Below are 57,671 nucleotides of genomic sequence, written 5' to 3'. Positions count from 1 at the left end.
AGACCTACAAGTTCAGTGAAATTAACCAGGCCGCGGAAGACGCCAAGAATGGCTCTGTCATCAAGCCTGTTCTGCTGTTCGACTAAATCGGCGCTACTCCACTGATCCGCGCCAGAAAAGCCGCTGAAGGAAAGCCATGACCATCACCCAGAACGACCACAGGACTATGGCAATGAAGCCAGATGAATATGAGGCGGACGTCCTCGTCGAGGCGAAGGACATCGTCGCAGACGGCGTCACCCGTCTAACCTTGCGGCACGCCCGCTTGCAACAGCTTCCCAATTGGACTCCCGGGGCCCACATCGACCTCATCATGCCATCAGGGCTGGTGCGCCAGTACTCGCTCATGGGCGACCCGGCAGACATTGACCGCTGGCAGGTGGGAATTCTTCGGGAGCCCAGCAGCCGAGGGGGATCGTCATACATCCATGACGAACTGTCCGTAGGAGACCTGATACGTGTTCGAGGTCCCAGGAACCACTTTGAACTGGAACCAGCGAAGAGCTACCACTTCATCGCCGGAGGAATCGGCATCACCCCCATCCTTGCGATGTTGCGCTCAGCTGAAGCCGCCGGCATTCCCTGGCGTCTGACCTACGGTGGAAGGCAAAAGAGCTCGATGGGTTTCCTGGCCGAGCTGGAGGAGTATGGCGACAAGGTTGAACTTGTCCCCCAGGACACGCACGGCCACCCTGATCTCCCAGGAATCGTGGCGGGGCTTGAGCCGGGCGGACTGATCTACAGCTGCGGCCCCGAAGGACTACTGAATGCGGTGGAGGGCGCCTGCCTTGCCGCAGGTGCCCCTGCCCCGAAGTTTGAGCGGTTCGCACCGAAAAGCATCGTCACCAAGCCCGATGAGGAATTCGAAATCGAACTCCAGGACAGTGGGATGACACTGCAGGTTCCAGCTGACAAATCCATTCTCTCTGTGTTGCGGGCGGCGGGGGTCCATACTGTGGCTTCCTGTGAGGAAGGAACCTGCGGCACCTGCGAAGTCGGCGTGGCAGAAGGTACCCCGGAGCACCGCGATTCAGTTCTCTCTGCTGAAGAGCAGGCCAAGAACGACTGCATGATGATTTGTGTTTCCCGAGCCTGCTCCAAGAAGCTGGTTCTCGAAATCTAGGCGGTCGGTTAGGGTTCCAGTCAGCGACGTGGACGGGGTCCGCCGCCGTACGGCGGGCCTCGTCCATACACTCAGAATCTGCCGTTCAAGAGATTGCTGCGGCACACGCGCAGCAGGCTCGCCAGATCATCCCGCTGTCCAGGCGCGAGCCCGTTGAGCAATTGTTCCTCCACACCGGCCACGTCTTGCTGTGCCAACTGCAGCATCTTTCGGCCTTCATCGGTGATGAAGAGCACGAAGCTTCGACGGTCTTCCGTGTCACGCTGACGGGTCACGAGGCCACGTTTTATAAGGGGCGTCACGGTTTCAGCCATACTTTGCGCGCGGACGAAAGACCGCCGGGCAAGCTCCGAAGATGACAAGCCCTGCCGCACTGCAAGTACTGAGAGGGCTGTGAACTGCGCCGCGGTGAGATCAGCTACTCCGGCGCTTTGCTCCATTGAGGGACGAAGCCCCATATCCAGCTGCTTGAGCATGTATATGAACCACCCCGCGGTCCGCGCCTCCGGCGCTGCCGACGTCTCCGCATGCATGATTCCGCTCCTTTTCCGCCACCAAGGTCTGCAGCATTCTCGCTGAAAAGTTCTCCAACCTCGACTCTGACAACTCTACGGTTGACAAAAGCCTTCAGGTTACCTGAAGATCATAACGCAGCAACACAAGCTTGGCGCGGAAGATTCCGGGCTCATATCGAGGAGGACCAATGGTGGTCAAATCAAGCGATACCGCACTCAGGACGACCGTCGACGGCCTGGCCGAGTTGAAGGGCGTCACTTTCGGGCCCTCTTCCTGGCAGACAATCAGCCAGGAAGACATTGACCTCTACGCGCGCGTTTCGGGGGACTACAACCCCATCCACGTTGATCCAGAAGTGGCAGCGGCGGGGCCGTTCGGTCGAATCGTAGCCCACGGCTACCTCACCCTAGGCCGCATCGTTCCGCTCATGGCGGAAGTCTTTGCAGTGACAGACATGGGTTCCGGCGTCAATTACGGCCTTGACCGTCTGCGCTTCCCTGCACCGGTTCCCGTGGACTCACGCATCCGACTCCTTGGCGAGATTGCAGACGTTCAGCCCATTCCGGGCGGACAACAAGTGCATGTGACCGTGACCTTTGAGGTTGAGGGCTCTAGCAAGCCGGCCTGCGTGGTTCAACAGGTCCTGCGCTACTACAAGTAAACGAAGAAAGGGATCCGGACATGGATGTCGAACTGAATGGAAAGGCTTCTCCTGTGCTTACCGGCAAAGTTGCCATTGTCACTGGAGCGGGTCGAGGTCTCGGGCGCAGTTATGCGCTAGGCCTGGCAGCAGCGGGGTGCGCGGTCGTTGTAAATGACGCTGACGAAGACGCAGCCACGACTGTCACTGCCGAAATTCGAGGCAGCGGCGGCAAGGCGGTGGCTGCACCAGGGCGGATCGGCCCTGAATCGGCGGCTCAAAAATTGGTAGCCCTTGCGGTGGAAGAGTTCGGCCGTTTGGACATCATGGTCGCCAATGCAGGCATCCTGCGGGACAAGGTCACTTGGAAGATGGAGGAATCAGACTTCGACCTCGTTATTGAGACTCACCTGAAAGGTGCTTGGACCTGTGGCAAGGCTGCTGCCATCAGGATGCGGGAGCAGGGTGAGGGCGGTCGAATCATTCTCATTGGTTCGCCCGCGGGTCAGTACGGCTCTTTCGGCCAGTCCAATTACGCAGCGGCAAAAGCGGGGATTGTCGCCATGGCGCGCACATGGTCCCTGGAACTGGCACGTGACCGGATCACGGCTAACGTCGTCGTTCCCACTGCCATGACCGCCATGACCGCCACTATTCCTGTCTATGCGGAATGGGCGGCAGCATTTGAGGAGGGCTTCCCGCTTCCTCCTATGGCTCGACGTGACCACGCACTGGGAGGGCCGGAAGACGTTGTACCACTTATTGTCTGGCTCGCGTCGGACGGCGCCGCAACGGTAACCGGGCAGACGCTTGGTATCGGCGGTGATCGCGTCAGCCTCTACTCGCACCCGGCGGAGCACCGTCACGCGCTCTCAGAGGGCGGATGGTCGGCCGAGGACCTTGGTCAGCTGTGGGATGAAGAGTGGTCAGCGGATGCGCAGCCGTCCGGTCCCACTCCCAAGCCGGATCCGTCCGAAGCCCCCGCCCGCTAGGAGCGATGATGTTTGAAAACTACGCGACCCTTTGGAGTCGTATCGCACGTTCGGCTCCGGACCGGACGGCCATCGTGGCGGGCCTGCAGCGGGTTTCCTATGCCCAGTTTGACGGACTTTCCTCCCGCCTCGCGGTAGCCCTCCTGAATCGGGGGGTGAAAGCCGGTGACCGCGTCGCCTTCTACCTGCACAACACCGCAGAATATCTGGTGGCCTTCAATGCTGCGCTAAAAATTGAGGCCATTCCCGTTACCCTCAATTACCGATACCGCGCTCAGGAAGTTGAGGCTCTTCTGGAGGCGTGCTCTCCCTCAGCACTGATATTTGGGTCGGGCTCTGCCGACGTAATAGCAGACATCGAGCGGTGGGGCTCAGACAGGCCGCTGCTGGTCCAGGTCGCAGACCTCGATGCGCCGGGCAAGGCGCACCGGCCAGGCAGTGAATCGAGAGGCCTGTCGGGACTGGATGTTCTCGACTTCCATTCATTGATCACCGAGCAGCCATCCGAGCCATTGGAGCTGAGCGAACCGTCCAAAGATGCCGAACTGTATATTTTCACCGGCGGGACAACCGGCACGCCAAAGGCTGTGGTTTGGGGAATAGGCGAGCTTCTGCACATCCAGCAGTCAGCTATGTACGATCCACTCGGTGTCGCCTACCCGCGGGATCTTGCTGAAGCCCTCCGTGTTGCAACGAGCCCCCAAACCGCTCACGTAACCACTCTTCCGCTGGCGCCGTTCATCCATGCGACCGCATTGTTCAGTGCCATGAACACGCTTGCCTTAGGGGGGACTGTCATCATTAACGCCCGTCCCAGCCTAGACCCACGTGCGGTTGCCGACATGATCGTGGATGAAAAGGTCACTCGACTGATTGTCGCCGGCGACGCTGTGGCGATTCCTGTCCTGGATGCGCTCGAGCCCCGCCTCAAGGACACGTCCAGTAGTTTGGCATCGGTCATCAGCTCAGGAATGCGCTTCAGCGACGACACCAAGCGCCGCTTTCATCGCCTTGGCCAGATAGCCATCGTCGATATCCTGGCTTCAACGGAAGGCGGCCCCTATGCGACGGCGGTCAGTACCTCGGAGGACGACCTGCCTGCCAGGTTCCGCTTGAGTGATGACGCGGTCGTATTGGACTTGGACCGGCAGCCGGTGCAGGACCATCCGGGCGCAACAGGCATACTTGCCTACCGCGGCGCATTGCCCAAGGGGTATCTTAACGACCCTGCCAAGACAGAGGAAACATACCCGGTTATCGACGGTGTGCGGCACGCTTCACCGGGTGACTACGTGCGTGTCGGCGAGAACCGGTATATCGAACTGCTAGGCCGGGGAAGCAGCGTCATCAATACCGGCGGGGAGAAGGTATACCCCGGTGAAGTTGAAGAAGTGCTGCTTCGCTATCCGGGCGTTAACGATGCCGTCGTCTTCGGCGTGCCCGATGCGCGGTGGGGTGAGCGGGTGACAGCTATGGTCGCGGTGGACGCCGGAGCAGACGTGTCTGAAGACCAGCTTGCCGAACATGTTGCCAAGTACCTGGCCGGCTACAAAAAACCCCGCACTCTAGCCATCCGACCGTCCCTGCACCGTGGAGGGTCCGGAAAGCTTGACATGAGGCGCCTCAAAGGCGAAATGACTGCAGAACAGGGAACGCCATGAGATATGAGCCCGCGCTCGACCTAGATTCCATCCGGGCAATTGATGTCCACGTGCACATCGAGCACGACGACCATGGCCACGCTGCGCTTCCGCACGAGGTAATAGACGCAGCCAACGCGTACTTCAAACGGTCAGCTGATACCCCCGGGATTGACGCTATCGCAGAGGCGTACCGTGCCCGTTCCATGGCTGCGGTGGTCTTCACCGTTGATGCAACGACTGCCATGGGCGTTTCGCCCAACAGCAGCATTGAAATCGCGGAATCCGCGGCACGCCACAACGACGTACTGATCCCCTTCGGCAGTGTCGACCCGCTGCAGGGTGACGCGGCAAAAGACATGGTGAAGCGGCTCGTTGAAGACCACGGGGTGTTGGGATTCAAGTTCCATCCCTCGGTCCAAGGATTCGATCCGTCGGATGGACAGTACGAGCCTCTGTTCGAGCTCATAGCCGACTATGGTCTGCCGACGATTTTCCACACCGGTCAAACCGGCATCGGGGCCGGCATGCCAGGGGGCTTCGGGATCCGGCTGGCCCTGTCAAACCCGCTCCTGCTTGATGAACTCGCATGCCGGGTCAGGCACCTAAAGATCATCATGGCCCACCCATCCGTGCCGTGGCAGGATGAAGCCATTTCGATCGCGACGCACAAGGCCAACACGTGGATCGATCTTTCAGGGTGGTCCCCGAAGTATTTCCCGGCCAACCTTGTTCAGGCGGCCAGAACTTACCTCCAGGACAAGGTTTTGTTCGGAACCGACTTTCCTGCCATCACACCAGAAAGGTGGCTCCAGGACTGGGAACGCCTGGACTTTCCGGCGACCGTCCGCGAGAAGATCGAGAAGACCAACGCCATCAAAATGCTCGGGTTGGAGGAGAAGGCAGTAAATGGCTGAGGGCGAACTGGCCCCCCAGATGGGTGAGCCGGCCGCCGCCGGCTCACCCACCTTCCTCGGTGAGGGAGACTTTTACGGGTACGCATCACTGCTAAGCGAAGCAGAAATAGCCGTCCTGGATCGTCTGCGGACCTTCTTGAAACAGGAAGCTGAGCCTGTTATTGCCGACTACTGGGAACGTGGTGAAACCCCGGTACACCTTCGTGAAGGTCTGGCCAAACTCGACATCGTTGACCCCTCCGAGCTGCGCGAAGCCGAGGAACCAGTCCGTCCTTTGTTTACGGGATTCCGGAATCTGGAGTTATCCCGGGTTGATGGTTCGCTTGCAATTCTCTTTGGCGGCCAGGCGGCCATGTTCCGCACGATAGTTCAGCGTGGTGCGACCGATGCTCAATTCGCCGAGTGGGACCCTGGCATCACCTCGTTCAGCATGACCGGCTGCTTTGCCCTCACGGAGCCGGATCATGGCTCAGATATTTCCCGCGGAATCCAAACGACCGCGCGCCGTGAAGGGGATGTGTGGATCCTTAATGGAGCCAAGAGGTGGATCGGCAATGCTGCACTATCGGACTATGCTGCCGTCATTGCCAGGGACGAGCAGGACGGAAGCCTCAAGGCATTCCTTGCGAGGACGGATGATCCGGGGATGACCATCACCAAAATCGGGCGCAAGACCTCCCTGCGAATGGTCAACAACGCAGACATTGTCCTCGAGAACGTCCGGGTGGACGAGGCTCACCGGCTCCCCAGAATCAATTCTTTCCGCGACCTCAATGACGTCTTCCGGGTTCTGCGCCCGGACGCGGTGTGGAACGCCACCGGGCTGCAGCTCGGCGTGTATGAAGCCACCCTTGCCTATGTTCAGCGCCGGGAGCAGTTTGGACGGCCGCTGGCCGGCTTCCAGCTGGTCCAGGAGAAGTTGGTCCGGATCCTGGGAAACCTCACCGCATCGCTGGGAATGGCCGTGCGCCTTGCCCAGATTGCAGAAGACGCAGCGTGCAGTGACGAGCAGGCAGCGCTGGCAAAAACCTGGGTATGCACACGGATGCGCGAGTCAGCATCGCTGGGCCGGGAACTCCTCGGAGGAAACGGAATTCTGCTCGACCACCAGGTGGCGCGCTTTCACGCGGACGCCGAATCGTTGTACACGTTTGAAGGGACCCACGAGATCAACTCCCTTATCGTCGGACGTGCGATAACGGGGCTGGGAGCCTTCACCTAGGCAAGTGGGGGACCCTTCGTATTCGTCCCATCTTGTCCATGCGAAGGGTCCTGGACGATCGGGACCGCTTGCACGTCTTCGTGGCAGCGCTGACGCTTGACCAGACAAGCCATGTCGCCTCAGCAAGGACTAGCTAGATGCCCCGGCCAGGATTAAGGATGCCCAGTGGGTCCAGCGCCTGCTTGATGCTGCGATGAACGTCGTAGGATACGGTGTCGAGTGCGTGGACGAGCAGATGGCGCTTGAGCGAGCCCGTCCCGTGCTCTCCGGTGACCGTCCCGTCTAAACGGACAGCATGAATTGCTATCAGTTCTACAATGTTCTCGGCCTCAGCAACATCGCCCGGCTTCGTTGAATCGGCCGACACTGCCGCGTGGATGTTCCCATCGCCGGCGTGGGCGACAACGGAAATCTGACGTGAATGGCGCTCTTGAATGTTGCGGATGAAATCAAGCAGCTCGTGCAGGCGGGACGGTGGCACGGCTGCATCGCTGGCAAGCCACGCCACACCCATTCCGTGTGCCGACAGCGCCGCAAAGGCGTTGCGTCTTGCGCCCAGCAGCGAATCATCAGCTGAGGACTTGAACCCAAACCCCCCGCACTGCTCGAACATGTTGCGAAGCTCGCGTGCCTGCCTGAGAGCTGACTCCGAGATGATTTGGCCAATCAGGGTAGCCGAAGCCTTGGTCTCCAGTCCGCTTGGTGTGTATGCCTCAATGAGCTTAGCCGTCGTCCGGTCCACGAGCTCGAGGATCTCCGGGGTGACAGCGCTTGCCATCACTGCGGCTACTGCCTTCCCCGCATCTGCATTCGAGGAAAAAGAGACCTGGAACGTGACATTGTCACCTGAAGGGGCGGGACGAAGGCGGACAGTTGCCTCCGTAACCACACCAAGCGTTCCCTCGGAGCCGACAAAGAGCCGGGTAAGATCGTAACCCGCCACGTTCTTCCGTGACTGGGCACCGGTACGCAGCAGCCTCCCACCAGCAAGTGCGACCTGAAGTGCGAGTACGTTATCAGCCGTCACGCCGTGACGCAGACAGCGCAGTCCGCCAGCATTTGTTGCGATGGTTCCGCCAATCGTGGCGGTGGCCGAGCTGGCCGGGTCAGGAGCGTACATGAGGCCGTGTGCTGCCGCGGCCCGATTCAGGTCATCCACGACAACCCCCGGCTGCACGACGGCAAGCCTGTCGGCGGGACGGACGCTGATGATGTTGGCCATGCGTTCCATGGAAATCGTGAGTCCGTCAGTGATGGAGACCGCTCCTCCGGAGACTCCGGTCCCCGCTCCGCGGGCCACCACAGGCACGCGATGTTCATTCGCCCAGGCAAGTGCAGTGGCCACATCCTCCGGTGATTCCGCCAGGACCACCGCGAGAGGTTTCTCCGGTACGGCGCTTGACGCATCCGTGAGGTACGGAAGGGCATCGGTTCCCGAAATAAGTTCCGAGCCCCGGAGTGCATTTTTTAGCGTGGACACCTTCTGATCCACTATGGCGCACCGACTGGCGCTGTCACCTCACGGCTGGGTGAATGGTCTGAGGCAACCCGGACAACCGCTGCGACCGCTTCCTCTTCCCCCACCGAAATGCGGATCCCGTCGCCAGGAAATGGCCGCACCACGACGCCTGCCCGTTCGAATGCGGGAGCAACAGTTTCCGTGTCGCTGCCGGCAGGCAACCAGACGAAGTTTCCCTGCGCCGCCGGTACCGACCAGCCGGCAGCACGCAACGCCAGGGCCATGCGGTCCCTGCGTTCGATCAGCGTGGCTACCCTGGCAAGCAGTTCATCGTCAGCTGCCAGACTCGCCAGCGCCGCGCCTTCTGCCTGTGCGGTGACGGATAGAGGCACGGCCGTGGATCTGGCAGCATCGAGGACACGGGGATGTCCTACTGCGTATCCGATCCGCAATCCGGCTAGTCCGTATGCCTTGGAGAACGTGCGGAGCGCGACGACGTTGGCGTGCGTGGGGGAGCGGACATAGTCCAGACCATTGACCGCCTCCGGGTCGTTAACAAATTCCGCGTATGCCTCGTCCAACAGAATCAGGGTGTCGTGAGGCACGCGCGCGTGGAATTGGTCAAATTCTTTCTTGGTTACCGTTGTCCCGGTCGGGTTATTGGGGCTGCAGATCAATATGAGCCTGGTCCGCTCGGTTACCGCCGCGGCCATCGCCGCAAGGTCATGCCGTCCGTCTGGAGTCAAGGGAATCTGAACAGGAACTGCCCCTGCCACCTGGGCCAGGCCGGGGTACGCTTCAAACGAACGCCATGCGAACATCACTTCTTCCCCGGGTTCGGCCGCGGCGTGGATCAACTGAGTGATGATGGAAACACTTCCGGCAGCTACATGAACAGAGTCCTTCGACACCCCGAATCGTCCCGCCAGTACGGATCGGAGTTCTGTCGCGGTGGCGTCTGGATAACGGTTGAAGGCTGTCGCCGCGCTTGCCGCTGCTACAACACTGGGTAAAGGGGGGAAAGGGTTCTCGTTGCTGGAGAGCTTGAAAGCTCCGGCGTCCGCCTGTTTTCCCTGCCTGTACGGGGGAAGGTCAGCGATCGACTGGCGAATCCGTACAGGCAGGAAGGACTCATCCACTTCAGGCCCCGGCGTATTCGGACAGTGCGGACACAGTTCGGTGAATAGCCGACATGAGCGCGCCTTCACGCGTCATTTCACCGAGCAGCCCTTCGACCATTGGCTGCGTGAAGGCATCCAGATCATTCCACTGAAGGGGGCGGTCCGCGGAGGGCGGCCCGCCAGCGGCCTTCCGCGCAGCCAGGTAGAGGGCAGAGCTGCCTTCTCCCAACACTTCCCGGGCGTCATAGGTATCTGCGACCAGCTTTGCCCGCAGTTCAACCGCCTGGATGCCAATCATCAGTGCTACGGCCAAATAATGTTCGAATACGTCCAGGGCGTCTCGAGTCAGGTTTGCTGCGTTCATGGCCTGACTGTTGATGTTCTGGTTGTACTGCTCGGCGTGGGTGGGGTAGCGGTCGACAACGGACTGCCCGTAGAAACCCAGTAACGGCATCATCTGGTTGCCGTTGACTCCCAGCGATTTGAAGCCGACATTGAGGCCGCCTTCGGTGTTGGCGACAAGTGACGCGCTGAGTCCGTTGCTAAATTCGGGAGTCATGAGCAGCGCTATTTGCGAGTCCAGATGCTTGGCCAGCATGCCGATGTGAAAACGTACGCTGTCCATCGCAACTCCGGTGTACTGCGCAAGAAAGTTGCCGGTGTGGAGGATTTCACCCGTATCGGGATTGATGAGTGGATTGTCGTTGGCACAGTTTGCTTCGGTGGTGAGCTGCCGGGTTGCCGTAGCCAGCGCATCAATGATTGGTCCGAAATATTGGGGGAGGCAGCGGATGCCGTAGCGGTCTTGGATAAGCCCCCCTGCTCGGTGGCTCCGGTCACCGGACTTTTCAGACTGGACCAGACTGGAGCCGTCAAGCAGACGGCGCATTTGCTGTGCGGTCCAGATCTGGCCGGGATGCGGCTTCATCTGATGAATAAAGTCAGCAAAGCTCTGGTCGGTGGCCACCATGGCCTGTGCGTAAAGCGCGTGTATCTCGAGCGCTAGAGCGCTCAGCTCGATGGCCCGGGAAAGGGCGTTGGCCGCTACTCCCGTGCATGCCCCCGTACCGTTATTTAGCGCCAAACCCTCCTTGGGCTTCAGCGCGATCGGCTCCAGACCCAGGCGGGACAGAGCGGTATGGCTGTCTACCGTCTCGTCGCCAAAATCCACAAGAAAACTCGGGTCGAGTCCCACGACGGCGCCGGCGATATAGGACAAGGGGACGAGGTCACCCGAGGCGCCGATTGATCCCCGCTGGTAGACATGTGGCAAAGCCCCGGCATTCAGGAATGTCACGAAACGCTCAATTATCTCCAAGCGGATTCCCGAGGCGCCCTTTATCAGTGAATTGGCCCGCAGGAGCATCGCCGCCCTGACATCTGCAGCTGGCAGGCGGGGCCCGGTAGTACTTTTATGCGTCCACAATGCGACCCGCTGCACATCTGCCAGCTGTTCCGGACCCACATATTGGTCTGCCATCGCACCAAAAAGGGTAGTGACCCCATAAACCTGCTCTCCGAGTTCAAGCTTGCGGTCGATCACATCGCGGGACCGCCGGACCCGGCTCAGGACGGCTTCATCGTCAGTCAGCGCCACCGTCTGTCCCAGTGACACGGCACGGATGTCTTCTATGGAGAGGGTCTCGCCGTCAATAACAATGGTCATTGGGTTCCTTTCAACAAAGTCATGAATTCTCGGCTACAGCCCTGCCGTTGTCCCCAACGGGAGCTGGTGGCCGGAGGTTAGTCCCAGGCCGGCTCGCCGCGGAACCGGTAGTAAACGCCTAGGCCAATAATGCTGAGGAGCATTACAGCGCTGGCGATGACGACGTACAGGGCAATCGGCCATGTCTGTCCTGTTGCGGCCAACAGCGCTGTTGCGATGATTGGCGCGAAGCCGCCTCCGATGATTGCGCCGAACTGGTAGGCCATCGAAATGCCCGTATACCTGACGGGACCAGGAAACGCCCGCGCCAGGATCGGGGGCACGACGGCCCAAACAAAGGATGTTGAAGCGTGGGCAAGCACTGTCGCCAGTCCTGCCAGGGCGATGTTCCCGGTGTTGAACAGCGGGAAGAATGCAAGGGCTGCCGCGGCCATCAGCACGGCCCCCGCCATTCCCATAATGCGGGGGTTGCCGCGATCGACGATGACGGCCAACACAGGGATCATGACCATTTGAATAACGCAGCAAAGGATTCCAATCCACAGCAGCGAGTTTCGGTCGTACCCCAGGCTTGTTGTTCCGTAGGAAAGTGCCCACGTCAGGACGAGATAAGCCAGGATCGCAGGTACCCCCGAGATGAAGATCGTGCAGAGCAGGGGCACGCCATGATGACGGAGCACTGTCACGAACGGCAGCGCCTTAGGGTGGTCCTGAACCGCCTCTTTGAACACAGGGCTCTCGCTCAAACCGTAACGGGCCCAAATTCCGATCAGGACCAGCACGAAACTGAAGAGGAATGCGATACGCCAACCCCACACCGTAAAGTTCGGACCAGTCAGAACTCCCAGGACGATGAGCACAAGGTTGCTGAGAAGCAGCCCTGCGGGGAGACCGATTATCGGCGCGGCACCATAGAGTGCTTTCCGATTCTCCGGCGCATGCTCGATAGCCATCGTCACGGCTCCGCCCCATTCAGCGCCCACTCCCAGGCCCTGTACGAGGCGAAGGATTGTGAGGAGAATAGGCGCGAGGATACCGATCTGAGCGTAACTCGGCAGCAGGCCGATCAGCGTTGTCGCGACACCCATGAGAATCAACGACAGGATCAACATACCTTTTCGTCCCAAGCGGTCGCCAAAGTGTCCTGCAAGGATGCCACCCAGGGGACGCGAGAGGAATCCGAAGGCGAAGGTCGCGAACGCTCCAATTTGGGCCGCAGTCGGATCGTTGCCCGGGAAGAACTGGGGGGCAAATATGAGTGCGGCCGACGCAGCATAGAGATAGAAGTCGTACCACTCCACGGTGGTTCCAACGAAGGTTGCAAGGATGACCCTGCGGGCGTCGCGTGTGCTGATCGTCGAAGACGGCGGCACAGTCTGCGAGGCAGACGATTGGGCTGTTGGCTTCGTTGCCATAACAACTCTCTCCTAGGGAATAGTGCAGAGTCCTGCTTGGCGCCTGGCGCTCGGGAGTTCTCAGGGGAATGGGGTGCAGCTAGCAGCTCCACCAAAGTCGATGCTCGTGGCTGCGGCATCTGTCAGTCCGTTAGATCGATGCTCGTGGCGCGGATCTGTATTTCAGTTAGACTGATAACACTTCGAGAATATCCCCGCATTTTTACCCGGTCAATAGTCTGAGCTCATAACGGTCAGGATCCTTGGTAGCCAGCCATCATTGCCGCGTCACACTCCCCAGCGCAGAGGAGAAGTTCTTGGTTACACGCCAGTTTCCGAATCCGGCTGAATTACTTGAGTTCATACAATTCCGGAAGCCTGAGCTGAACGCCCGCAAGCGCCGCCTTGAAGGAGCGCTGACGATCGCAGACTTGCGGAAGATTGCGCAGCGGCGCACACCCAAGGCTGTCTTCGACTACACCGACGGTGCCGCTGAAGGCGAGCTGTCACTGGTCCGTGCCCGTGAGGCATTTGAGGACATTGAATTTCACCCGTCCGTCCTTTGCGCTGCCGATGCAGTGGACACCTCCTGCCACGTCCTAGGGGCGCCGGCGGCGATGCCCTTCGGCATTGCCCCTACGGGGTTTACACGCCTTATGCAGACCGAGGGGGAGCTTGCCGGGGCATCGGCCGCCGGAGCAGCCGGAATCCCATTTACGTTGTCAACCCTCGGAACGGCATCGATAGAGGAGGTCAAAAGGGCAAACAGCAACGGGCGTAACTGGATGCAGCTCTATATGATGCGGGACCGCGAAATATCCTATGAACTGATCCGACGCGCCAGTGCAGAAGACTTCGACGTGCTGTTGGTGACCGTGGACTCACCGGTGGCCGGCGCCCGTCTCCGGGATATTCGTAATGGGTTCTCCATCCCTCCGCAACTCACGGTCGGCACGGTTCTGAACGCGATTCCGCGCCCGTGGTGGTGGTTCGATTTCCTCACCACCCCCAGGCTCGACTTCTCTGCCATTCCCGCTGGAAGCGGCACGATACGCGAGATCCTTGGGTCTGCGATGGACCCTACAGTCAGCTACGAGGACCTCAAAGTCGTTCGTGACCTGTGGCCGGGACGGTTGGTTGTCAAGGGAGTGCAGAGTGTGGAGGACTCTAAACGCCTGGTCGACCAAGGGGTCGACGGCATCGTCCTGTCCAACCATGGCGGACGTCAACTGGACCGAGCGCCTGTTCCGTTCCATCTTCTGCCCCAAGTGGTACGTGAGGTGGGCAGAGACGCCACGATCATGATCGACACGGGCATCATGAACGGTGCCGACATTGTTGCATCGGTCGCGCTGGGAGCGAACTTCACTCTCGTCGGCCGCGCGTATCTCTACGGCCTCATGGCAGGGGGCCGCCAAGGCGTAGACCGCATGATCGAGATCCTACGCAGCGAGATTGAACGCACAATGAAGCTTCTCGGCGCCGCGTCCTTGGCTGAGCTCGAACCTAGGCACGTCACACAGCTGCGGAGGCTGGCACCCATATCGCATGCCGAAGACGTACGGTAGCTTACGAGACTTCACTTGCCGGCGTTTCAGAGTCTTCTGATCGATCCCGGGCAGCCGCCTCCGCCAGGGAGTGGCTGCTGCGGCGCAAGAGCTCTGCAAACTGGGAGCGCTCAGCGGCTGTAAAGCCCGTCACCAGCTGCTCCTCCAGTTCGGCAAGGGGATTCGCAAGCCGTTCGATCGCTGCGGCCCCGGTTTCTGTGAGGAAAAGAAGCATTCGCCGGCCGTTTTCAGGATCACGTTCACGCCGGATGAGGTCGGCGCTAAGAAGCGGTTCCAGGGTAATAGCCATGGTTTGCGCTCTGACGAAGGAGCGGCGAGCCAGCTCCGAACTTGTGATGCCAGGCCTGCGCTCAAGCACGGTCAGCGCCGTGTATTGCGCAGCACTCATACCCTCCGCAGCGCAGAGTTCAACGAACCGCGGGCGCAGGCCCAATTCCAGTTGTTTGATGACATACACGTAGTTCACCCGGCGTTCCACAGCCACCTCCTGATGCGGCCTTCATGCTAGCGCATGGTTGGTTTGCAGAGGATCCTTGCCCATGTGGCCCGTGCGCGCATCGCTCGGCGGGACAAGATTCGACGAGGCCGAGCCGAGAAGCGACGCTGAAGTGGCACCGGAAGGCAGTCGCCGGCTAGCACCTGCTAGATGTCTCTCAAGCAGCGAAATACTGCTGAGGGGCGCGTGACTCTCCTGGCGGGCGGAAGCGAGCCGGCCGTGGGTATGGGCCGCCTAACGGATAGGCCGCAGAGCCGGACCCTGGGTTACGTCTTCTCAAAGCGTATGGTGACGGCCTTGTAGCCAGGCGTGTTGGATTCGCGAGCAACGAGGTCCTTGTGGACTAGAACGTTGGCCTCTGGATAGTACGCCGCGGCGCACCCCTTTGCGGTGGGGTAGGCAACGAGGCGGAAGCCCTCTGCGCGGCGCTCCGAGCCATTGAACGTTGAAATGACGTTGACCAGTTCCCTGTCAGAAAGTCCGAGCTGTCGGAGGTCATCGGGGTTTATGAGGACTACGCGCCGGGCGTTTGAGATGCCGCGGTACCGGTCGTCGAGACCATAAATCGTAGTGTTGTACTGATCGTGACTGCGCAGTGTTTGGAGGATTAGATGACCTGCGGGCGCCTTGAGGTATTCCAGCGGGCTGACTGTGAACCGGGCTTTGCCGATTTCGGTTGCGAAGGTCCGGGTATCGCGTGGGGGAATGGGCAGAACAAAGCCGTTCTTCGTCCGTACACGACGGTTGAAATCCTCGAAGCCTGGGATGACACGGGAAATATGATCCCTGATCACGTCGTAGTCCTCAGCCATTGCCTTCCAATCCACAGGGTGGTCCGCGCCGAACACCGCTTGGGCCATCCTGGCAACGATTACCGGCTCTGCGAGAAGGTGTTCCGAGACAGGACGGAGCCGGCCTTGTGAGGAATGCACGACAGACATGGAGTCTTCGATGGAGACGAATTGCCGCCCGGCCGGGTGCTTGTCGTCCACGTCGGTCCTGCCCAGCGTGGGGAGGATGAGAGATGTGTGGCCGTGTGCCACGTGGGACCGATTAGGTTTGGTGGAGACGTGAACTGTTAGCCCGGTGCGCTTGAGCCCGGCCTCAGTGGCGGCCGTGTCGGATGCTGCGGACAGGAAGTTTCCACCCATGGAGACGAATACGTCCACGTCCCCGGCCTCAAGTGCGTGCTGCGTCTCAACTGACTCAAAGCCGTGCTCCCGCGGCATCGGAAAGCCGAATTCCTCCTCAAGTGCAGAGATGAATTTTTCAGTCGGCTTCTCCCAAATGCCCATTGTCCGGTCGCCTTGGACGTTCGAATGCCCCCGCACGGGGCACGCCCCGGCACCGGGTTTGCCGAAGTTCCCCTGCATGAGCAGCAGGTTAATTATCTCTTTGAGTGTGTTGACAGAATGTGGTTGCTGGGTCAGCCCGAGTGCCCAGCACACTATGGTGGCCTTCGAGGCAATCAGTAATTCCGCGACCGTCTCGATTTCGGGGCGGCTAAGGCCGGTCGCCTCAAACGTGGCTGGCCAGTCAATGGCCCGGCGGGCCTGCCTGTAGGCATCGAAGCCCTCAGTCTGCGAGTCCAAAAAAGCGTGGTCCGCAACAGTTCCCGGTTCGCGTTCCTCGGCTTCGAGGAGCAGGTGGCCCAGCGCCTGGAGGAGCGCGAGATCGCCACCGACCTTGATTTGGAGGAATTCGTCGGCAATATCCACCCCGCCGCCGAGGACCCCTTCGACGGTCTGCGGATCCTTAAAGTTGATTAGCCCGGCCTCCGGCAAAGGGTTGACTGCGACAACCTTGCCGCCGTTCTTTTTACATTCCACGAGTGCTGAGAGCATGCGCGGATGATTGGTTCCCGGGTTCTGGCCGATGACGAGAATGAGCTTTGCGTGGTGAAGATCCTCGAGTGAGACCGTGCCCTTGCCGACGCCGATCGTGGGGTTGAGGGCAAAGCCTGAAGACTCGTGGCACATGTTGGAACAGTCCGGGAGATTGTTGGTTCCGAGGCTCCGCGCGAAGAGCTGATACATGAATGCAGTTTCGTTCGCCGTCCGCCCAGAGGTGTAGAAGACGCACCGGTCCGGGGTGGTGGTGTTGATGTGCTCACTGATGAGCGCGAATGCGTCCTGCCAGCTGATCGGTGAATAGTGTGTATCCCCAGGATGAAGGACGACTGGTTCCGAAATGCGGCCACGGCTGCCGAGCCAGAACTCGCTTTTTCCCTCTAATTCCGAGACCGGGTTCTCTGCCCAGAATTTTGGTGTGACAGTCCGGAGCGTGCTCTCCTCAGCGATGGCTTTTGCACCGTTTTCGCAGAATTCCGCCGGTTTGCGCCTACCGGTGATGGATTCCGGCCAGGCGCAGCCCGGACAGTCAAAGCCGTTGTGCTGGTTGACGCGGAGCATCGACCGGGCGGTGCGTGCCAGGCCGGACTGAGTGAGTCCCCGTTCGAGGGCTACTGTGACAGCCTTGACACCGGCCGCGTAGCTTTTTGGGGGATGCACCTGGAGCGCATTTTCGTCGATGTCCTGTGGCTGCGGTTTTTGTGCGAACAAGGGTTTCTCCTCTTGGTGCTTTTTCGCTGTAATGGAAGTAGGGGCCCCACCGAAGGTGGGGCCCCTACTAATGCCAGTCCGATACGGCGGTTAGACGGCTATGCGTTAGCGAGGTTGCGCCAGCCGGCCTGGTAGCTTACGCGCACCTCCGAGGCGTACGGGGTTGGGGCCACTTCGACTCCAACCTCTGTCTGCCGGTGCGGTTCCACGGATGCCTTGCCGCTTCCGCCATCCGGCTCGCCCCAAACGACGCGGAGCTTCTGGCCGACCTCAATATCGGGGTCCACAACTGCCAGGGACAGCGCCCTCTTCTCGTTCGCGCTGTATCCGGTAAACATGGACAGGCCGACGACCTTACCGGATTCGTCGATAATCGAATCGAAGTTGGCAGATCCGTAGTTGGCGTTGGGAAAGTCGAAGAACTTGTAGCTCGGCTGTTCCCGGTCGTACATGGAGGCGTGGAGCCGTGCCATGTCCTCGTCATCCCAGGCCAAAGTTGCCTTGCGGCGCTGTTTGGCGGGATCCATCTTTTCCAGGGCCTCACGGCCGATGAAGTCGTGGTCGTACTTGATGAATGAGCCATATCCGAGCGCCCACGGAGTGCTGTAGTAGTCCTCAACATCTTCCGAGACGAAGCTGCCGGCGATGGCACAGTTGGCTTCGTAGCTGTCTGTGCCTAGCCATTCCCGGTAAGCGCGCAGCTCTTCGCCGCTGTAAATGGCGGGCAGCGGCGAGGGGATCCAGCCGGACTCGAGGGTGTTGCACGAGTAGGCGCGGGCACCGGCAGCCTTGAGCCCGAACTCTTCGCCGGCCTCAAGGATGGTCTCCCGGATGCGTTCGTAGGACTCGTAGGGTCCCCAGATTTCCAGTCCCGGCGCTCCGGCCATGCCGTGCCGGAGCGTCCGGACCGTCTCGGTGCCGACATTCATGGTGGACATGGTGAAGAACTTGAGCTGCTCTACCGGGCCACCGTTGACCTTTTCAATGACCTTCCAGGCGTTGGGGCCCTGGATTTGGAACCGCCAGTACTTCCGAGAGACAGCCTTGCCCATGGGCCGGGAAGGGGAGCGACGGTCGATGTCGACTTCCACGTCGTAGCCGCCCGTTTCAGCTTGGAAAAGCAGCCAGTTGGCTGCGGGGGCGCGGCCAACGTAAACGAATTCGTCTTCCGCTTCACGGAACAGGATGCCGTCTCCGATAACGAAGCCGGCGGGAGTGACAGGCACGTACTGCTTTGCCCGGTTCACTTCGAAGTTGGCCATCGAGTTGATGGCCGTGTACGAAATCAGCTTCTCGGCGTCGGGACCCTTGATGGTCAGGTTGTCCATGTGGTGCGACTGGTCAAACAGGACCGCGGTGTCGCGCCAAGCGCGAACTTCGCTTTGCCAGTTGGAAAACTCGGATGCAACTACGGGGTAGACGTAAGCGCCGACCTGCGAGTTGCGCATCAGGTCCACGGCATTCGTGCTGTCTAGGATCTGCTGAAGGTTCTGTGCTGTCATGAACTCTCTCCTTTGGGTGTTCGGTGCCTGGGAAGTTCCCCAGCGCTACGTTGGCTTCGACGCTCGCGGGTCGGTCGAAACGCTCACCCTGCTGAGGCAGAGTGCAGCCGGTTCTCTCTTCGCCGCTGCTGCAGTGCGATGTCCTCGGCTCGTTGACTTTCAGGAGCCCTGAAGTCTTGATGCCTCAAACTATCGGGTTGTTGTCCCTATTGTCAACAACTTTGTGGCTTATTTTGGCAGTAGGGCGCTACCATGAGATCTACGTCCCGTCCGGCCAGCGGATTCCGCGGCCTGCCTGCGGGAAGATTTCACCCATCGTGAGGAAAACCTATGGTTCAGAAAAAGCTCTTGGTCGTCGGGGCGCATAGCGCTGATTTTGTGTGGCGAAGCGCGGGGGCGATCGCGCGTTTCGTCAGAGAAGGCGGGGAAGCGAAAGTCGTGGCCCTGTCCTATGGTGAGCGGGGTGAGTCAGGAGAGCTCTGGAAGGAGCCGAACCAGACTGAGGCGAATGTTAAGAAAATCCGTCACGAGGAGGCGTCGCTGGCGGCCGGTCACCTGGGAGCCAGTTTTGAGGCGTTTGACTTGGGCGACTATCCCCTGTTGCCGGTGCATGAAGACGTTCAGCGCCTGGCTGATCTCATGCGGGGATTCAAGCCCACGGTGGTTTTGACCCACCCGGATAAGGATCCGTTCAACCCTGACCATCCCGTGGCCCACACCATGGTCCAGAACGCGCGGCTGTTGACCTCGGGCGCCGGTGTCGAAAGTGGTTTTGCAACGGCTCCACCGTCCGAATTCCTCGTTTTTGAGCCCCACCAACCCGAGCTCTGTGGATTCGTCCCGAGTGTTTTCGTTGATATCACCGACGTCTTCGAGCAGAAGCGCAAGGCCATGGCGGAGATGAAGGCTCAACAGTATCTTCAGGGCTACTACGCGGAGCGTGCTGAACACCGTGGCAACCACGCACGAAAAGTCACTGGGGACAAGCAGATTCGTCAGGCTGAGGCGTTCATGCGCCTGGTGCCCAACGTGGTGGGGTCACTGTGAACGGGGCTGATGTCGTTCGGCGCCTGAGTGAACTGCCCACACCGAATATCGGGGACGCCATGGAGCGGCTCAACGTCGTGGACGGTGCCATCGCCTCCGTATGGCCAGGTGCGCGCATGGCAGGCCGCGCGTTTACGGTGTACGTGGCCGGCGGCGACAATCTTGGCATTCATGAAGCGATACCGCAGTTGTCGGTCGGCGATGTTCTCGTAGTGAACGGCCAGGGCGCTACGCATCGTGCACTGATCGGCGAGCTCATCGCCGGGCGCGCTGCTGTGCAAGGGTGCGCAGGGTTCGTCCTGGACGCAGCCGTCAGAGACGTGCGCGACCTGCAGGAAATGGGTTTCCCGGTATTTGCGAGGTCGACGACCCCTGCCGGTCCCTACCGAAATGGCCCCTTCCGCGTAGGGGAACCCGTCGCTATCGGATCAGTCGTGGTCCGGCCCGGTGATGTGATAATCGGCGATGATGACGGGGTCGTCGTTGTCCCTTGGGAAGAGGCGGCCGCTGTAGCTGAGGCGGCCGAAGCCAAGCGCGACTCTGAAGCCCACCAGCGTGCTGAAATCGAGGATCGGATTCTCCCCGGGCACTGGCAGCCTTCCTGACCAGACGTCGGCGGCACCTGCTGGTGCCGCCGACGTGCTGGATTGCTCGAAGGGCTAAGAGACCGGAGCCTCAGCAAGCCCGCGGAGGGTGTCGGTCACGCTTGCCAGGTGCTCCCACATCGTTTGGCGCGCCGCGTCAGACTCTCCTTCGCAAATAGCCTCGATGATGGCCAGATGTTCAGCGAGTGACGCCGAGGGGCCCCCTGATCGCATGGTAAGGCGGAACTGGTGACGAACCATCTGCGTCTTGAGGCGATGGATAACCGAGGCCGCCGTCTGCTGCTTGCTGATGTCCAAAACCAACTGGTGAAGTGCGTTATTCAACTCGGAATAACGGTAAAGATCGCCTCCGTCGATCGCCTTGACCATGTCCTCTCCGACGGCCTTCAGGGCAAGCTTGTCCTCCTCGGCGGCGAGGAGGGCTGCCTTGCCCGCGCAGTGGGCTTCCAGCAAAGACCTGACCTCGAGGATCTCGATGGCTTCGGAAATAGAGACGGAGCGAACGCGGGCTCCTCGGTTCTGGATTCTCTCGACCAGGCCTTCTGTAGCCAGCTCGGCCAGCGCGGCCCGTACTGTGCCGCGGCTTGCCCTGTACTCATCGCAGATGTCCTGTTCGATGAGTCGCTGGTTTGCGACTAGTTCGCCCTTGGAGATCGCCTCCCTGAGTCCGGCAACCACAGGTTGAATATCCGTGGAGCTGCTCCGTGACATGTCCGTCTCCTGCGTTTGTTCAAGACTTTATTGTTGACATTATTGTACAGGAATGCCACGGAACGACTGTGCCCCTGTTCTGACGCGCGCGAAAAGAGAACGACCACACAGGCCCTCCCCTGGAGCAGGAACTGCGTGGTCGTTTCTTTGTGCCATCACCGGGTGTCGGCTGCTAGATCACGTGGATAATACCCCTTGCGCAGATTTGCTGCTCGACTCCAGCAGCTGCTCCTGCGGGTGTGTAGCCAATGCTTCGACGCTTATGTTTTGCCATTGAAAGGTTGGCAGTGCTGCGAGCACGTCGTGGAGGGCCGTGGTGTCCTCCGCCTCGTACCAGCCGATCGCAGTACGGGTCCCCGGGACTCTCCACAGCCGCCGCAGGACGCCACGGTCTCTGAGTTGCTGCGCGTATTCCCTCTCTGCGGTCTTTATGCTGGCGGCCTCTTCAGGAGCCATCGCGGGCATGTTGTTTTCCTGTCGCACCAAAAATTCCATCATGTCTTCCTTTTATGCGGCCGAGGTGGCGGCGCCGGATATTGCGAGGTGCCTGACGAGCAGTTCGGGGTTCGTGACCAGAATTTCGTGGTCCGCGTTCAGTTCGGTCACTGCCCATCCTGCGGCAGTGGCGCGCAGGGCAAAGGGAGAGAATGGCGTGGACCACCCCGAGCACAGGAGATATTCCCCGGGAAAGGGGAGCTCCTCCAAGCCTTGCGATATTGGCTCCATGTACGTCTTCGCGGGTTGTGGAGTAAGGCGCGGTGTGATTCCGTCAATGATCTCCTGATCGGTCACGCCGAGGTTGGCGACCGGACGGGGATCGATGACGAGACCGGAGTTTCTGCGGGCTGATTCGAGATAGTGGGAGGCGGCCCGCTCCGGCAGCAGGTTGATGGCCACTTCGCCCGCTTCAGGAAGGAAGCCATCAACAATAACGAGGCGCTTTATTCGCTCGGGGATTTGGGCGGCGACCCCCGTTACGACCATGCCGGCGTAGCTGTGACCGACAAGCACAACGTCGCGCAGGTCTTCAGACTCAATCGTCGCCTTGACGTCAGCAATATGCGTTGAAAGGCCAGTCTCTTCGGTGAGCAAGTGGGCCCTGTCACCAAGGCCAGTCAGCGTCGGGGTGAAGACCTGCGCTCCGAGCTCCTGAAGCAGGGCTTCCACCGGCCTCCAGCACCAGGCACCATGCCAGGCGCCGTGGACGAGAACGTAGGTCTCCTTAGCGCTGCGGCGCCGACCTCCAAGGGAATCGGTCATCATGACCTCCTGTTTTCTTCTACTGCCCTATTTCCACTGATCCTGTTAGCCTGACTTCCGTCCGGCTGCTGCAGGGCCTCGTAAGAGGCGTTGTAGCGGCCGACCTTGAGCAAGAGGATCGATCCCAGGCTCAGTGCGCCGAGGATCAGCAGGTACAGGGCGATGGGGTTGCTTGATTTATACGTGGCGTAAAGACTTGTCGCGATCAGTGGCGCGAATCCACCGCCGAGGATGGAACCGATTTGGTAGGCGATGGAGGCTCCGCTGTACCGGACCGTGGAGGGAAAGAGTTCGGCGATCATGGCCGCTTGTGGTCCGGCCATGAACGACTGAGCCAAGAGCATCACGGCAAAAGCGAGGAGGATCAGGCCCGGGTTCGCCGTGTTGATGAGGGCGAAGAAGGGGAATGCCCACAGCGTGACAAGAGCCGCGCCCAGAGTGAAGAGGCGCTTCTGTCCGAAGCGGTCCGAAAGTGTGGCGCCAAGGTAGACCGTAACCAGGTGCACGACAGCAGCAAGCACGATCAGCCACAACATGGTGGGCTGAGGCAGACCCAGAACCCCAGTGCCGTAGGAAAGCATGTAGACGGAGTAGATGTATCCGATGGCTGGCGATGCAATGGACACGGCACCTGCGAGCATGACGGTCATACCGTGTCGAGTAATGACCGTTTTGAGCGGATTGTTTTCCACTTCCCCGGAATGCTTCACCTGCTTGAAAGACGGAGATTCCTGGATCCGGAGGCGGAGGTACAGGGCCACGATGATCAGTGCACCGCTCATCAGGAATGGAAGACGCCAACCCCAACTCTGGAACACATCTTTGGCGAAGATGGAGGTTACAGCGATGAACACCAGGTTCGACAGGATGATTCCTGCAGGCAGACCCATTTGGGGAAACGATCCGTACAGCGCCCGGCTTTTGCGGGGTGCGTATTCGACTGCCATAAGAACAGCACCACCCCATTCGCCACCTACACCAAGGCCCTGGAGGAAACGCAGCGTCACGAGAAGAATGGGTGCCCAGACGCCGATAGCGGCGTAGTTTGGAAGCGCACCGATGGCTACCGTTGCGCCACCCATTAGGAACATGGAGATCAGAAGCATGGATTTCCTGCCCACCCTGTCCCCGAAATGCCCCATCAATACACCGCCGATGGGGCGGGCGATAAAACCGACCGCAAAAGTTGCGAACGCGGCGAGTGTTCCGGTCAAGGGATCGGTGGTCGGGAAAAACTGGGGACCGAAGATCAAAGCTGCGGCGGCGCCGTAGAGGAAAAAGTCATACCACTCAATTGCAGTGCCAATAAAGCTGGCAGCGAGCACCTTCCGGCGTTCCTTTGCCGTTGGCGTATCGTTCTTTTCTACTCCTGCAAGCAGGGGTTCCTGATTGCCCATAGGGGACTTCCTTGAAGGTCGGAGGATAGGTGCGTTCTCCACGAGCACGCGTGGTCCCCGCGATCTTTTGCCTCTTTGCAGCAAGATGGTCCGCATCGGGTGGCCATGGAGTGCATTCAACTTATCGGCCTGCGAACATGATTGTCAACACTTTTGAGTTCACTTGTGCCAACGCATCGGTTGACAGAACCTGTAGGCCAAGAATATAAAAGGGGCTTAGTGGGGGCCCAACCCGGCCCGAGGCACTTGCTGCCCTTCTCGCTGCAGCTTCCGCGCCGCTGAGATTCAGCCTAAGTGGCAGGTGGGAGGAGGCCTGCCCGGACGGCCACGAGGGCAGCCTGAGTGCGTGACCTCAGGTTGAGTTTCCCCAATAGGTTGCTGACATGTGTCCGGGCGGTGCGTTCACTGATACTTAGTTCTTTTGCGATCTCCTGGTTGGAGCGTCCTTCCGCGACGAGTTTCAGTACGTCGCGCTCACGATGGGTGAGTAGAGCAATGCCTGTCGGGGGAGCGGAAATGGACCGTGCCAGCTGCTTCGCGACTGCGCTGTCGATAAAAACTTCGTCCCGCGATGCCGCCCGGATTGCGCCTGCCACTTCAGCAGGGCCGGCATCTTTGAGGAGATAACCGGAAGCCCCGTTGTCGAGCGCAGCGTGAAGGCGCTCTGTTTCTCCGAAGCTGGTGAGGATGACAACTTTCACTGACGGGTAGAGTCTCGTGATCTCTGCGGTGGCGGATACACCGTCAAGGCGCGGCATCATGAGGTCCATTAGGACGACGTCGGGAAGCTCGCCGTATGCGGCCATTGCAGAGAGCTTCTCCAGGGCCTCCTGCCCGTCCGTTGCCTCGTCCACCGCCTCAATGTCATCCAGGACCTCAAAGTAGGCTTTAATTCCACGGCGAACAACTCCGTGGTCATCCACGATCAGGACTTCAAGCGCCGGAGCTTTTTCTGCCACTACTTCATCTCGTCTCGTCAAAATTACTGCTCGGCATTGGGATGCTGGCGTGCACACTGGTTCCGGGGCCCGTGGGTGCCTTTTCGAGTGCCAAGGTCCCGCCCCACGTGGCGGCTCTTTCACGCATAGAGGCCAGGCCGTGGCCGGCGGAGTGCTGCAATTTTTCTTCAAACAGCCCTGTCCCATTGTCATGGACAAAGACCTCCAATTCGGAAGCTTCGCTGAGGCCTACATGGACCCTGATCAAGCTTGCACCGGAATGTTTTACTGCATTGTGGATTGCCTCTGCCGTCAGATAGTAGACGTCATCAGCGAGGCCTTCGTCCAGGTCGTCCGGGACGCTACTGAGGCCAAGCTGGACTGCAATTCCAGTCCGCCTTTGGGTGCTGTCGACCAGGTTTTCGAGGGCCGGGCCGAGTCCCTTGTTGGCCAATGGAGAGGGCTGCAGTTCACTAATCAGTCCCCGCAGGTCCGCGAGCACCGACTGGGTAATGTCTTCCAGCTCCTCTGTAACTGCTTTGACAGATGACGGACTCAGTTCCTTTCCACGCTCGGCGAGGACCTTGAGTACCTGGGTCTGCATGTTGAGTGAGAATACTTTTTGCACGACAGAGTCATGAAGGTCACGGGCCAGTCGTTGCCTTTCGGATCGCCGCACAACGTACCGTTCCCGCTCGAGCAACTCCGCGTAATCGATGGCGAGTGCGGCCTGCTCCGCCATTGTTGAAAGGAACCGGATGGTTCCTTGATCTATCCTCTGGCCAGGAGCAAAAAAGACATTAAGGATGCCCACGGGCTTATCCCGAACATGTATAGGTACGGAGGCGAAGGCGTCCCATACTGGGTGCCGGAGGCTGTCATGGAGTGGACGCCAGGCCGGATCGGACATCACCGCCTGATACCGGTGGTCCTCCACCACAGGTTCCCGGCCTTCCAATGCCTTGAGCATACGCAGATCGGCACCGCGCTTCTGGGCTTCCATTAACAACGAGAAAAAGTTCCGCGGGGTATTGAATCCTGCAGATCCCATCACATGCAACGGACCTGAAGGATCGGCTCGGGCAAGGATCTGAACTCCGGCGAGACCGTTAGCCCTTAGGACCTCGGTCGCCATGGCATTAAGCGTGGCCGCGAGGGAATGTTCCGAAGCTACTCTTGCAGCGGTGTTGGCCACTGCAGCTGCCCACCGCTCCTTTTGGTTGTCCAAGGTGACGTCTCGGAAAGCCACGGTGAAGCCCCCAGGGCACGGGCACGTCCGGTAGGCGATGTCGCGGAAGTTGTCTGAGCCGGCCCGGAGAGTAACCAGACGCTCTGTGTCTGGATCATCGGAAACATCATAGGCCGCTGTCTCAAACGGACTCTCGATGCCGCGGATTTGGGCCGGTTGCAAATCGAATATGGACGCCCCTGCCATATTCATCTGCGCTACTTTGCCGTCAGCAATCACTGCAAGGCCTATGGGAGCCAGGTCCCAGGCATCCACCTCCGGACCACCCGCGCTGGAGCCGGGCACTCGATGCATGTCTGTCGCAGCTCCCTTCAAGAGCGGTACGAAAAGGCCTTAGCTGTCTGAACAGATCCTAGTATTCATTTCCTGGTAATCCTGATGACGCTACGCATCTAATGCATCAGTCCGCCGCCGTCGCAGACAAAACTCTGTCCCGTAACCATTGCGGCGTCAGGAGATGCCAGATAAGCGACCAGTCCGGCGAAGTCTTCAGGTGTGACGAATTCCTGGATGGCCTGCTGAGACATTGTGCCGGCGAATGTTTCATCGTCGGAGTGTTCCCGCGTTCCTGGTGTTGCGACCTGCGACGGGATCGCCGCATTCACACAAATGCGGTCAGGTCCCAGCTCCCGTGCCATGACCCGGGTCATCCCAAGCAGAGCGCCCTTGCTGGCCACATACGCGAGCTGCCCGGGTGCTCCAGTGAAGAATGTCCGTGAGGCCACGTTGATGACACGGCCACGGTGCGGGCTGGTTTTCAGGTAGGGGTAGCAGGCCTGGACCATAGAAAGCGCCCCGACAGCGTTCACTCCAAAAAAGCGATGCAGCTCCTCAGGCGTCGCTTGTAGGAGGCTGGACCGGCCGCTGAGCAGGCCTGCGGCATTCACCAGGATATCTATGCCGCCGAAGGATCCGGCGACGTCGTTGACGACGCCTCTGACGTTTTCCGGCTCGGAGACGTCGCATCGCCATACCTTTGCGCGCGCGAGAGTTTCTGTTTCCCAGAGGGGTTCTTTGTTATCCACAACTGCCACCGCACTGCCCTCGTTGGCCAACCGGACTGCGATGGCTTGTCCGAGCCCTCCTGCAGCGCCAGTGACTACTGCCACTGTGCCTGCAAGTCGCTGTAGATGTGACGGGCTGACGCTGTCCGTGCTTACGGTCTTGGAAACGTCCTGCTGTCCATTGTTAGCCACGCCGGGGGTCCTTTCTTTCCCTGTTAGGAAGTGGAAATGACGTCGGGGCTGGCAGGGCGCATACACTGCCAGCCCCGAAGTTCGGGTTATGCGGTTGTTTTGGCGGCCACGTTCTCGAACAAGGCCAAAGCCGCGGCGGTATTGGATGCGGGAACGTGATAGGTGTCGTGGACCCTGCTGATTTCCGATCCCAGCGCGCCGCGCATGATGAGCCACATGATCATTTCGATGCCCTCGGAGCCGGCCTCGCGGACGTAGTCCTCCCGAGACAGCGCGGCGAGCGACTCAGGGTCTGTCTCGATGGCCTTGAGGAACATCCGGTCAAAGTCTTCGTTGATAAGACCCGCGCGAGCTCCAGCCAGCTGGTGAGACATTCCCCCTGTTCCGAAAACCGCGACCTTGATATTTTCCGGGAAGGAACGGATCGCCTTGCCCAATGCTTCACCAAGGGCCAGGCAGCGTGCGGCAGTGGGCTGCGGGTACTGGATAACGTTGACCAGCAACGGGACGACGGCGCAGGGCCACTCGTCCCCTGGTTCAGGGCAGTATACGGAAAGTGGGACGGTCAGGCCGTGGTCTACTTCCAGTTCCTGACAGACGGTCATGTCGAAACCGTCATCAACCAGGCTGCCCAACAGGTGCCGGGAAAGCTCAGGGGCTCCTTTGACGACGGGTACGTTGCGTGGGCCCCATCCTTCGTCTGCTACCTGGTACTCATCTGCCGTACCGATGGCGAAGGTGGGCATCATGGCCAGGTCGATGGCATTCGCGTGATCGTTGTATACGATGATCGCTACGTCAGGGGTGTGCTCGGCCATCCATGCCCGGGCAGGCGCGTAGCCGTCGAAGAGGGGTTTCCAGTAGGCGTCCTCGGTCTTGTGGTTGTCCATTGCTGCGCCGATGGACGGTACGTGGGAGGTAGCTAGACCCCAGATTACTTCAGCCAAAATGACGTCCTCCTGCTTTCAGGGCTGCCACGAATTCTTCGGTGGTCATGCCGGTAAAGATTCCACCAAGATCCTGCATGGATTTTTTGTCCATTACTGCGAGCTTGAACACGTAGAAGATGGACCCTCCCAGGTCAAGCATGCGGTTCCAGTCACGCTGTAGGATCGCTTCTTTTTGTTCGGGGTTCAGCTTGTAGGCGTCGCAGTAAGCGGCTTCGTCTGCACTGAACATTTCTCGGTTCCTTGGATCCTTGAACGATCCAAGCATTCGGTTCAATGCGTACGCCCGGCCATTGTCCGCTACGTCGAAGATGTAGGTACCGGGCACTTTCGGTGTTGTTGGCGCTGGCATTAGCACTCCGTTCATAAAGTTTTACCGAAGGTGTTGGTAGGGGATAGGTCTCCCTCACCTGTGGGTGCACAGCAGGTCCGGGCGCTCATCACATGGAACAAGCAGCTTCGGCTGTGCTGTGAGTTGACGCTTTGCCGGCCCTGACTGTCACCGAAGCTCGAGTTCCTGTACTCTCGCGCGTCCATCTGTGAGGCTGTCCTGGCGTGTGCGTGCCGCCACTGCCGTCTGCTGGATCAGTGTTGCAATTGTCATCGGGCCCACCCCGCCCGGAACGGGCGTGATGTAACTGGCAACGCTGCTGGCGGCCTCATATTCGACGTCGCCGACGTTCCCGACGTTGTAGCCGGCATCGATGACCACGGCACCTGGTTTGATCCAATCCCCCCGGATAAGTTCAGCGCGTCCGACTGCTGCCACCACGATGTCCGCAGTATTGACAATCTCCGCCAGGTCTTTAGTCCGTGAATGGCAGTAAGTAACCGTCGCGTCACGTTGCAGGAGCAGCATGCCCACAGGTTTACCCAGAATGGGGCTGCGCCCGATGACAACCGCGTGCTTGCCTGTCAGTTCGATGTCGTAGGCATCCAGGAGCGCCATGATGCCGCCGGGAGTAGCCGAATAAAATGTGGGTTCGCCAAACGCCATTGCGGCGAAAGATGTTCTCGTGACTCCGTCGACATCCTTGGCCGGGTGAATCGCCTCGAAAGCCGCCCGCTCGTCAATGTGCTCCGGGACCGGGTGCTGCAGCAAGATTCCATCGACGTCCGGGTCCATCGAGAGCTCGGAAATTGCTGCTACGACTTCTTCCGTTGTCGCCGTTGCCGCAATTTCGATCCTTCGGGACTCCATCCCTACCGACTTGCACCTGTTGGCTTTCATTCTTACGTATGTATGGGACGCGGGGTCGTCGCCTACCAGAACGGTCGCAAGGACCGGCCGGCGGCCAAACTCTGTTGCGAAGGCTTCAACGTCTTCCCGTATCCGGTCGAGTGTTGCAGCCGCTACGGCGGTGCCGTCCATGATTTCTGCGTTCATGACTATGTCTTCCTCCTTTGCTGTAGGGCGGCGTACGTGCTGCTGCCCGCTCGTGTCCTTTAAAAGACGACCGTGCTGTTGCCATGCCGCAGGACCCGGTCCTCGCAGTGCGCGAGTACCGCCCTGCTCAAAACCCGCCGTTCAACGTCAGCGCCGCGGCGCATGAGATCAGCAGCTGAATCCCGGTGCGTGACTGTAATGACGTCCTGGTCGATGATCGGGCCTTCATCCAGGTCTTTGGTGACGTAGTGGGCGGTGGCGCCGATCAGTTTTACACCCCGGTCTTTGGCCTTTTGGTAGGGGCCTGCCCCGATAAACGCCGGGAGGAAGGAGTGATGGATGTTAATGACTGGCACACCGACTTCATCGAGGAATTCGCCTGAGATGATCTGCATGTATCGGGCCAGGATGACCAGGTCGACGTTGTCCTGCAGGAGTTCAAGGTGCCGCTTTTCAGCTTCCTTCTTGTCTCCGCTCACCGGTACGTGGAAGTACGGTATGCCGAAAGGCCGCACGTCATGGGCGAGATCGGCATGGTTCGAAACGACCATCACGATGTCCACTGGAAGGTCGCCGCGGCGGTGGCGCCACAGAAGATCAAGAAGGCAATGGTCGGATTTGGAAACGAAGATGGCGACGCGCTTCTTCCGCTTGGCCTCCTCGAGACGCCACGTCAGGCCCAGGCCGGTGACTTCCTTATCAATGGAAGTTTGTAGCTCGTCAATCCGAGCCGGGAGATCCTCAAGGCTGAAGACAATGCGCTGGAAGAATTGGCCTCCGTTGGCATCAGTGGAGAACTGGTCCAGCGAAATAATATTTGCCCCGACTTGGGAGAGAAGGGTCGAAATGCTTGAGACGATGCCTTTGCGGTCGGTCCCCTGGACGATGAGACGCCCAATGTTGTCCAGCTGGCTGTCCCTGATGGAGAACTGCGCCGGCGAAGGCAGTGATGTCGTCTTATCCGCGGTGATTGTACTCATCGCCCCTCCTGTTCGATTGCGCTTTGAACGAGCTGGCGGCGCCAGATTTCGGTTTCGGCCAGATCGTTGAATGTGAAGATGTGGAAGCCCTGGATGTTGGTGTCAGCCTTGGGAACAGTGGCGGTCAGACCCTTGATCAGACGGTCGGGCCGGTATCCTCCCGGCATGAAGAAGCGCCAGAACATGTTCTGCTGTTTCTTCAGGAAACTGGCCGACTGGCCAAGGCCGAGTCCTGCTGAGATCCGCATCAGCTTTTGTCGGCTGACCGGTCCGGGCATACCGACAAAGATCGGCAGGCTGATTCCCTGCCGCTTGAGCCCTTCTGCCCACTTGGTCGTAGTTTCCGCGTTAAAGCAGATCTGTGTAAGGATGCGGGTGGCGTGCGGGGCCTTCAGGTTCATTGCCGTGTTAAGCGCGTTGTCGCTGATGAGAGCGTGGCCTTCGGGGTAACCGCCAATGCCGACTTCCTCGAAATGGTGCCCCATTTCGTCGAGGGACTGCAGAAGCGAGTAAGCGTCCTGGAATTTGCCTGCGGGTGTGGGGGCATCGCCGCCAACGATGAAAACGCGGCGGATGTCCACGTCCTTGAGCTGACCCACGACATCTGCCAATTCGGCGTCGTCACGGAAAAGCCGTGCCGGGAGGTGCGGGGCAACGGAGTACCCTTCCTTGGCGAGGCGCTTGACCAGGTCAAGCGTCACATCAATGCCCTTGCCTCCTGTTGCAGTAACAGTGAGGGGCACGGAGGTGGGAACGTCTGCAAAGACCTTTTCGTCGGTCCCTTTGAAGGGCATGACCTCGTAGCCAATGTTCTGAACGAAGCCGGTCAATACGCCCTTGCTTTCCGGGCTGGTTTTGGCATTTGTTGCATCAATCTTGCTCATGCTGTTCAGCTCCTGCTTAGGACTTGCGGTAGGAGTCGCGGACTTCCTGGACAAAAGGAACCGGCGCGACCGTGGCGCGGATTTCGATCTGACGGTGCAGTTCGACGGCCGGCTTGCGGGAGTTGGGGTTTTCTCCCCACAGGACAGTCACTTCGGTGCCGGGCTCGCTGATCTCCACGTCAACGGTGGCAAGGGACGCCATGACATGGTGGTTTGAGAGGTATCCGAGGTCCATGGAAATACCGGACTCGCGACCGTTGTGCAGAACCTTGTCCATCTGGAAGAGGGCGTAGCGTGCTTTAGGCATCTCGATGTACTTGGCCGGCGTCCCGGGTTCGTAGAGGGAACCGATGGCCTTGGTAACGTCATCGCTGTTCCACACAAGAGTCACTTTTTTCCTGCGGGGCTTTTCGGCGATCTGCTCCAGTGCTGCCCGGCCGTGGAAGTCGTGGTCGAACTTCACGACCGTCCCGTATCCGAGGTCATAGGGGGTGACGTAGTAGTCGGTAATGTCGGAAGAGTCCAGGCTTCCTCCAAGGGAACCAAGCGCGTCAACGCTGAGCCATTCGCGGTATTCCTTCTCCGCTGGTCCGAAGATGGCCGGAGTCGGCGACGGAACCCATCCGGACTCCAGGTTGGCAGTGGAGTACGCTTTGGCGCCTGCGCGAACGAGGTCAAACTCCTCACCAGTGGTGAGAATGGCGTCGAGCACGTCCTGTCCCTCGTCCCAAGGACCAAAAAGCTCGAAGCCGGGCTGGCCGGCCATGCCGTGCCGCAGTGCACGGACCCGGTGCCCGGCGATCGTGAACTCGGTCATGTTGAAGAACTTGACCTCGGGCAGGGGATTTCCCGTCAGCTTCTCCACAAGGGCGGCGGCCTTCGGTCCCTGAAGTTCGTAGCGGTAAAGCTTGGGGGAGCGGTCGGCGCCACGGACGAAGGAGTTTTCATCGCGCTCTACGCGGGCATCGTAGTTTCCAGTTTCCAGCTGGTACTGGATCCAGTTGATGACCGTGTGGTGTCCCACGAGGTCAAAGCTGTTTTCGTCCAGGTGGAAAAGGATGGCATCGCCGATAAAGTAGCCATCCCCGTTGACAGCCACGTACTGCTTTGCCTTTCCAGGAGTGAAGTTGGCAAAGCTGTTCACACCGAAATCGGACAAGAGCTTGAGTGCGTCAGGGCCAGTGATGAAAAGATCGGTCATGTGATGCGACTGGTCCAACAGCGCGCAGGAGTCGCGCCAGGCCGCCTGCTCTGAGCGCCAGTTGGTGAATTCGGGGGCCACGGGGAAGGTGTGAGGCCGGAAGGTTGAGTTGCGCAGCAGTTCTACGGCGTTTCCGCCGGCGCTCTGGATGGCAGATTCAAGGCTTGTGGTGTTCGTTTCGTGAATAGTCTGAACGCTCATTGGGATCACTTTCTTGAGAAACAACGGGGAATTCGCTTCTGGGCCCTAGGCGACGTTGCTTTGGCCTGCAGGGTGTTCGAGCTCACTTCAAAGCTATTTCCCCTGCACTAAAAGGGCATGAGTCCCTTGGCCGATTTGGTGTGGGACATATGACGTAGCCCCGCTGCTCCGGGCCTCAGAAGCAATTCACAGCGTTCCCAAGACTGTTGACGTTATTGTTGACTTCTCAGGATCGTTGACCTTTGATTGTGACCTAGGTCGCTGCTCCTGAAGCCCATTCAGGCCTCTCAGATTCGGAAGACGATTCCCGAGCCGGCGACGCAGTGAAACGAACGAACAAACTTTGGAGTGGTTCTCATGTCTTTATTGAAGGCGCCGAGCCGTACTCGCGCCCTTAGGCCGTACGCGATTTGGTCTCAGCTGGTGGGTGACTGTGTTGAAGTCTGGCTGTCCGGCGAGCATGTCTGCACAGGAATAGTCGAGGAGGCCACTGCGGACGACAGCATCCTGTGGGTTGCCGCTGAGGGCACCCGGACGCGGCAGCTTTTTGACAAAGATTCCGGCTATGAAGTGAGGGCTTGAGCAGGATGGGGAGTATTGCGGTGATCGATGACGATGATGTTGCCATCCCGACTGAGGTCAGTCCTGCGATGGACCTGGGCAGGATTGAGGCGGCTGTCCGTGAGATTTTGATTGCTGTTGGGGAGGATCCTGACCGCGGAGGGCTGTTGGACACTCCCAAGCGTGTGGCGCGGGCCTACGCAGAGACGTTCTCGGGTCTGCATCAAAACGCCGAGGACGTCCTCGGTGTGACATTTGACCTGGATCACGAGGAGCTTGTGCTCGTCAAGGACATCCCCTTCTATTCAACGTGCGAACACCATCTGGTTCCATTCCACGGCCTCGCCCATGTCGGGTACATCCCGTCGCACGACGGCAAAGTCACCGGGCTTAGTAAGCTTGCCCGCTTGGTGGATCTCTATGCTCGCCGACCCCAAGTTCAGGAACGCCTGACCACTCAGATCGCCGAGGCACTTGTGAAGCACCTCAAGCCGCGGGGAGTGATCGTCGTTATCGAATGCGAGCATATGTGCATGTCTATGCGCGGGATTCGCAAACCGGGCTCGAAAACGGTGACAAGTGCCGTGCGAGGCCAGTTGCATGACCCGGCTACTCGTTCCGAGGCGATGAGCCTGATACTCGGACGGTAAGAGTAGACGGCGCCTTATCAGCCGCCTACTTAGGAAACTCCGTCCCTAGGGTGCTGAGCACCGCAAACGCCTTTGTCCGGATCTCGTCATGTTCCTCCTCGGGTGTCGAGTCGGCGACAATCGCACCACCGACTCCGAGGCTAAGCTTCGTGCCGCCTTCAATCTGCTTGATCACGAGCGTGCGAATTACTACTGAAAGGTCCGCGGCGCCGCTTCGGGAGAAGTACCCGAGTGCGCCCGAGTAAACACCGCGCGGGCCTGCTTCCAGACGTTCGAGAATACCCATGGTGCTGATCTTTGGAGCGCCGGTCATGGACCCCGGAGGAAAGGCCGCTGCAACGACATGGGCACGTGAAGCGCCAGGGCGTAGCGTGGCTTCGACCGTACTGACGAGTTGGTGGACGGTGGAGTAGCTCTCGACGGCGAAGAGTCGGGAGACGGAGACGGAGCCAGGGATGGCAAAGTGGCTTAGGTCGTTCCGCAACAGGTCCACAATCATGAGGTTCTCTGCACGGTCCTTGGGATTGGCGGCGAGTTCGGCGCGGGTCCGGGCGTCCTCATCCGGGTGCGCCCCGGGGGAGCGGCGGCGTGTGCCTTTGATCGGCTCGGCCCGGAGAGACCCATCCTCGGTAATTTGAAGGAAGCGTTCCGGCGAGGAACTCGCGATGGCCAGCGGACCGAAGCGGGCGAAGGCGGCAAATGACGCGGGGCTGCGGCGGCGCAGCCTTCGGTAAATTGCCCACGGGTTGAATGCAGGTGAGCCCGAAGTAGCGGCTACCGTCGCCTCAAGAGTAGTGGTGAGACAAACTTCATAGGTATTGCCTTTTGCAATTTCAGCCTTGGCTGCTTGGACCTTCGCACGGTATGCGGCAGCTGAATCTCGCGCCCTGAATTCCGGGCTTGGCGCTGCTGAGGGGATCACATGGGACAAGTGGCGACCCGCCATCACCCTATTCTCAGCGTCATCGAGCCATGTGCGGGCGCCTGGGGAGTCCAGGGCCAGGAGCCAGACGTAACCCCCTTCATGATCGAGTATTACCGCGCGGGCGGCGAACACCAGTTGGGCGTCGGGGATCGCATCGTCATCAGGTTCAGTGATCGCCGGCTTATATCCGCATTCGCGTTGGAGTCCGTAGCCGAGGTATCCCACCCAACCAAGCTCAAAATCACATTTGAAGCTTTCGGGCTTTATGGCCCATGCTGAGGTTCCCTTTCGCGGCTGGCCCCATTCGTCGCTGAGCCAGGTGAAGAATGCCTGATTGAAGCGGGCTGTGACTGGGGTAGCCGTGGCGGGGCCAAACACGACCTCGTTCTTCCCGTTGAGATGAGACATGCGGCGGCCGAGGCCGCCGCCGTCATCGGCCATAATGCTGTAGCGGCTGCGTGGCCCTGTCCCTGGCGTCCCGGCATCCGATGCGTCGAGCCAGGCTGCATAGCGTGATCCGTCAAACAATCCTGCGAAGAGACCCTCTGGATCCGGTCTGGCGGATAGCTTTCGAAAAAGCACGCTCCCTGAACTTTTTTCGTCCCGTTCAGAAGCCAATGTTTTTCGGAGATTAGGCAATTCCGCAAGCGCGCGGACAGCAAGCGACGCGGTCTCAGCTGAGTCCCCGGAATCCGCGGATGCGGCGATCGTGACATCAGCGGCGGAGGCGACATTGTCGACCGCGAGCCATGCGTTCTCCTGTGCGGTCCAGCGTTTCCAGTGGAGGGCGCGGGCATCTCCCGTGGGCTTCGCGGTATGCCGACGATCGTTCTCCCGGGGAACTTCGACCCATACAACCGCGTGACAGTGCAAGCGCAGCTCAGCCGATGCTGCCCCCGTTCCCTGCAGAATCACGACATCAGTGGGCGATGTCAGGCGCTCCTCGCCTTCCTGGCCAGCTTCCCAGTCCCAAGCCCGCCAGGCCGCATCCTGTCCCATCAGGAGCGGCCCGAGAACGTACGCAGCACATCGTTTGATTCCTTCTGCGAGGCCGTCCCAGCCGGGATACAAGTCCTCCAAATGGACAATCGAGACAGACCTTCGCCTACGCAGAATCGCCGCAATTTCAAGAGCGATAGAAGCCGTGTCTGCAGCAGCCCGACCATCTACAGCGATAAACACCGTCAACGTCGCTGGTTCCTTCGTCGGCCCGCGGTTAGACAGTTCCGCATGGCTGGGTCACATCGTGAAGTTCTCGACGCGTTTAGACTCATCGCGGCCGAGTGCAGTTGCCTCATTAGCCCCAGAGCCGCTGGGTTGCCAGCCGTGCACCCTCAGCCAGAGCCTCGAGCTTGGCCCATGCGATTTGCGGATGTATGCGCCCGCCCAGTCCACAGTCCGTGGACGCGATCACACGTTCTCTTCCCAAGATGTGGGCAAAGCGTTCAATACGGTCGGCAACGAGCTCCGGGTGCTCCACGACATTGGTCGCATGGGATACCACGCCCGGCACCACGACTTTCTCCTCGGGAAGGGTAAGGTCGCGCCAAATTCTCCACTCGTGTTCGTGACGAACGTTGGCGGCCTCGAAGGAATAGGACCCGGCGTTGATCGACAGCATGGTCTGGGCAATAGCCTTGAATGGCAAGTCGGTGGTGTGAGGGCCGTGCCAGGAACCCCAGCAGAGGTGGAACCGGATCTGTTCCTGGGGAAGTCCGCGGAGCGCATAGTTCAGCGCATCGACGCGCAACTGGGTGAAGGCAAGATAATCCTCAACGGACGGTTCTGGATTGATCATGTCCCAGTTCTCGGCGATGGAGGGGTCATCAATCTGCACAGTGAGACCAGCCTCGACGATCGCCACATATTCGTCGCGCATGGCGTCAGCGCAGGCATACACGAGTTCCTCGTCCGTCGCGTAGTAGTCGTTCGCCAAGCGGGAGGCGGAACCCGGAGAGAGTGCGGACAGAAACCCGGTTGCGGCTCCGTTGTCGGCCAGACCGTGCTTTAAGTGTTCGATGTCGCGTTGTAGGGCTTCATGGCCGACATAGGTGAGGGGACCGGAAATTGTGGGCTGTGAAACGGGCTTTCGGCCAGTGAGGATAAAGGATGTGGGATCGTTGTATGCGTCGTTAAACCGTTGCCGATCCCGGCGGTCTTTCATGCTGGTCAGACGGATTTTGCCTGGCTCGGATCGAACTTTGTCGTCGCTCTGCCAGCGGTCCACGCCGCCGGGGGTTAAGCCGCCAAGCCGCGAGAACGAGTAGTTCCACCAAGCCCCGTAGTCCACTGAGTTGGACATGGTGTGGCCATACTCGCCGTCGTTGGGAAGCGTTATGCCTGCCTGGAGCTGCTTGGCCACGATGTCTTTTACGGATTCCGCAAGGAGTGCCTCAAAGCCTGCGTAGTCCTCAGGATTGGCCGCCCGGGCAGCATTGGCGGCGAGGAGTTCGGGGGAGCGGGGAAGAGACCCGGCGTGGGATGTCTGCACGAAGTCCGTGTTGTGAATCGGGGCGATCCTCGTGGGCGTCGTCTTGTCGGGTCCCATATGCTGATACCTCTCGCTTGCCTCTGGGGTGCAAAGCCGGATTCGGATCATCCGACCGCACCATTTAACTCTTGGGGAACCGAGCCTAGGAAGGGACATTCCGCCCACGCTGGTCGCGACAATTGTCTCGCGCGGGGGGTGACGAGTTAGGCCAAACGGACAGCAAGGCAAAGAGTAAACCGACCCCGCTAGCGCCCACAATGGAAGGCAAGCGCTGGAACACTAGCAGCCGGGTCTGGCCATGGGGGCCGCTGCGTTCATCCCCGGCGGTCAGCACAGTTGATTCGGTCCAATCTTCCGCGACAGGACGCGCCGCCTTCATTGTGTGACCTTGCACTTACGTTGGATGCTGACCCACCGGAAGCGAACTTCAAAGAAGTGCGATGCCGAGCGGCGAACCTCATCTTGGTGCCATTCGAGGTCCACGCCGCCCAACAAATCTCATGGATTGCTTATTGGTGCTCACGCGCTTCGCCCTTTCCTATCAAAGCCACAAAGATACAAATCGCCACTGCTGCACCCCCCGAAACTAAGAAAGCCACAAGAAACGCTTCTTCGCTTGGAGATGAGCCAGGTCCTTGGCCAGTTCTCATTCCGGTCAAGACGGCGGCAGTTACCGCACTGGAGATCGTGGTGCCGAGGGAGCGGGCGAGGTTGTTGAGTCCGTTGGCCTGGCCCATGGCATTTCCGGAAACGTGACGCAAGAGCAGAGATGGTGCTGCTACGAAGCAGATACTTACCCCGGCGCTCGTGACAATGCTTGAGACGATAACCTGCCATAGCTGGTCGTGAGCGAGGATCATAGCCCCGTAGCCGGCGGCCATAATCAACGCTCCCAGGAACATCGAAAATCTCGGTCCTTTCTTATGCGTAACCCGGGCGGCGGTGGATGTCAGCAGTAGCGATGTTATGCCGCTTGGCGCAAAGCAGAGACCAGTCATAAATACGGTTTGGCCCAAACCGAAGCCCGTAGATGCAGGCAGTTGAATCAGCTGCGGCAAAGCCAGAATCATGCCGTACATGCCAACCCCGACCATGATGGTAGCGAGGTTTGTGAAGAGGACTGGCCGTCGAGAGGCAACGCGCAAGTCGATGATGGGTTCTGCTTGACGGAGTTCATAGACGCCCCAAAGGCAAAGAATCAGGGGGGATCCAATCAGAAGAAACAGAGTTGGCCCTGCGCTCCAGCCCCAGGAATTTCCGTTGCTGATTCCCACCAGCAGCCCGACGACTCCGACCAACAAGCCAATCACTCCAACTACGTCCAGACGTCCACGATGGACCGATGGCGCCGCTGGCATTGTGAATGTGATGGCGACCAGAGCCAACGAGCCCAGAAGTGCGCTGGCCCAGAACAGCCACTGCCACGCGAAAAACTGTGCTGCGAAAGCCGAAAGGGACAGGCCAAGCGATCCGCCTACACCGACCATCGCGCTGATGGTTGCAATGGCCCCTATCAGTTGGTGGCCTAAAACTACATTGCGCAGGGCACTGATACCCAAGGGAACTACAGCCATGGTTACGCCTTGCAGACACCGGGCGAAGATGAGCCAACCAGCTGTGGTAGCAAGGGCTCCGATTAGTGATCCGAGAACCAAACACGCAAGGCTGACAACTATCATGCGTTTCTTGCCGTAAAGGTCGCCCAAGCGGCCGAAGAGTACGCTGCCAACAGCACCTGAAAGCAGGGTTGCTGTAACCAGCCATGTTGTCTCACCCGGGCCGGCGTTCAAGTGACGCGGCAGGTCTGCCATCAGTGGAACTATGAGGGCTTGCATCAGGGACGCCAGGAATCCTGCGTATGCGAGTGCGGCTACGACCCTCTTCCGCTTCGCCGGGGATGGAGGAGATGCAGCGGGAAGGGCTTCGATTTTCACCACAAGATGGATCCTGCCTGGTTTTTGGGAGCTAGAGCATCCGCAGCAAGTATATCAGGATCCTGATATACCCCCTTTAGGGGCGTCGTTCTTGGAGGAAGGACGCCGAAAGGTCTGCCAGATCATTGACCAAGCGTTCGATCCGTTGACTGTCGAAAGCAGAAAAAGCGCGTTGATGCAGGTCCGTTAGTGCCGCCTGGGCCTCCTTGGCGACCGCAATTCCCTGGGGTGTCAAGTAGTGCAGCTTCGCTCGGCCGACGGCCTGCTTCCTGTGGACGAGGCCGCTCCCCAAAAGGCTGACAACCATGCCGTTCAGTGACTGTGGGGTCTGGGAGGTCAGGTCGGCCAAGGCTGCCCCCGATATTCCGGGATGAGATCTCAGGGCTGCAAGAACGGTGTAGCGGGAAAGCGTTAGACCCAGCCCCGAGAGTGCCTCGTCCGCGACACGGGCATATATCTGCGACAGCAGGCGGAGCCGAACCGGAATATTCCCTACATTCGCCGGATCGGGCTGCTCAAACAGCTTTCGGAATTCCTCTGGTCCAATGATCCAACGCGAGCCCGACATTCAACCAGAGTATGCCGCCAAAATTTTTCTGCCCCGCATTTGCCTGACATGCCGCTTGGGCCCGCGCCCGAACTAGAAGAGTTGCCGCAGCCTGAGCGAAGCTTGGGCCCACGGCGGTGCGATGTTCTTCGCGCTGCCGGTGCGGGCAGACGCTGCAGTGAGGGTGACATGCGGCCGTGGACGCTGCCGCCGACGAGAACTCTGCGGCGTGCCACCCAAAGCAAAGCGTTGACAATCCTGTTGACGAAACCGAGATGAATCGTATAGCTTGACGTCAAAGGGTCGGCGTCCCAGTGCCCCTGAAGCACCCCAAGGGATTATTTGAATCCTGTTGGAGGGAGCCCCCAAGGTGTTCTTCCATGGCCCCTCGTCACCTTCGACTCACCACGACATCCAGGAAAGGGGCATTCGTGCTAGCACGCGACATCAATCCCGCCCCGCGTGATTGCAGCCGAGAAGCTTCCACAACCCACTGGCAGGGCGCACCTACCTGGGGCCAGGCTCGGCAACTGGCTTTCAGGTGCGCACACCCGCTTCCCTCAGTGAGTGTCCCCCTCGCCGAAGCGCATGGACGGCACTTGGCCAGCGACGTGGCTGCGCTGCAGGACATGCCTCACTACGCTTCCTCCGCGATGGACGGCTGGGCAACAAATGGCAGCGGCCCGTGGTTTATAGCCCAATCGGGACAGGCCCTCTCACCTGGCGAGGCATCTGTTGTTGCCACCGGAGGAATCGTACCGATCGGTGCCGTTGCCGTCCTCCGGAAGGAAAGCGGCCGGGTCTCCGAGGACGCTTCTGGCAAGAGCCGGCTCACGCTCAATGCCAACGCAGGGACCGGTGAACCCCTGCCCGGTCAACACATTCGCCCGGCGGGTGAAGAAGCCAGGTCAGGGGCAGTCCTGTTACCAGCTGGTACGATCCTCAACCCCGCGCATATCGCCCTCGCGGCCGGTGCAGGCCATGACAAACTGCAAGTGCAAGCCAGGCCTCTGGTCGCCGTGATCCTGACCGGTTCAGAAGTAGTAACGTCAGGCATTCCGGCTCCCGGACAGGTCAGGGATACCTTCGGTCCGCAACTGGGCACCGTCATTTCCCTGCTGGGCGGCACACCCGGCAGCACGCAAAGGGTGGGGGATTCCTACGACGAGTGGCTGATGGCCCTTGGCGGCACGCTGCTAAGGCCGGGGCCCGACGTGACCGTTACTACCGGCGGCACTGGCCAATCCGGCAGCGACCATTTCCGTTCCGCCATAACAGCACTCGGAGGGCGTTTGCGGCTGGACGGCATCGCCATGCGTCCTGGCCATCCCGCTGTTTTGGCCGAACTCCCAAACGGTCGCTTTGTCATTGGGCTCCCGGGAAACCCCCTTGCCGCGATGATGGCCCTTCTGACCCTAGGAGAGCCCCTCTTGGCTGCGCTGGGAAACCGGCCTCTCAAGGCGGTTGATCAGGTACCGTCGGGGACCGACTTCGATCCTGCTCCCGGCCGTACCCGCCTCATCCCCTGCAGGGTTGTAAACGGCCTGGCGTTACCGGAGCCGCATGCCGGCCCAGGCATGATGCGAGGACTGGCCTGGGCAGACGCTGTTATGGCAGTTCCCCCTCAAGGGGTGGAGTACGGGGAGCCTCTTCCCGTGGTTGCCCTCCCCTGGAAAGAGGCAATGATTCCGCACCCGCCCACAGACTTCATGAACCAACAAGGACGGCACAAGCCATGGGACGCATGACACAGCATCGGAAGATCCATCGCTTTCATGTGGACGGAACCACGGAGTACCCGGTGCGATTCAAGGAGGACGTCCTGGCAGCAGAGGAACCTCTGGAAATCCGAATTGGTCCTCGCTCATTCGCGGTGACAATGCGGACCCCGGGAGACGATTTCGATCTGGTGGCTGGATTTTTGGTTTCCGAAGGAATCATCCGCCAACAATCGGAGTTGATGTCACTGCGTTTCTGTGCCGGCGAAAACGAAGGCGTGCAAACGTTCAATGTAGTCGAGGCACAACTGGGTCCGGGCGTGCCTATGCCGGAAAGAATGCGGAACATTTACACCTCAAGCTCATGCGGGATTTGTGGGACCGACTCGATAGAAGCCGTCCGGAAGACCCTCCATTACAGTCCTGCCCAGGACCCTTTGCGAATTCCCGTTGACGTGCTCGCCGAGCTGCCCGAGCGGCTCCGTGAAGCCCAGACCCTGTTCGCCAAGACAGGAGGCGTTCATGCCGCGGGCCTCTTCAAAGTCGACGGCACGGGACCGGAATTGCTTTGCCTGAGGGAGGACGTTGGTCGCCACAATGCTGTGGACAAGGTCGTAGGCTGGGGCCTGCGACAAGGGCTGCTGCCCTTAAGCGGGACCGTGCTGCAGGTTTCCGGACGGGCGTCCTTCGAGCTCGTCCAAAAGGCTGCCCTGGCAGGAATTCCCGTCCTGGCCGCCGTCAGCGCCCCCTCCAGCCTGGCTGCTGACCTCGCTGCTGAGACTGGGGTGACGTTAGTGGGATTCAGCCGGGGACACAGTCTCAACGTTTATGCCGGTAGGGATCGACTAATGCGGCCCCGCAAGGTCTCCCATGAAGGAAACTTCGCGCGGCTTTAGCCCATCCAGCAGCATTCCACTCTTCCATCAATTCAACCGACCGGTCGAGGCGCAGCACGAGACGGTCAGCAATCAAACCGCGCAGACATGCAACAGTAAAATCCCAAATCCCTCCACTATGAAAGGCCAACACAATGACGAAAATGCTGATAATTGGACCTCCCGGTTCCGGAAAAGGAACCCAGGCAGAGAAGATCTCGGAGCGCCTCGGCGTTGTGGCGATTTCCACCGGAGACATCTTCCGTGCAAACGTAATGGGCGAAACGCCGCTTGGCGTCGAAGCCAAGAAGTACATAGACGCTGGCGACTTTGTTCCCGACAGGGTCACCAACAAAATGGTGCGTGACCGGCTCAAAGAGTCCGACGTCGAGACCGGCTTCCTGTTGGACGGATACCCCCGCACCACGGCGCAGGTGGACTACCTCGATGAGATCCTCGCCAAGGGCGAGGCGAAGCTCGACGTCGTCCTCCAGCTAACAGCCGACGACGAGGAGCTGGTACACCGCCTGCTCGGCCGGTCCAAAGAGACAGGCCGGAGCGACGACAACGAAACCGTCATTCGCCACCGCCTCGACCTCTACCACGAGCAGACCGAAGCTGTGGTGGCCAAGTATGCCGAACGCGGGATCCTCACCCAGGTGGACGGCATCGGCCCCATCCAATTCGTGACCCAGCGGGCAATGGCGGCAGTTTCGGACGCCGCGTCTATAACCGCGCCAGCGTCGTAGGCAAACGTGGCATGAGTGTTTGGGGAGCTCCACCCAGCAGAGGGCCTGGAGTGCTCAGTGCGATGGCGATAACTGCAACTGTGGGTAGAACAACGACAGCGGATGGGAGATAGTGATGCCCGCCTACCGCCATGATGACTGGAGCCAGCTAGTCAGCGCCTTTGTCGAGGTTCGGAAAGACTGGCAACACCTGCGATACGGATTCGTAGACGACGCTATGGGTGATTCCTCGGCGCTCTGGCTTGCCGCGGATGGGTTGGATGGCAGAGTTCTCATATCAAAGGCTGAAGGTTATGAAGTGTGGGTCGAACCCCGTCAGCTCGAGGGCGCGCTTGCATACCGTATGACATCTTCATCGCTAAAAGGATTCGCTCCGTAAATACGCCAGCCCTAACAAGGGAAGAAGCCGGACGAGGCAATGACGGAACCGTTCCACTTCCCCGAGGGCGTCGGCGCAGCTGCGCGGGTTCCCCTCATAAGCATCAACCTTGCCCGCAATTTACACCCAATGCCCTGGGGGATGAGGACTCGCATCCCCCTGGCAGGGTAATAGTCCGGGTGATTTTACCCGGTTCTTCAGACCCGGGAGCGAATAGTGTGTGATGCGCGACATGCCACCCGCGGAATCCAACGAAGTATTGCTGCTGCCACCTACCGGTCACTTAGACCTATTAAAAGGTATGTGTCGAAAGGATAGAAGTGTCGATCACGTCTGAAACACAGCTGCCCCGCACCGACGTCGTGCTCGATGGCAACGAACGTAAACCAGCCCTTTGGCCGGTCAGGTCCCAACCATATGGTCCCGCTACCGTGCGCCGCCAGTGGCGCACTCGAATGATTTATGCCCTCGTCTGCGTCTTGGGAGTTCTGCCCTTACTGCTTGGCGGTGCGCCTCAACTCAAGGCCTTCGGCCTCGGCCTGCTATTTCCCGGCGCCGGTATGTTTTATCCCGGCGCCGGCGCGGTACTCGTAAACGTCCTATGGTTCGCAGCTACCATGGTGCTCTTCTCCATCGCCTTTGTGATTTGGTTTGGCAGTGGAAACATCCTGGCCCCCCTGGCCGTCTGGCTCGGAGCAGCCGCGGTTGGCGCTATTCGGGCCCCAGAACCAGGCAACGACTGGCTGGTGGCAGTCCCCATTGCCGGGGCAGTAATCTTCGCCGGTCTAAACAGACTCAAGGCACAGCGCCACCTCAAAGCCTCACAAGCGGAAATCGCAAAACGGAACGCGAGGTTGGCCGATGCAACAGTTCCGGCACGGCCTCGATTCATCCCGGAAAAGCAATTCGTGGGCGAAGAATTGGACCAGGACGAGCTTGAGCACCTGCGCTTCGGTCTGGAAGGGGCGCTGCAGCCTGTTGATTCCTTCTGGGGCTTTGACCGCACAGAGCAGTTCCAGCTCTCCGCGACCCGCTATCAGATCAATTCCTTGGCCTACATGCTCGCCAATGCGCACTATGCAAAGATGCCCGCTTTCCACGGGTACATGGCACAAGCGCAACGGAACCTGATCGAAAAGATGCTTGTGCCCGAAGTCTGGCGGTACTGGCGAACGGAGAACCGCTGGGGGAACCTCCAAAACAGTGCAGACCCTGTCATTCGCGACAACATTATGCTTACCGGCTATTGGGGGATGCAAATCGGCCTGTACGAATCGATCACCGGAGACACCAGGTATGGTCAAGCCGGTGCGTTGACTTTCGAATGGGACAAGAAAACGCGCTTCCCGCACGACTACCATTCGGTGAACCGGGCTCTATACGAAAACTACAAACGGAGCGATCTGGGATACTTTCCCTGCGAACCCAACTGGGTTTACGCTGCATGCAACGCCCACGGCATGCTCTCACTGATTCTCCACGACCGACTCCACGGAACTACCTATGCCGAGGAGATTTCAGACGCTTTCCGCTTCGCCCACGAGGTGGAGTTTGTAGCTCCCGACGGTCGGCCCATGGAAATTAAATCGACGCGCCTCGGCTGGAACTTCACCTTCCCGGCGATCTTCAACGGAACCCTGGGCAATCTATCCGCCAAAGGGGCTGGAAAGCCTCCGTCAAAAATTATTGGGTCTGGGTTGACCGGGGCTGCCCCAATGCTGGCAGGGGGAATCCTGCCCGACCTCACTGAACGGGACATCTTTTTTGGTGGGTACGAGGAGTCACGCCAGAAGATCCTGAGTGGCAAGACTGATCTGCATGCCATGTCAGCTCAAGCCGGCGCCGCTGTTTATCTGTCATCGCTTTCCCCAGCAGTGGAATACGGCGACGAAGAGCTGGCCAAATACATCCGGGAGGCCTACCGCGCCGATCCCAGCACCAACATTGTCCGGGAGAACGGTGTTGCGCATGTTCCGAACGAAACTCTCGGCCGCATCGGCAGCCTTTGGTACGGGATGTTCGGACGGCACGGATCCAGCTATGACCTCATAAACCGGGGAAACCTGCCCGAGTGGAACCGCGGCCCAATCCTGGAGGAAGTTCCCTACCCCCACGTTCTCGTGGCCCGCGCTGTCACCGATGGCGAATCTTTGAACGTAGTCCTGCGGCCAGGCGGGCCCGGGGGAAAACACCGGGTAACAGTGGCACGTCTGCGCCCGGGGCGCGACTATGTCCTCGAAGGCGCAGTCGACACAAGCGTCGTCGCCGATGGACAGGGGCGGGCCCACTTCGATGTAGTGGTTGAAAGGCGCCTCGAGCTCAGCGTGTCACCTTCTGCGCGGAAACATCCATGACGTGTTGCCTGGTTGCCGTCCTGCTCCTGGAGCGAGTCGTGCGCTTTTTCGGTCGTCCTTGGAAAATTCTGCTCAGACGGCCAGGGAATCCAGCTAGCGTCCCTCCGGCCTTGGGCACATGGAGCCAAGCGGTACTTGTTTCAGCATCCACTGCCCAGGTGCGACGTCGCCTGAAATGGCGTCTACTGTTTGCCGTCGTGGCTGAGCTTACCGCCGCCTGGTTGGTGTGGTTGTGGTTGGCACCAGGAGCCGGCGCTCAAGCGGAGCAAACAGAAACGCATGACGTGGCAACCTCCGCCCATCATCATGAGATGGCCCACGCCGCGGTTCAGGGGGCAGGGTGGCTCACGGCAAGCACAGTGGTCCTGGTGGTGGGCTCTGTTCTCCTAGGAATGACATGCAACGCACTAATTAAGCAGCGTTCGTCCCGCTTCCTAACGGGGTTGGGGGTTGCCTGTTGCCTCGTTGGGATCGTTCCCGTGCCTGCCTCGGGAGCCCCACCACTTCACGTCGTGGCCATGATCCAGCTTGAGCTACTGATTCTGGCAGCGCCTGCGCTCCTTGCCTTTGCATGGATTGGTCGTGGTGGCAGGGGCCTCAAATCGGTACGAAATACCGATTTGAGCGCGTCTGCGGCGATCCTCTCAACAGTCGCGCTTCCGATGGTGGCCTTAGCGTGGCATGTCCCCTCCATCGATGCCGCCGTCAGCGGGACAGGACTCTCAGCTTTAGTGCGGCCGGCCAGTTTCCTGGTTTGTGGTCTGGCGCTCTGGGGGTTCGCAGTGCACAGGCCGTCGGACGGGAGGTCGATGACCGGGGGCCGAATGCTGCTCCTGGCCTACGGAGCGAGTTCCCTGATCGGAATAGCCATGATTCTTGGACCAGCCCCGTTGATGTCCAGCGACCATCCCGGCGGTCTGCTGGTCAATTCGCTGACAGACCAGCGACTGGCAGGCCTTGTCATGATGCTTGCGGACATCCTCGTCGTGTTTCCGGCGCTCCGGAAGTGGCTGTCCGATGCAAGGAGCGTCCCCGGGCTTTCCCGCGACCCCGGCGTGACCGGCCTCCAGAATAGTATTCCCCCGCCCCAGATGGGCAAACCAGAGCCAAGGCAGCTTCAAGAAAAGGAGGAAACAGTGCGGACGACAGGCTTTCGCAAGTTCAAGAAATCTGTTTCGGCTGATGAGCCAAGGGCAGCGAGCGGAATGGGAGGGAAGACGGAATGAGCACCCGAAACCCTGCGGATCCGATTTTTTCCCGGGAAGTTCAGGTCCGTTGGAAGAATTACGGACGCGCCTGGTACGGCACGGTAATCCTCGCTTTGGGTGCCCTATCCCTTCTTTATCTCATCCTCCCTGCCTCTTGGCTCACCGCCTCAGACTCGGTCCAGCGGACTGCCACGTTCCTCACCATCGCCTTCGCAGGAGTCGGATGGGGACTGCTCGTCTTGCTGAGCCCAACAGCACCTCACTCCTCCGTGGGATTCGAGGAGAGGGAGGCGTCTATGTATGCGCGGGCAACCGTAGTCGGCCTGGGGCTCGGTTGGGTTATCGTCAGCATCATTGACCTCCACGCCTTCGGCGCGTATAGCCAACTCTCCGTCTGGCTAGAAGTCCCATTCCATGCCCTGGGCCTGGTTCCAGCTCTCACATTGTGGGACAAGGTTCAGCGCCAAGTCATCAAGAACTGGTACATGTTCGCACGACTCTTTTCTTTGTGAGCACTGGCCAAATTTGAAAGTCCCACAGCTGGCTTGTTACGAGCATAAAGACGAGGAAGGGGGCAAGTTTTGGGATTCAGGGCAATTCATGTCCAACCGGGCGGTGGATTCGAGAACGTAGATATTGGATGCGTTGAGGTGCGTGAACCGGGCCCAGGAGAAATCTCGGGGCGCATCTATGCCAGTTCCTTGAACGGCTCAAGCGGCGCGCCTTTTGTCAGGTTGGGGTGTAGTCAGTCAATTCAGCACGCAACCTGGACAATATGAAGGAGCTGCGAAGTATCCAAGCGGTTGTTCCGGGATGTAGTGGGCTGCCGCTCGTTCTCGGTGACGAAGCGGTATTAAACTCCTAGGGGAGTGGGTGCCCGAGTGCCGAAGTTAGCACCAGCACCCTTGGGTTCGCCCTGGCCGTCGGTGTCACAGAATTCGCGATTTATGGGCCCCTGCCGGTCACTGCCTATGCGGTTTATGACGAGCTCGACATTTCGGCGTTGATCTCGCTCCATAAACTGTCCGGACGTCGCGCAGGGCAGTGGCACCCTCCAGCTGTCAGTAGACGTGACAGTTACCAGCATTACGCGAAAGGAGTACTAACCATACGGATCCTCATTGTCGGTGCAGGTGCGACCGGAGGAGCTTTTGGCTCCCTCCTTCAGGAAGCCGGGCGGGACATTACCTACCTCGTGCGCCAGGGCCGGGCAGAAAAGTTACGGGCTGAGGGGCTGCGATTCGTCTCTCCAGGAATTGACCGCACACACCAAGTCCATACCATCACCGCCGGTGAGACTGCTGGCCAATTCGACATCGTAATTGTTACCGTCAAGGCCACTGCACTCGAATCGGCGATCACTGACCTGCGTCCATACGTGGGACCAGAGACCTACATACTGCCGTTCCTCAACGGTATGGCCCACATGGACAGGCTGAGCGAGGAATTCCCCGGCCGAGTACTGGGCGGCCTCGTGAAAATAGTCGCGACGCTCGACGGGGATACTGTTCGACAGCTGACAGAACTGACGACCCTGACCATCGGCCCCCTTACCGGCGCCAACGTACCGGAGCGCGTCGTCGAAACATTTGACGTACCGGGTATTGATCTCACTGTCAGCACTGACATCCTTGGTGCACTGTGGGAGAAATGGGCGTTCATCGCGTCCGCAGGCGTCATCACCTGTCTCTTCAGAGGACCGATTGGAAAGATCCTCGAGGCGGGCGGACTGCCCAGAATCACTGATGCCATCAACGAACTGGAATCCGTCGCCGCGAAAGCCGGCCACCCCGTCTCCAGTCAGGCCCACGCGCAGTCGGTAGCACTGCTCACCGAGCAGGGCTCCGCCTTCACCTCATCCCTGTATCGAGACCTTACCGCTGGCCTGCCCACCGAAGCCGAACATATCCTAGGAGACCTCGCTGAACGAGCCAAGCAGCTCGATGTCAACACGCCGTTGCTTGACCTGACCCTCATCCAGTTCCGAGCCGGCAGCTAAGCAAGGGGCGGAGGAGAAAACACGATCAACCCCTCTTCTCCACCGAACACGCCGCATGGGTGGCCGACGTAGCCGGCTCCGATGCGCCTTTTGTCCTGCTTTCCTGGACATCTCCGCCGTAAACCGGGTGCTGGCTGAGCACTTCTGACGAAAGGAGTCCGAGGAGAAAACGCCACCAACGATGGGGCAAAACAGCCTCTTTTGGGGGCACTCCCCCGCCCGTTTTAAGAGGCGATAACGGATATTCCGACAACCTGCCTGGGGCCGACTAGGCCGTGCTTGCTGATACCGCGGCCGGAACTGGGGGCACTCTGAGCCGTCCATGGCTGGGGTCAATTCAGGTTATCCACGGCTGGAAGTAGGAGCCGTTGGGGTAGCTCCCTAGCAGCAGTAGCGGTGGATAACCTATGAGAATTGTCCCCGGCTGTGGTCGGCGGCAAGCCTTTCTTCACCGCTGAAACGGAGATCAATTCCCACTGCTTCGGCAACTCAGGCAAAGACATTTGTCAGGTTGGGGTTTGAATCTAGCTGACATGTGACAAGCCTGGTGGCGATAGGTGAAAGCTTTTGCGGTCAGCGGGGCAGGAGCAGGCGGATTTGGGTCCTGATGTCCTGGACAATGTCGTCGACGCGAAGAGCGGGATCCGCACTCACTGCCATGCTGAGGAACATGATGGCCGAAGCGATGCGTGCGGTTGTTGCGGCATCATCGGCACTGATGAGTTCATTCCGGCCCAGGACGGCGGCGATGGCCTCCTCGGTCTGCGCGACGATGGAAAGGGCTTCACTGTGGTGGCGTTCCGTCGGGTCCCCGAAGACCATCTCGCGCAGGTAGGTGCGCCCATTGTCGACTTGGACGCGGTTGCACTCCACGATCGGCCGTACGATGGCCATCACTGCATCCAGTGCATCCGGGATGGTTTCAGCATTAGCCCGGCCCTGCTCCAGCGCTTTCGCGTAGTGCGCGTTCTGCACGAGCAGGAGGAGTTCTCCCTTGGTCTTTGCGTAAAGGAACAGGGTTCCGGTGCCGATATCGGCCTTGTCGGCGATTTGCTGGGTTGTGACATCCTCGACTCCATGTTCGGCGAACAGCTCACTGGCCGCGGCAGTGATGCGGTCCAGCTTCTCCTGCTTATTCCGCTCGCGTCGTCCGAGCGGCTGGGATGCGACGGGCATGAAGGTTCCTCCGGAACGTAAACTGACTAGAGTCAGTTATGACTATAACGACCGCGGAGATTCGAGGCACCCGAACCTCTCTACTTCTAGCAGTGGGGACCGTGGTTCACGTAGGAGAGCGCGACGTCTGTGTCATAAGCGCGTGTTGCCGAAGCCAGCGGAATGAGCTGGCGGGAAAGCTGCTTGACCACACTGCTAGTGAAGAAGCCATCGCGAGCCGTGCTGTCGGCCAACTCTCGATGATAAGACGTAGAAGTTCCGAACGTGGGTCAGTTGGCGAGGAAGTCGACAGCGGCGGGGGCGAACTTCGCGTGGTACTGGAAGATGCCGCCGTGCCCGGAGTCGGGGTAGATGAACAGCTCGGATCCCTTGATCCGCCGGTGCAGGTCCGTTGAGAGGGCGGATGGCACCATGCGGTCGTTGTCGCCGTTGGCGATGAGTGTGGGGTGCGTGAGTGTGGATAGGTCCGAGGGTGCGGAGCGGCCGAACGCCTGGATTGCCTTCAGCTGCGTTTGGAATGCACGGGTGCTGATCGGCTTGTCACGGTCGATGGTGCGCTCCTGGAGGCGTTTGATGAACGCTTTCGCTGCTGGTTTGCCGGTGGCGTTGCGGTTGAAGAAGAGGAATTCCTTGGGGTCGGACCTTGTCAGGGTTGCGCGGAGGATGTTCCAGTAGGTGGTGCCGACGACCTTGTCGATGCCTTTTCCTCCCCGCGGTCCGGTCCCGGTGAGCACGAGCTTGCGGACAAGGTCGGGATGCTTGAGGGCCAGGTCCTGGGCGATCATGCCGCCCAGGGAGAAGGAGAAAACATCGATTCTTTTGAACCCGAGGGCCTTGATGAAGGTGTAGGCGTCGTCGGCCATTGCCTCGATGTTGTCGGGCACCTGCCCGGTGGAGGCGCCGACACCGGGCTGGTCGAAGGTGATGACGTGGCGGGTCTTCGCGATGGGGTCGATGATGCGGGGATCCCAGTTATCCAAGGTGGCGGCGAGGTGCACGAAGAACACGACGGGGATGCCGCCCTTGAGCCCCAGCTCGCGATAGGCGTAGGTGACACCTTCGGCGGTGACGGCTTTGGTTGGTGCCTTCGCGTACGAGGTAACGGTGGATTCGTGCGGGGTGCCGGTGTTGTCCATGACGGTTGTTCTCCTGCGTGGTTTGTGAGGTGGAATGGGTGTCGGCTCAGTGGGTCAGGGCGACCACTGCTTTGCCGCGGATGCCGCCCGCGGCCAGGGACTGCAGCGCCTCTGGGGTCTGGTCGAAGCTGAAGACTCTTCCTACGGTGGGGCGCAGCACGCCGTCGTCGACCAAGGCGCTGATCTGGCGCAGTTGCTCCCCGCTGGCGCGCATGAAAAGGAACTCATAGCTGACGCCGAGCTTCCTGGCCTGCCGCCGAATTTTGCCGCTGAGCAGAGCGACTGCCAGGCGTAGCACAGGATTCAGCCCGGCTCCGCGTGCGAATGCCGGATCCGGCGGGCCAGAAATCCCAATAGCCTTGCCACCGGGCTTGAGGATGCGCAGTGACTTCTCGAGGTTCTCCCCGCCGAGGCTGTCGAGCACCAGGTCGTACCCGTTCAGGAGCTGCTCAAAGTCCTGGGTGCGGTAGTCGATCACGATGTCGGCTCCGAGGTCGCGCACGAAGCCGGCGTTGGAGCCGCTTGCGGTGGTTGCAACGGTCGCGCCGAGGTGCTTGGCGAGCTGGATAGCGATCGAGCCGACCCCGCCGGCGCCGGCGTGAATGAGAACCTTGTGCCCGGGTCGGACGTTGCCCTGCTCGACAAGGGCCTGCCATGCGGTCAGCGCCACCAGCGGCAGCGAGCCGGCCTCCTCCATGCTGGCCGATGCCGGCTTCAGCGCAAGGTCTTCCTCGGCGACGGCGATGCGCTCGGCGAACGTGCCGATGCGGTCCTGGTCGGGGCGGCCGTAAACCTCATCACCGGGCTTGAACCCGCGCACCTTTGCCCCGACCTGCAGGACTGTGCCGGCGACGTCGTTGCCGAGGATCAGCTGGAGTTCGTAGGGCAGGATCTGCTTGAACTCGCCCAGCCGGATCTTCTCGTCCAGCTGGTTCAGGCCCGCCGCCTGAACCTGCACGAGCACATCGCGGTCCCCGACTGTTGGCTCGGGGACGTCCGCCTCCCGCAGCGGCTCCCTGTACTTGGTGACGACGAATGCTCGCATGACGTGATGCTCCTTCTGGGGGTGGTGGTTTTGTAGTTGGTGCCATTGATGCAGCGATATCTCGGGGACGCCCCGCTCGGGCACCGGCAGGTGGTCGGTGCCAGCCGGCGATTCTTCAGCTGGCCGCTCTAATGATTACAATCAATTATGACTGTACTCAGATATCTTTTCAAGGGGAAGCCGCTTTGGGCATGACGCGGGGTTTGCCGCTGCCCCCTGCTCTGCTCCCTGCTCCCTGCTTTGATGATCGGGCTTGGGAAGCGCCGTGGTCAGTGAGGTGGTTGTTTATGACCACGGCGCCAAGGGTGTTCTAGGCGGTCTTGACGACGGCCAGTTGGGGGTAGAGAGCCTCGATGGGGGCGCTGAGTCCGGCTTTGAGCTGCATCGACGTCTCGTCGGCGAGAACCTCGTACTCGCCGGTTTCGACGGCATCCATTACGGTGCGTACGAGATCGGCCGGGTCCATCTTGGGGTCGGTGGCGTTCGCAGCCATCGCCGTATCGACGTACCCGACGTGGACCCCCACCACGTGGACCCCTTCGGGGGCGAGTTCCAGGCGCAGCGAGTTGGTCGCGGACCAGAGGGCGGCCTTGGTGGCGCTGTAAATGCCGCCGACGGCGTACCAGCTCATGGCGGAGTGGATGTCGATGATCACCGAGCCATCCTTCGCCGACAGGATCGGCGCGAAGGCGCGGGCGAGGAAAAGTGGGCCGAGGAAGTTCGTCTCGACGTTGGTCCGGATTTCCGCATCGGTGTGAGTAAGGATGCCCGAGCTTGCCACGGACGCTCCGGCGTTGTTGATCAGCACCGTGACGTCGCCTGCGGCTTCGACTGCGGCCTGAATGGAGGCGGAGTCTGTGACGTCGAGGGTGAGCGGGACGATGCGCTCGTCCTCCCAGGTTCGGGGGGTGCGGGCGCTGGCGTAGACCTTGCTGGCACCGCGGGCGAGGGCGCTGTGAACGAAGTGTGTTCCGATGCCGCCGTTTGCACCGGTGACGAGGACGACTGCTTCATTAAGTGAGGGCATTTCACAAACTTTCTTGTTACGAGGCTGCATCCACACCCGGTCGGCGCGGATGGTGCTGATATGTCTTAGGGGCCGCCAGCCCCTGGGCTCCAAGGGGAGCAAACAGGGCGGGCGGCCTGAGGGCAGCCGGTCAGGCGGGGACAAGGGTCGGGTAGTCGGTGTACCCGGAAGCTCCGCCACCGTAGAGAGTGGTCGGGTCCACCTCATTCAGAGGGGCGCCGGAACGCAGTCGCGCGACGATGTCGGGGTTGGCCAGCGCGAAACGGCCCAACGGGGCAATGTCAGCAAGGCCGGCCTCGATGTCGCCTGCGATCCGCTCACGGTTACGTCCGTAGCGGACCACCAGAACCGCCGTCGGCCAAAGATCCCTGAGGGAGCGGAGGAGTTCCTCGTCGCCCATATGGTGAAGGTGCAGGTAGGCCAGGTTCAGGGTGGCGAGCTCACCGACCAGGTGCCGGTACTGAGCGCGCACACTCTCGGTGTCGCCCTCATCGATTCCGCCCAAAGGCATGGCGGGGGAGAGGCGGACGCCAACCCTGTCCGCGCCGATTTCCTCGGCCACAGCCTGGGCGATCTGGACCACGAACCGGGACCGGTTTTCTACCGATCCGCCGTAGGAGTCGGCGCGGTGGTTGGCGTTGGGGGAGAGAAACTGGTGCAACAGATAGCCGTTAGCGCCATGGATTTCGACTCCGTCGGCGCCGGCCGCGATGGCAGAAGCTGCGGCGTGACGGAACTCAGCCACGGTGGTCCGGATATCCTCTATGCTTAGCTCTCGCGGCGTCGGCGTCTTCTGCAGCCCTGTTGGCGTGAATATTTCCTGGTCGGCGGGGATCGCAGAGGGCGCCACCGGCCGGCGGTGGTGGGGAGTATTGTCCGGGTGGGACATCCGGCCGGCATGCATCAGCTGGATGAACACTGCCCCACCGCCCGCGTGCACCTTGTCGGTGATCTTTCGCCAGCCTTCGATCTGCTCAGGGGTGTAGATCCCCGGCGTGTTCATATAGCCTTGCCCGTCCGCTGACGGCTGCGTCCCCTCGGTAATGATCAACCCCAATGAGGCGCGCTGCCCGTAGTACTCAGCGGCCAAGTCGCCCGGCGTGCCATCCGGGTTCGATCGGTTTCGGGTCATTGGTGCCAGCGCCAGTCGGTGGGGAAGGTCCAGGCGGCCAAGAGTGAACGGTTGCCAGAGAGAAGATGAGGTCATGGGTTTAGTCCTTTGCGTTCGATGTGTCATAACATCACCACCGCGACAAGCCGATGTTCGACCGTGAAGGACAGTAGCTTTACTAACTAACTCACACGGTGGTGACTACACTCATAACTGAGCAGAATCAGATTTTATTCCAGGTGATTCGTCTGCCCCTTAAGCGGCCGGACGGCGCGAGCAAAGGAAGCAGAAGAAGCTCTACCGGGGACCGCATCCGACGGCGCCGTGCGTCGGCCCCACGGCGAAGCGTGTCGCGCTTCTCGTGACCAGCGGCATCGGCGCGGACCGGCGCAATTCCGCCGCTGCTGGTAGAGCCCTCATTGGGATGTAAGAGCGGGTGTCCGTTCTCAATCTAGATGTCAGTCGCAACGGGGGCTGGCTACACAGGCTCGAGTTAATGTCCCGCCGGCCAGCGAACGCAGACACTGCGCCGGCCCGACTGATCGACGGCGCCCGGCGTGGCATGCTGGAAGACTCCGGAGGATTTTCCGGCTATGAGGAGATCATGGACGCATTGGCCGATCCGTCTCATCCGGACCACGCCGAACACTCCGCCTGGGTGGCCGACATAACCGGATCGGACGAGCCCTTTCACCCTGCTTTTCTCGACATTTCCGCCGTGAACATGAGGCTGGCTGACCGGCTCTGAGTCCCGGTTATTGGGAGAAAATTCCACAGATTAGGCGGCAGGAACAGCCCATCGTGCGGGCACTCCCCCAGCCATTTTCAAACGCCGATAATTTAGATTAAGTAAAGCTGGGGCCAGAAGGGGCTCCCCGCGTGCCGACAACTTGGTCCGCTAAGAGCCCCTGAGGCGTCGCCATTTGTCAGGAATCAGGCAGCGGCCTGCCGCTAGACGCCGAAGCATGCGAGTTGACTCATTGTCTAGGGAGCTATCGTTGTGGCGCAGCTTATGCTCACGGGCAGAGCGCCATTCATTTACGCTGTGTCAAGCCCTGGCGCAAGCTAGCCCGCAGGATTGGCGGTTCCGGCATAAGGTAATCGCTTATAGCCGGGACGATATTAGTCCACTGCTTATACTCCTTGACTAGCCCTTGTAAACAAGGTTTAGGTAGAGGACCGCGACGGCGGAAAGTGTCCAGCTCGCGAGGCTTCCTACTAGAAACTCCTCCGCCTTTGAGCCGGAAGCACGGTCCTCCGAGATCTCGGGGAAACGGACGATGCCCTTCGCTGCCGCCAGTGCCGCGATAATCTGCGGGACGCCGGCGAATGCAAGCACGACGATAAGTAAGCGCTCGATTGGGCCGATAATTCGGCCGCCCTTTAGCTCGGGGCCTCGTTTCGGCTTTTCTCCGGCCCGTACGCTCGCCACTTTGACGCTGCTGATGAACAGCTCCCACTTGTTCTTGGACTCCGCACCGGTTGCTTCGGCTTCTGCGCTGTCACCGGCTGCCCTTGACGCGTCTTCCTCGTGGGCGCGTCCGAGCGCTGCAAGCGTAACGTTGTTGGCGCTCTTCAAAAGAAAGAAGCCGACAGATACCGCCGCCAGGACGGTTTCAAGAGAAATGGACGCCGCGGATTTCAAAACTGCAGCCGAGTGAGCGTCTACAAGGAATCCCCTTGCTGTTTCAGGCGTTCGGTCGTAGGCCGTGATGGCAAAGACGAGAACGAACAACGAGATGGGTGGCCAGAGCCTGGAGGCGGGCACGCCCGAATCGCCGTTGTCCTTGGGCGTCGATTTTGAGGGGCGCGTGGCCCACACCCACACCAAGGAAATCACTAAGCAGCCGACGGCTATTAGCGGATCCAACCCCAGCCCGAAGACTGCCAGCGCCGCTATAGTCCCCAGAAGCACGAGCCGGAGCACCAAGGATGGCCAGCGGCGTCCGACTACGAAATCAACTAGGCCCACCATCAGAAGAAGTACGGAGCCAATCACTGGATTTCGCCTTGCAGTAGTTCATTCTGGGCTGCCACGATAGCCGCTCCCCCCGACCGACGTAAACTCTGCGAGACCGCAGACTGACTGATCTGTTCCTGTTCTGCCAGTTCGGATTGTGTATGTCCGTAAAGCGAGCCTGCAGTTAGCCGACGATCACGCGGGCGCATTGAGCTGATGGATGCGTCTCGGAGCAGCAAAAAGCTGTTGACCAGCGCCATTGCACCGACTTCCCTAGGTGTATTGGATATGAACCACGAGCGAAGATAAGGTTCTCCGCCATGCTCTCGTCGGTGCGTCTCCTCGATCGCTTTTCGTGCATTCCACCATGCCGATCCATCTTGGATAGCCCCTGGGGCCTGCTCATCAACGTCGACCGTTTCCCCTCGCCCCAATCCGAACCTGCAGTCCACATCTTCGGGAAGTGCTAGACGGACTTGTGTTGTCGTTAGAAGAGCGTGGCCCAGTGTTGGGAATATGGCTTGGAATTCGTCCCCGACTGTAGGCCAGAGAGGCCGGAGGGGTGGGCGCACCCGCAAGGCGTCTTCAAACGTGGCGCGGATGGACCTTTGGGCACCGACGCGATCTTGGAGCTTTCTGGATTTCACGATGTCCACGATGAGTGCGATGACAAGACCTGACATCCCATAAGCTTATAGCTTATTCCTGAACCTTTATAAGCTGACGACCGATTGCGGTTATGGGGCGAAAGGCCTTCAGCAGAGCAGGGACGCACGCCCACCGCCTTTAGACCAGCTATGCCGATATTTGATCTTTTGTAAGGCTACGGATTCATCGAATACGCAGGTATTGCCCTGTGGACGAGGTGCTGACTAAACGGCTGGAGCTAGTGGGCCCTTCCATCGAAACCGACGAGAGAGGGCCCACTGGGCCAAAGCAGGCACAGAGATCGATCTTTATCGTCCCTGAAGCGCCGCTGATCCACTACCTGGGGTGACGCGCCAAC

The 57,671-nt window shown here is 59.9% G+C and carries 52 protein-coding genes (1 of these 52 running past the window's edge); 20 read left to right on the top strand and 32 right to left on the bottom strand.

Annotated elements, in window-relative coordinates; genetic code table 11:
• Nucleotides 1-86 carry the end of an NAD(P)-dependent alcohol dehydrogenase gene (locus tag CXQ88_RS15845; protein WP_104045102.1) on the top strand. 1,027 nt of this gene lie to the left of the window's left edge, so only the last 86 of its 1,113 coding nucleotides appear in the window; its start codon lies off the left edge, out of view; the stop codon is at nucleotides 84-86.
• 50 nt (nucleotides 87-136) lie between these two features.
• Nucleotides 137-1,123, top strand: a complete 987-nt coding sequence (locus CXQ88_RS15840; protein WP_219816342.1) for a PDR/VanB family oxidoreductase — start codon at nucleotides 137-139, stop codon at nucleotides 1,121-1,123.
• A gap of 71 nt (nucleotides 1,124-1,194) precedes the next feature.
• Here CXQ88_RS15840 and CXQ88_RS15835 read toward each other — a convergent pair whose 3' ends face one another.
• Nucleotides 1,195-1,656: a MarR family winged helix-turn-helix transcriptional regulator gene (locus tag CXQ88_RS15835; protein ID WP_104045101.1), complete on the bottom strand. Its 462-nt coding sequence runs from the start codon at nucleotides 1,654-1,656 to the stop codon at nucleotides 1,195-1,197.
• 170 nt (nucleotides 1,657-1,826) lie between these two features.
• Here CXQ88_RS15835 and CXQ88_RS15830 point away from each other — a divergent pair, with 170 nt between their 5' ends.
• From CXQ88_RS15830 to CXQ88_RS15810, 5 genes are read left to right on the top strand one after another with little or no spacing between them, the layout of a single operon-like run.
• Complete coding sequence (locus CXQ88_RS15830; RefSeq protein WP_104045100.1) at nucleotides 1,827-2,300, top strand: MaoC family dehydratase; 474 nt, start codon at nucleotides 1,827-1,829, stop codon at nucleotides 2,298-2,300.
• Between the two features lie 20 nt (nucleotides 2,301-2,320).
• Nucleotides 2,321-3,271, top strand: a complete 951-nt coding sequence (locus CXQ88_RS15825; RefSeq protein ID WP_104045099.1) for an SDR family NAD(P)-dependent oxidoreductase — start codon at nucleotides 2,321-2,323, stop codon at nucleotides 3,269-3,271.
• Nucleotides 3,272-3,279: 8 nt separating this feature from the next.
• Nucleotides 3,280-4,932 carry an AMP-binding protein gene (locus CXQ88_RS15820; protein WP_219816341.1) on the top strand — a complete coding sequence of 551 codons (1,653 nt, stop codon included), beginning with the start codon at nucleotides 3,280-3,282 and terminating at the stop codon, nucleotides 4,930-4,932.
• Nucleotides 4,929-5,828, top strand: coding sequence for an amidohydrolase family protein (locus CXQ88_RS15815; protein ID WP_104045097.1), 900 nt, complete (start codon nucleotides 4,929-4,931; stop codon nucleotides 5,826-5,828). Before CXQ88_RS15820 ends, CXQ88_RS15815 begins: the two co-directional genes overlap by 4 nt.
• Nucleotides 5,821-7,050, top strand: a complete 1,230-nt coding sequence (locus CXQ88_RS15810; RefSeq protein WP_258061926.1) for an acyl-CoA dehydrogenase family protein — start codon at nucleotides 5,821-5,823, stop codon at nucleotides 7,048-7,050. Before CXQ88_RS15815 ends, CXQ88_RS15810 begins: the two co-directional genes overlap by 8 nt.
• Before the next feature lie 133 nt (nucleotides 7,051-7,183).
• Here CXQ88_RS15810 and CXQ88_RS15805 read toward each other — a convergent pair whose 3' ends face one another.
• From CXQ88_RS15805 to CXQ88_RS15790, 4 genes are all read right to left on the bottom strand, one after another.
• Complete coding sequence (locus CXQ88_RS15805) at nucleotides 7,184-8,530, bottom strand: FAD-binding oxidoreductase (protein WP_104045156.1); 1,347 nt, start codon at nucleotides 8,528-8,530, stop codon at nucleotides 7,184-7,186.
• A gap of 11 nt (nucleotides 8,531-8,541) precedes the next feature.
• Nucleotides 8,542-9,648: a histidinol-phosphate transaminase gene (locus CXQ88_RS15800; RefSeq protein ID WP_104045096.1), complete on the bottom strand. Its 1,107-nt coding sequence runs from the start codon at nucleotides 9,646-9,648 to the stop codon at nucleotides 8,542-8,544.
• 1 nt (nucleotide 9,649) lies between these two features.
• Nucleotides 9,650-11,296, bottom strand: a complete 1,647-nt coding sequence (locus CXQ88_RS15795) for an HAL/PAL/TAL family ammonia-lyase (RefSeq protein ID WP_104045095.1) — start codon at nucleotides 11,294-11,296, stop codon at nucleotides 9,650-9,652.
• Nucleotides 11,297-11,373: 77 nt separating this feature from the next.
• Nucleotides 11,374-12,669 carry an MFS transporter gene (locus CXQ88_RS15790; protein ID WP_258061939.1) on the bottom strand — a complete coding sequence of 432 codons (1,296 nt, stop codon included), beginning with the start codon at nucleotides 12,667-12,669 and terminating at the stop codon, nucleotides 11,374-11,376.
• Nucleotides 12,670-13,007: 338 nt separating this feature from the next.
• Between CXQ88_RS15790 and CXQ88_RS15785 the strand changes: the two genes are divergently transcribed.
• Nucleotides 13,008-14,258: an alpha-hydroxy acid oxidase gene (locus tag CXQ88_RS15785; protein ID WP_104045155.1), complete on the top strand. Its 1,251-nt coding sequence runs from the start codon at nucleotides 13,008-13,010 to the stop codon at nucleotides 14,256-14,258.
• Nucleotide 14,259: 1 nt separating this feature from the next.
• On the opposite strand, the gene CXQ88_RS15780 is transcribed toward CXQ88_RS15785, so the two are convergent.
• From CXQ88_RS15780 to ligM, 3 genes are all read right to left on the bottom strand, one after another.
• On the bottom strand, nucleotides 14,260-14,736 hold the full coding sequence (locus tag CXQ88_RS15780; RefSeq protein WP_104045093.1) for a MarR family winged helix-turn-helix transcriptional regulator: 477 nt from the start codon (nucleotides 14,734-14,736) through the stop codon (nucleotides 14,260-14,262).
• Between the two features lie 284 nt (nucleotides 14,737-15,020).
• Nucleotides 15,021-17,315 (bottom strand): FdhF/YdeP family oxidoreductase, encoded by a 2,295-nt coding sequence (locus CXQ88_RS15775; RefSeq protein ID WP_104045092.1) that lies wholly within the window; start codon nucleotides 17,313-17,315, stop codon nucleotides 15,021-15,023.
• A gap of 98 nt (nucleotides 17,316-17,413) precedes the next feature.
• Entirely contained in the window at nucleotides 17,414-18,817 is a 1,404-nt protein-coding gene (ligM, locus tag CXQ88_RS15770) for a vanillate/3-O-methylgallate O-demethylase (RefSeq protein WP_104045091.1), read from the bottom strand.
• On the opposite strand from ligM, the gene CXQ88_RS21910 reads away from it, so the two are divergent.
• From CXQ88_RS21910 to CXQ88_RS15760, 3 genes are all read left to right on the top strand, one after another.
• A complete protein-coding gene (locus CXQ88_RS21910; protein WP_181037560.1) occupies nucleotides 18,816-18,989 on the top strand; it encodes a hypothetical protein in 174 nt (57 codons plus the stop codon). The genes ligM and CXQ88_RS21910 overlap by 2 nt on opposite strands.
• Before the next feature lie 158 nt (nucleotides 18,990-19,147).
• Entirely contained in the window at nucleotides 19,148-19,864 is a 717-nt protein-coding gene (locus CXQ88_RS15765) for a PIG-L deacetylase family protein (RefSeq protein WP_104045090.1), read from the top strand.
• Entirely contained in the window at nucleotides 19,861-20,469 is a 609-nt protein-coding gene (locus CXQ88_RS15760; RefSeq protein WP_258061923.1) for an RraA family protein, read from the top strand. Before CXQ88_RS15765 ends, CXQ88_RS15760 begins: the two co-directional genes overlap by 4 nt.
• Before the next feature lie 54 nt (nucleotides 20,470-20,523).
• Here the strand turns inward: CXQ88_RS15760 and CXQ88_RS15755 are convergent, their stop codons facing one another.
• The 13 genes from CXQ88_RS15755 to CXQ88_RS15695 form a co-directional block, all read right to left on the bottom strand.
• Nucleotides 20,524-21,180 carry a GntR family transcriptional regulator gene (locus tag CXQ88_RS15755; RefSeq protein ID WP_104045089.1) on the bottom strand — a complete coding sequence of 219 codons (657 nt, stop codon included), beginning with the start codon at nucleotides 21,178-21,180 and terminating at the stop codon, nucleotides 20,524-20,526.
• Between the two features lie 177 nt (nucleotides 21,181-21,357).
• Nucleotides 21,358-21,678 carry a muconolactone Delta-isomerase gene (locus CXQ88_RS15750; protein WP_258061922.1) on the bottom strand — a complete coding sequence of 107 codons (321 nt, stop codon included), beginning with the start codon at nucleotides 21,676-21,678 and terminating at the stop codon, nucleotides 21,358-21,360.
• 9 nt (nucleotides 21,679-21,687) lie between these two features.
• Complete coding sequence (locus tag CXQ88_RS15745) at nucleotides 21,688-22,440, bottom strand: alpha/beta hydrolase (protein ID WP_104045088.1); 753 nt, start codon at nucleotides 22,438-22,440, stop codon at nucleotides 21,688-21,690.
• On the bottom strand, nucleotides 22,440-23,837 hold the full coding sequence (locus tag CXQ88_RS15740) for an MFS transporter (protein WP_104045087.1): 1,398 nt from the start codon (nucleotides 23,835-23,837) through the stop codon (nucleotides 22,440-22,442). Before CXQ88_RS15740 ends, CXQ88_RS15745 begins: the two co-directional genes overlap by 1 nt.
• 290 nt (nucleotides 23,838-24,127) lie before the next feature.
• Complete coding sequence (locus CXQ88_RS15735; RefSeq protein WP_146069234.1) at nucleotides 24,128-24,796, bottom strand: response regulator; 669 nt, start codon at nucleotides 24,794-24,796, stop codon at nucleotides 24,128-24,130.
• A 4-nt stretch (nucleotides 24,797-24,800) separates the two neighbouring features.
• Nucleotides 24,801-26,318, bottom strand: a complete 1,518-nt coding sequence (locus CXQ88_RS15730; RefSeq protein WP_104045085.1) for a GAF domain-containing sensor histidine kinase — start codon at nucleotides 26,316-26,318, stop codon at nucleotides 24,801-24,803.
• A gap of 98 nt (nucleotides 26,319-26,416) precedes the next feature.
• A complete protein-coding gene (locus tag CXQ88_RS15725) occupies nucleotides 26,417-27,220 on the bottom strand; it encodes an SDR family NAD(P)-dependent oxidoreductase (RefSeq protein ID WP_258061921.1) in 804 nt (267 codons plus the stop codon).
• Nucleotides 27,221-27,306: 86 nt separating this feature from the next.
• Nucleotides 27,307-28,167 (bottom strand): class III extradiol dioxygenase subunit beta, encoded by an 861-nt coding sequence (locus tag CXQ88_RS15720; protein ID WP_104045084.1) that lies wholly within the window; start codon nucleotides 28,165-28,167, stop codon nucleotides 27,307-27,309.
• On the bottom strand, nucleotides 28,160-28,435 hold the full coding sequence (locus CXQ88_RS15715) for a protocatechuate 3,4-dioxygenase (RefSeq protein WP_258061938.1): 276 nt from the start codon (nucleotides 28,433-28,435) through the stop codon (nucleotides 28,160-28,162). The genes CXQ88_RS15720 and CXQ88_RS15715 overlap by 8 nt, the downstream gene beginning before the upstream one ends.
• A 231-nt stretch (nucleotides 28,436-28,666) precedes the next feature.
• On the bottom strand, nucleotides 28,667-29,554 hold the full coding sequence (locus tag CXQ88_RS15710) for a bifunctional 5,10-methylenetetrahydrofolate dehydrogenase/5,10-methenyltetrahydrofolate cyclohydrolase (protein ID WP_104045082.1): 888 nt from the start codon (nucleotides 29,552-29,554) through the stop codon (nucleotides 28,667-28,669).
• Nucleotides 29,555-29,613: 59 nt separating this feature from the next.
• Nucleotides 29,614-30,534 (bottom strand): formyltetrahydrofolate deformylase, encoded by a 921-nt coding sequence (gene purU / locus CXQ88_RS15705; protein ID WP_104045081.1) that lies wholly within the window; start codon nucleotides 30,532-30,534, stop codon nucleotides 29,614-29,616.
• Complete coding sequence (locus tag CXQ88_RS15700) at nucleotides 30,531-31,418, bottom strand: methylenetetrahydrofolate reductase (RefSeq protein ID WP_219816340.1); 888 nt, start codon at nucleotides 31,416-31,418, stop codon at nucleotides 30,531-30,533. The genes purU and CXQ88_RS15700 overlap by 4 nt, the downstream gene beginning before the upstream one ends.
• Before the next feature lie 16 nt (nucleotides 31,419-31,434).
• Nucleotides 31,435-32,820: an aminomethyltransferase family protein gene (locus CXQ88_RS15695; protein WP_104045080.1), complete on the bottom strand. Its 1,386-nt coding sequence runs from the start codon at nucleotides 32,818-32,820 to the stop codon at nucleotides 31,435-31,437.
• A 596-nt stretch (nucleotides 32,821-33,416) separates the two neighbouring features.
• Between CXQ88_RS15695 and folE the strand changes: the two genes are divergently transcribed.
• Nucleotides 33,417-34,031, top strand: a complete 615-nt coding sequence (gene folE, locus CXQ88_RS15685; RefSeq protein ID WP_373637775.1) for a GTP cyclohydrolase I FolE — start codon at nucleotides 33,417-33,419, stop codon at nucleotides 34,029-34,031.
• A 25-nt stretch (nucleotides 34,032-34,056) separates the two neighbouring features.
• On the opposite strand, the gene CXQ88_RS15680 is transcribed toward folE, so the two are convergent.
• The 4 genes from CXQ88_RS15680 to CXQ88_RS15665 form a co-directional block, all read right to left on the bottom strand.
• Nucleotides 34,057-36,138 (bottom strand): chorismate-binding protein, encoded by a 2,082-nt coding sequence (locus tag CXQ88_RS15680; protein ID WP_258061936.1) that lies wholly within the window; start codon nucleotides 36,136-36,138, stop codon nucleotides 34,057-34,059.
• A gap of 115 nt (nucleotides 36,139-36,253) precedes the next feature.
• The gene (locus tag CXQ88_RS15675) at nucleotides 36,254-37,504 is read right to left on the bottom strand and encodes a cobalamin-independent methionine synthase II family protein (RefSeq protein ID WP_104045077.1); all 1,251 of its coding nucleotides are present in this window, start codon (nucleotides 37,502-37,504) and stop codon (nucleotides 36,254-36,256) included.
• A 452-nt stretch (nucleotides 37,505-37,956) separates the two neighbouring features.
• The gene (locus CXQ88_RS15670; RefSeq protein ID WP_146069233.1) at nucleotides 37,957-39,381 is read right to left on the bottom strand and encodes an MFS transporter; all 1,425 of its coding nucleotides are present in this window, start codon (nucleotides 39,379-39,381) and stop codon (nucleotides 37,957-37,959) included.
• A 76-nt stretch (nucleotides 39,382-39,457) separates the two neighbouring features.
• The gene (locus CXQ88_RS15665) at nucleotides 39,458-39,949 is read right to left on the bottom strand and encodes a MarR family winged helix-turn-helix transcriptional regulator (RefSeq protein ID WP_104045075.1); all 492 of its coding nucleotides are present in this window, start codon (nucleotides 39,947-39,949) and stop codon (nucleotides 39,458-39,460) included.
• Nucleotides 39,950-40,359: 410 nt separating this feature from the next.
• Between CXQ88_RS15665 and CXQ88_RS15660 the strand changes: the two genes are divergently transcribed.
• From CXQ88_RS15660 to CXQ88_RS15625, 7 genes are all read left to right on the top strand, one after another.
• A complete protein-coding gene (locus CXQ88_RS15660) occupies nucleotides 40,360-41,676 on the top strand; it encodes a molybdopterin molybdotransferase MoeA (RefSeq protein WP_373637773.1) in 1,317 nt (438 codons plus the stop codon).
• Nucleotides 41,664-42,542 (top strand): formate dehydrogenase accessory sulfurtransferase FdhD, encoded by an 879-nt coding sequence (fdhD, locus tag CXQ88_RS15655; protein ID WP_104045073.1) that lies wholly within the window; start codon nucleotides 41,664-41,666, stop codon nucleotides 42,540-42,542. Before CXQ88_RS15660 ends, fdhD begins: the two co-directional genes overlap by 13 nt.
• Before the next feature lie 143 nt (nucleotides 42,543-42,685).
• The gene (locus CXQ88_RS15650) at nucleotides 42,686-43,270 is read left to right on the top strand and encodes an adenylate kinase (RefSeq protein ID WP_181037568.1); all 585 of its coding nucleotides are present in this window, start codon (nucleotides 42,686-42,688) and stop codon (nucleotides 43,268-43,270) included.
• 741 nt (nucleotides 43,271-44,011) lie between these two features.
• Entirely contained in the window at nucleotides 44,012-46,003 is a 1,992-nt protein-coding gene (locus tag CXQ88_RS15640; RefSeq protein ID WP_146069232.1) for a linalool dehydratase/isomerase domain-containing protein, read from the top strand.
• Between the two features lie 518 nt (nucleotides 46,004-46,521).
• The gene (locus CXQ88_RS21905; protein WP_181037558.1) at nucleotides 46,522-47,229 is read left to right on the top strand and encodes a cytochrome c oxidase assembly protein; all 708 of its coding nucleotides are present in this window, start codon (nucleotides 46,522-46,524) and stop codon (nucleotides 47,227-47,229) included.
• Entirely contained in the window at nucleotides 47,226-47,723 is a 498-nt protein-coding gene (locus tag CXQ88_RS15630; RefSeq protein ID WP_104045068.1) for a hypothetical protein, read from the top strand. The genes CXQ88_RS21905 and CXQ88_RS15630 overlap by 4 nt, the downstream gene beginning before the upstream one ends.
• A 491-nt stretch (nucleotides 47,724-48,214) precedes the next feature.
• Entirely contained in the window at nucleotides 48,215-49,210 is a 996-nt protein-coding gene (locus tag CXQ88_RS15625) for a ketopantoate reductase family protein (protein WP_258061920.1), read from the top strand.
• A 573-nt stretch (nucleotides 49,211-49,783) separates the two neighbouring features.
• Here CXQ88_RS15625 and CXQ88_RS15620 read toward each other — a convergent pair.
• From CXQ88_RS15620 to CXQ88_RS15600, 5 genes are all read right to left on the bottom strand, one after another.
• Nucleotides 49,784-50,386, bottom strand: coding sequence for a TetR/AcrR family transcriptional regulator (locus tag CXQ88_RS15620; protein WP_104045067.1), 603 nt, complete (start codon nucleotides 50,384-50,386; stop codon nucleotides 49,784-49,786).
• Between the two features lie 269 nt (nucleotides 50,387-50,655).
• Nucleotides 50,656-51,522: an alpha/beta fold hydrolase gene (locus CXQ88_RS15615; RefSeq protein WP_104045066.1), complete on the bottom strand. Its 867-nt coding sequence runs from the start codon at nucleotides 51,520-51,522 to the stop codon at nucleotides 50,656-50,658.
• A gap of 46 nt (nucleotides 51,523-51,568) precedes the next feature.
• Nucleotides 51,569-52,567, bottom strand: a complete 999-nt coding sequence (locus CXQ88_RS15610) for an NADP-dependent oxidoreductase (RefSeq protein ID WP_104045065.1) — start codon at nucleotides 52,565-52,567, stop codon at nucleotides 51,569-51,571.
• A 310-nt stretch (nucleotides 52,568-52,877) separates the two neighbouring features.
• Nucleotides 52,878-53,594, bottom strand: coding sequence for an SDR family oxidoreductase (locus CXQ88_RS15605; protein WP_104045064.1), 717 nt, complete (start codon nucleotides 53,592-53,594; stop codon nucleotides 52,878-52,880).
• 130 nt (nucleotides 53,595-53,724) lie between these two features.
• Nucleotides 53,725-54,801, bottom strand: a complete 1,077-nt coding sequence (locus CXQ88_RS15600) for an alkene reductase (RefSeq protein WP_104045063.1) — start codon at nucleotides 54,799-54,801, stop codon at nucleotides 53,725-53,727.
• A gap of 340 nt (nucleotides 54,802-55,141) precedes the next feature.
• Here CXQ88_RS15600 and CXQ88_RS15595 point away from each other — a divergent pair, with 340 nt between their 5' ends.
• Entirely contained in the window at nucleotides 55,142-55,453 is a 312-nt protein-coding gene (locus tag CXQ88_RS15595; RefSeq protein ID WP_258061919.1) for a plasmid pRiA4b ORF-3 family protein, read from the top strand.
• Between the two features lie 399 nt (nucleotides 55,454-55,852).
• On the opposite strand, the gene CXQ88_RS15590 is transcribed toward CXQ88_RS15595, so the two are convergent.
• Together CXQ88_RS15590 and CXQ88_RS22705 are read right to left on the bottom strand one after the other, a co-directional pair.
• Complete coding sequence (locus tag CXQ88_RS15590; RefSeq protein WP_104045062.1) at nucleotides 55,853-56,704, bottom strand: hypothetical protein; 852 nt, start codon at nucleotides 56,702-56,704, stop codon at nucleotides 55,853-55,855.
• Nucleotides 56,701-57,348: a SatD family protein gene (locus CXQ88_RS22705; protein ID WP_104045061.1), complete on the bottom strand. Its 648-nt coding sequence runs from the start codon at nucleotides 57,346-57,348 to the stop codon at nucleotides 56,701-56,703. The genes CXQ88_RS15590 and CXQ88_RS22705 overlap by 4 nt, the downstream gene beginning before the upstream one ends.
• Nucleotides 57,349-57,671 lie beyond the last annotated feature (323 nt).

This window comes from Arthrobacter sp. ZGTC412, assembly GCF_002929215.1.
GTDB lineage: Bacteria > Actinomycetota > Actinomycetes > Actinomycetales > Micrococcaceae > Arthrobacter.
The sequence above is the reverse complement of the archived record's forward strand: the minus strand, read 5'-3'. Positions and strand labels throughout refer to the sequence as shown.

Excerpts from the sequence above, each read along its gene's own strand:
- CXQ88_RS15840 (WP_219816342.1), top strand. The coding sequence starts at position 137 with ATGACCATCACCCAGAACGACCACAGGACTATGGCAATGAAGCCAGAT.
- CXQ88_RS15835 (WP_104045101.1), bottom strand. The coding sequence starts at position 1,656 with ATGCATGCGGAGACGTCGGCAGCGCCGGAGGCGCGGACCGCGGGGTGG.
- CXQ88_RS15830 (WP_104045100.1), top strand. The coding sequence starts at position 1,827 with ATGGTGGTCAAATCAAGCGATACCGCACTCAGGACGACCGTCGACGGC.
- CXQ88_RS15825 (WP_104045099.1), top strand. The coding sequence starts at position 2,321 with ATGGATGTCGAACTGAATGGAAAGGCTTCTCCTGTGCTTACCGGCAAA.
- CXQ88_RS15820 (WP_219816341.1), top strand. The coding sequence starts at position 3,280 with ATGTTTGAAAACTACGCGACCCTTTGGAGTCGTATCGCACGTTCGGCT.
- CXQ88_RS15815 (WP_104045097.1), top strand. The coding sequence starts at position 4,929 with ATGAGATATGAGCCCGCGCTCGACCTAGATTCCATCCGGGCAATTGAT.
- CXQ88_RS15810 (WP_258061926.1), top strand. The coding sequence starts at position 5,821 with ATGGCTGAGGGCGAACTGGCCCCCCAGATGGGTGAGCCGGCCGCCGCC.
- CXQ88_RS15795 (WP_104045095.1), bottom strand. The coding sequence starts at position 11,296 with ATGACCATTGTTATTGACGGCGAGACCCTCTCCATAGAAGACATCCGT.
- CXQ88_RS21910 (WP_181037560.1), top strand. The coding sequence starts at position 18,816 with ATGAACTCTCTCCTTTGGGTGTTCGGTGCCTGGGAAGTTCCCCAGCGC.
- ligM (WP_104045091.1), bottom strand. The coding sequence starts at position 18,817 with ATGACAGCACAGAACCTTCAGCAGATCCTAGACAGCACGAATGCCGTG.
- CXQ88_RS15765 (WP_104045090.1), top strand. The coding sequence starts at position 19,148 with ATGGTTCAGAAAAAGCTCTTGGTCGTCGGGGCGCATAGCGCTGATTTT.
- CXQ88_RS15755 (WP_104045089.1), bottom strand. The coding sequence starts at position 21,180 with ATGTCACGGAGCAGCTCCACGGATATTCAACCTGTGGTTGCCGGACTC.
- CXQ88_RS15750 (WP_258061922.1), bottom strand. The coding sequence starts at position 21,678 with ATGATGGAATTTTTGGTGCGACAGGAAAACAACATGCCCGCGATGGCT.
- CXQ88_RS15745 (WP_104045088.1), bottom strand. The coding sequence starts at position 22,440 with ATGACCGATTCCCTTGGAGGTCGGCGCCGCAGCGCTAAGGAGACCTAC.
- CXQ88_RS15740 (WP_104045087.1), bottom strand. The coding sequence starts at position 23,837 with ATGGGCAATCAGGAACCCCTGCTTGCAGGAGTAGAAAAGAACGATACG.
- CXQ88_RS15730 (WP_104045085.1), bottom strand. The coding sequence starts at position 26,318 with ATGCATCGAGTGCCCGGCTCCAGCGCGGGTGGTCCGGAGGTGGATGCC.
- CXQ88_RS15715 (WP_258061938.1), bottom strand. The coding sequence starts at position 28,435 with ATGCTTGGATCGTTCAAGGATCCAAGGAACCGAGAAATGTTCAGTGCA.
- CXQ88_RS15710 (WP_104045082.1), bottom strand. The coding sequence starts at position 29,554 with ATGAACGCAGAAATCATGGACGGCACCGCCGTAGCGGCTGCAACACTC.
- purU (WP_104045081.1), bottom strand. The coding sequence starts at position 30,534 with ATGAGTACAATCACCGCGGATAAGACGACATCACTGCCTTCGCCGGCG.
- CXQ88_RS15700 (WP_219816340.1), bottom strand. The coding sequence starts at position 31,418 with ATGAGCAAGATTGATGCAACAAATGCCAAAACCAGCCCGGAAAGCAAG.
- CXQ88_RS15695 (WP_104045080.1), bottom strand. The coding sequence starts at position 32,820 with ATGAGCGTTCAGACTATTCACGAAACGAACACCACAAGCCTTGAATCT.
- CXQ88_RS15675 (WP_104045077.1), bottom strand. The coding sequence starts at position 37,504 with ATGGGACCCGACAAGACGACGCCCACGAGGATCGCCCCGATTCACAAC.
- CXQ88_RS15665 (WP_104045075.1), bottom strand. The coding sequence starts at position 39,949 with ATGTCGGGCTCGCGTTGGATCATTGGACCAGAGGAATTCCGAAAGCTG.
- fdhD (WP_104045073.1), top strand. The coding sequence starts at position 41,664 with ATGGGACGCATGACACAGCATCGGAAGATCCATCGCTTTCATGTGGAC.
- CXQ88_RS15650 (WP_181037568.1), top strand. The coding sequence starts at position 42,686 with ATGCTGATAATTGGACCTCCCGGTTCCGGAAAAGGAACCCAGGCAGAG.
- CXQ88_RS21905 (WP_181037558.1), top strand. The coding sequence starts at position 46,522 with ATGATCCAGCTTGAGCTACTGATTCTGGCAGCGCCTGCGCTCCTTGCC.
- CXQ88_RS15630 (WP_104045068.1), top strand. The coding sequence starts at position 47,226 with ATGAGCACCCGAAACCCTGCGGATCCGATTTTTTCCCGGGAAGTTCAG.
- CXQ88_RS15620 (WP_104045067.1), bottom strand. The coding sequence starts at position 50,386 with ATGCCCGTCGCATCCCAGCCGCTCGGACGACGCGAGCGGAATAAGCAG.
- CXQ88_RS15615 (WP_104045066.1), bottom strand. The coding sequence starts at position 51,522 with ATGGACAACACCGGCACCCCGCACGAATCCACCGTTACCTCGTACGCG.
- CXQ88_RS15610 (WP_104045065.1), bottom strand. The coding sequence starts at position 52,567 with ATGCGAGCATTCGTCGTCACCAAGTACAGGGAGCCGCTGCGGGAGGCG.
- CXQ88_RS15605 (WP_104045064.1), bottom strand. The coding sequence starts at position 53,594 with ATGCCCTCACTTAATGAAGCAGTCGTCCTCGTCACCGGTGCAAACGGC.
- CXQ88_RS15600 (WP_104045063.1), bottom strand. The coding sequence starts at position 54,801 with ATGACCTCATCTTCTCTCTGGCAACCGTTCACTCTTGGCCGCCTGGAC.
- CXQ88_RS22705 (WP_104045061.1), bottom strand. The coding sequence starts at position 57,348 with ATGTCAGGTCTTGTCATCGCACTCATCGTGGACATCGTGAAATCCAGA.